This is a genomic window from Lentisphaera araneosa HTCC2155, assembly GCF_000170755.1.
Taxonomy (GTDB): Bacteria; Verrucomicrobiota; Lentisphaeria; order Lentisphaerales; family Lentisphaeraceae; genus Lentisphaera; species Lentisphaera araneosa.
Map to the genome: position 1 here is coordinate 1 of NZ_ABCK01000034.1, position 53,228 is coordinate 53,228.

General features: G+C 39.8%; 52 protein-coding genes. 18 read left to right on the top strand and 34 right to left on the bottom strand.

Annotation, left to right across the window (positions count from 1 at the left end; translation table 11 throughout):
- Positions 1-274 precede the first annotated feature (274 nt).
- The 3 genes from LNTAR_RS28370 to LNTAR_RS21920 all read left to right on the top strand — a co-directional run bounded on the left by LNTAR_RS28370 (position 275) and on the right by LNTAR_RS21920 (position 3,299).
- Entirely contained in the window at positions 275-742 is a 468-nt protein-coding gene (locus LNTAR_RS28370) for a type II secretion system protein (protein ID WP_007280954.1), read from the top strand.
- Positions 743-948: 206 nt separating this feature from the next.
- Entirely contained in the window at positions 949-1,908 is a 960-nt protein-coding gene (locus LNTAR_RS27795) for a glycosyltransferase (RefSeq protein ID WP_420798233.1), read from the top strand.
- Between the two features lie 41 nt (positions 1,909-1,949).
- Complete coding sequence (locus LNTAR_RS21920) at positions 1,950-3,299, top strand: dolichyl-phosphate-mannose--protein mannosyltransferase (RefSeq protein ID WP_007280956.1); 1,350 nt, start codon at positions 1,950-1,952, stop codon at positions 3,297-3,299.
- Between the two features lie 53 nt (positions 3,300-3,352).
- Here the strand turns inward: LNTAR_RS21920 and LNTAR_RS21925 are convergent, their stop codons facing one another.
- From LNTAR_RS21925 to LNTAR_RS22050, 26 genes are all read right to left on the bottom strand, one after another.
- Positions 3,353-4,414, bottom strand: coding sequence for a glycosyltransferase (locus tag LNTAR_RS21925; protein WP_007280957.1), 1,062 nt, complete (start codon positions 4,412-4,414; stop codon positions 3,353-3,355).
- The gene (locus LNTAR_RS26275; protein ID WP_007280958.1) at positions 4,389-5,468 is read right to left on the bottom strand and encodes a glycosyltransferase family 4 protein; all 1,080 of its coding nucleotides are present in this window, start codon (positions 5,466-5,468) and stop codon (positions 4,389-4,391) included. The genes LNTAR_RS21925 and LNTAR_RS26275 overlap by 26 nt, the downstream gene beginning before the upstream one ends.
- The gene (locus tag LNTAR_RS21935; RefSeq protein ID WP_007280959.1) at positions 5,465-6,367 is read right to left on the bottom strand and encodes a glycosyltransferase family 2 protein; all 903 of its coding nucleotides are present in this window, start codon (positions 6,365-6,367) and stop codon (positions 5,465-5,467) included. Before LNTAR_RS21935 ends, LNTAR_RS26275 begins: the two co-directional genes overlap by 4 nt.
- On the bottom strand, positions 6,364-7,212 hold the full coding sequence (locus LNTAR_RS21940) for a sugar nucleotide-binding protein (protein WP_007280960.1): 849 nt from the start codon (positions 7,210-7,212) through the stop codon (positions 6,364-6,366). Before LNTAR_RS21940 ends, LNTAR_RS21935 begins: the two co-directional genes overlap by 4 nt.
- Positions 7,212-8,330, bottom strand: coding sequence for a non-hydrolyzing UDP-N-acetylglucosamine 2-epimerase (gene wecB, locus LNTAR_RS21945; protein ID WP_007280961.1), 1,119 nt, complete (start codon positions 8,328-8,330; stop codon positions 7,212-7,214). The genes LNTAR_RS21940 and wecB overlap by 1 nt, the downstream gene beginning before the upstream one ends.
- 2 nt (positions 8,331-8,332) lie before the next feature.
- Positions 8,333-9,349, bottom strand: coding sequence for a polysaccharide biosynthesis protein (locus tag LNTAR_RS21950; protein WP_007280962.1), 1,017 nt, complete (start codon positions 9,347-9,349; stop codon positions 8,333-8,335).
- A gap of 157 nt (positions 9,350-9,506) precedes the next feature.
- A complete protein-coding gene (locus LNTAR_RS21955) occupies positions 9,507-10,637 on the bottom strand; it encodes a glycosyltransferase family protein (RefSeq protein WP_007280963.1) in 1,131 nt (376 codons plus the stop codon).
- A complete protein-coding gene (locus LNTAR_RS21960; protein WP_007280964.1) occupies positions 10,634-11,641 on the bottom strand; it encodes a glycosyltransferase family 2 protein in 1,008 nt (335 codons plus the stop codon). Before LNTAR_RS21960 ends, LNTAR_RS21955 begins: the two co-directional genes overlap by 4 nt.
- A gap of 143 nt (positions 11,642-11,784) precedes the next feature.
- Positions 11,785-12,723: an FkbM family methyltransferase gene (locus LNTAR_RS21965; protein ID WP_007280965.1), complete on the bottom strand. Its 939-nt coding sequence runs from the start codon at positions 12,721-12,723 to the stop codon at positions 11,785-11,787.
- On the bottom strand, positions 12,720-13,787 hold the full coding sequence (locus tag LNTAR_RS21970; RefSeq protein WP_007280966.1) for an NAD-dependent epimerase/dehydratase family protein: 1,068 nt from the start codon (positions 13,785-13,787) through the stop codon (positions 12,720-12,722). Before LNTAR_RS21970 ends, LNTAR_RS21965 begins: the two co-directional genes overlap by 4 nt.
- 15 nt (positions 13,788-13,802) lie before the next feature.
- Positions 13,803-15,635, bottom strand: coding sequence for a thiamine pyrophosphate-binding protein (locus tag LNTAR_RS21975; protein ID WP_007280967.1), 1,833 nt, complete (start codon positions 15,633-15,635; stop codon positions 13,803-13,805).
- Complete coding sequence (locus LNTAR_RS21980; protein WP_007280968.1) at positions 15,622-16,695, bottom strand: NAD-dependent epimerase/dehydratase family protein; 1,074 nt, start codon at positions 16,693-16,695, stop codon at positions 15,622-15,624. Before LNTAR_RS21980 ends, LNTAR_RS21975 begins: the two co-directional genes overlap by 14 nt.
- On the bottom strand, positions 16,692-17,708 hold the full coding sequence (dmpG, locus tag LNTAR_RS21985; protein ID WP_007280969.1) for a 4-hydroxy-2-oxovalerate aldolase: 1,017 nt from the start codon (positions 17,706-17,708) through the stop codon (positions 16,692-16,694). The genes LNTAR_RS21980 and dmpG overlap by 4 nt, the downstream gene beginning before the upstream one ends.
- Positions 17,705-18,586, bottom strand: a complete 882-nt coding sequence (locus LNTAR_RS21990) for an acetaldehyde dehydrogenase (acetylating) (protein WP_007280970.1) — start codon at positions 18,584-18,586, stop codon at positions 17,705-17,707. The genes dmpG and LNTAR_RS21990 overlap by 4 nt, the downstream gene beginning before the upstream one ends.
- A gap of 11 nt (positions 18,587-18,597) precedes the next feature.
- Positions 18,598-19,926: a lipopolysaccharide biosynthesis protein RfbH gene (gene rfbH / locus LNTAR_RS21995; protein WP_007280971.1), complete on the bottom strand. Its 1,329-nt coding sequence runs from the start codon at positions 19,924-19,926 to the stop codon at positions 18,598-18,600.
- The gene (gene rfbG / locus LNTAR_RS22000) at positions 19,913-20,992 is read right to left on the bottom strand and encodes a CDP-glucose 4,6-dehydratase (RefSeq protein WP_007280972.1); all 1,080 of its coding nucleotides are present in this window, start codon (positions 20,990-20,992) and stop codon (positions 19,913-19,915) included. Before rfbG ends, rfbH begins: the two co-directional genes overlap by 14 nt.
- Entirely contained in the window at positions 20,974-21,744 is a 771-nt protein-coding gene (gene rfbF, locus LNTAR_RS22005) for a glucose-1-phosphate cytidylyltransferase (protein ID WP_007280973.1), read from the bottom strand. The genes rfbG and rfbF overlap by 19 nt, the downstream gene beginning before the upstream one ends.
- Positions 21,741-23,531 (bottom strand): ABC transporter ATP-binding protein, encoded by a 1,791-nt coding sequence (locus LNTAR_RS22010; protein WP_007280974.1) that lies wholly within the window; start codon positions 23,529-23,531, stop codon positions 21,741-21,743. The genes rfbF and LNTAR_RS22010 overlap by 4 nt, the downstream gene beginning before the upstream one ends.
- A 303-nt stretch (positions 23,532-23,834) precedes the next feature.
- Entirely contained in the window at positions 23,835-24,230 is a 396-nt protein-coding gene (locus tag LNTAR_RS22015; protein ID WP_007280975.1) for a GxxExxY protein, read from the bottom strand.
- 33 nt (positions 24,231-24,263) lie between these two features.
- Positions 24,264-24,848, bottom strand: coding sequence for a helix-turn-helix domain-containing protein (locus LNTAR_RS22020; protein WP_007280976.1), 585 nt, complete (start codon positions 24,846-24,848; stop codon positions 24,264-24,266).
- 748 nt (positions 24,849-25,596) lie between these two features.
- The gene (locus LNTAR_RS22025; protein ID WP_007280978.1) at positions 25,597-26,748 is read right to left on the bottom strand and encodes an ATP-binding protein; all 1,152 of its coding nucleotides are present in this window, start codon (positions 26,746-26,748) and stop codon (positions 25,597-25,599) included.
- Between the two features lie 401 nt (positions 26,749-27,149).
- Positions 27,150-27,401 (bottom strand): helix-turn-helix domain-containing protein, encoded by a 252-nt coding sequence (locus tag LNTAR_RS22030; RefSeq protein ID WP_007280979.1) that lies wholly within the window; start codon positions 27,399-27,401, stop codon positions 27,150-27,152.
- Between the two features lie 2 nt (positions 27,402-27,403).
- A complete protein-coding gene (locus tag LNTAR_RS22035) occupies positions 27,404-28,654 on the bottom strand; it encodes a type II toxin-antitoxin system HipA family toxin (RefSeq protein ID WP_007280980.1) in 1,251 nt (416 codons plus the stop codon).
- A gap of 1,376 nt (positions 28,655-30,030) precedes the next feature.
- Positions 30,031-30,468: a hypothetical protein gene (locus LNTAR_RS22040; protein ID WP_193363970.1), complete on the bottom strand. Its 438-nt coding sequence runs from the start codon at positions 30,466-30,468 to the stop codon at positions 30,031-30,033.
- A 16-nt stretch (positions 30,469-30,484) separates the two neighbouring features.
- Positions 30,485-30,676 carry a hypothetical protein gene (locus LNTAR_RS22045; RefSeq protein ID WP_007280982.1) on the bottom strand — a complete coding sequence of 64 codons (192 nt, stop codon included), beginning with the start codon at positions 30,674-30,676 and terminating at the stop codon, positions 30,485-30,487.
- A gap of 310 nt (positions 30,677-30,986) precedes the next feature.
- Entirely contained in the window at positions 30,987-31,214 is a 228-nt protein-coding gene (locus LNTAR_RS22050; RefSeq protein ID WP_157473788.1) for a hypothetical protein, read from the bottom strand.
- 200 nt (positions 31,215-31,414) lie between these two features.
- On the opposite strand from LNTAR_RS22050, the gene LNTAR_RS22055 reads away from it, so the two are divergent.
- A complete protein-coding gene (locus LNTAR_RS22055; RefSeq protein ID WP_007280984.1) occupies positions 31,415-31,663 on the top strand; it encodes a ferredoxin in 249 nt (82 codons plus the stop codon).
- Positions 31,664-31,897: 234 nt separating this feature from the next.
- Here the strand turns inward: LNTAR_RS22055 and LNTAR_RS28325 are convergent, their stop codons facing one another.
- Positions 31,898-32,086, bottom strand: a complete 189-nt coding sequence (locus LNTAR_RS28325) for a transposase (protein ID WP_083800117.1) — start codon at positions 32,084-32,086, stop codon at positions 31,898-31,900.
- A gap of 109 nt (positions 32,087-32,195) precedes the next feature.
- Here LNTAR_RS28325 and LNTAR_RS22060 point away from each other — a divergent pair, with 109 nt between their 5' ends.
- Complete coding sequence (locus LNTAR_RS22060) at positions 32,196-33,641, top strand: ISNCY-like element ISLar6 family transposase (protein WP_007278401.1); 1,446 nt, start codon at positions 32,196-32,198, stop codon at positions 33,639-33,641.
- Here the strand turns inward: LNTAR_RS22060 and LNTAR_RS22065 are convergent.
- The 3 genes from LNTAR_RS22065 to LNTAR_RS22070 all read right to left on the bottom strand — a co-directional run bounded on the left by LNTAR_RS22065 (position 33,609) and on the right by LNTAR_RS22070 (position 35,789).
- On the bottom strand, positions 33,609-34,766 hold the full coding sequence (locus LNTAR_RS22065; RefSeq protein ID WP_238527792.1) for an ISL3 family transposase: 1,158 nt from the start codon (positions 34,764-34,766) through the stop codon (positions 33,609-33,611). The two genes, LNTAR_RS22060 and LNTAR_RS22065, sit on opposite strands and share 33 nt — an antisense overlap.
- Positions 34,767-35,146: 380 nt before the next feature.
- Positions 35,147-35,296: a hypothetical protein gene (locus LNTAR_RS27415; RefSeq protein WP_007280986.1), complete on the bottom strand. Its 150-nt coding sequence runs from the start codon at positions 35,294-35,296 to the stop codon at positions 35,147-35,149.
- Complete coding sequence (locus LNTAR_RS22070; RefSeq protein ID WP_007280987.1) at positions 35,289-35,789, bottom strand: hypothetical protein; 501 nt, start codon at positions 35,787-35,789, stop codon at positions 35,289-35,291. Before LNTAR_RS22070 ends, LNTAR_RS27415 begins: the two co-directional genes overlap by 8 nt.
- A 576-nt stretch (positions 35,790-36,365) precedes the next feature.
- Here LNTAR_RS22070 and LNTAR_RS22075 point away from each other — a divergent pair.
- Positions 36,366-36,917: a hypothetical protein gene (locus LNTAR_RS22075; RefSeq protein ID WP_007280988.1), complete on the top strand. Its 552-nt coding sequence runs from the start codon at positions 36,366-36,368 to the stop codon at positions 36,915-36,917.
- A gap of 448 nt (positions 36,918-37,365) precedes the next feature.
- Here the strand turns inward: LNTAR_RS22075 and LNTAR_RS22080 are convergent, their stop codons facing one another.
- Genes LNTAR_RS22080 through purK form a run of 3 tightly spaced genes read right to left on the bottom strand, consistent with a single transcriptional unit; the run spans position 37,366 to position 39,962 of the window.
- The gene (locus LNTAR_RS22080) at positions 37,366-38,334 is read right to left on the bottom strand and encodes an L-threonylcarbamoyladenylate synthase (RefSeq protein ID WP_007280989.1); all 969 of its coding nucleotides are present in this window, start codon (positions 38,332-38,334) and stop codon (positions 37,366-37,368) included.
- A gap of 5 nt (positions 38,335-38,339) precedes the next feature.
- Positions 38,340-38,840: a 5-(carboxyamino)imidazole ribonucleotide mutase gene (purE, locus tag LNTAR_RS22085; RefSeq protein WP_007280990.1), complete on the bottom strand. Its 501-nt coding sequence runs from the start codon at positions 38,838-38,840 to the stop codon at positions 38,340-38,342.
- 3 nt (positions 38,841-38,843) lie between these two features.
- Entirely contained in the window at positions 38,844-39,962 is a 1,119-nt protein-coding gene (gene purK, locus LNTAR_RS22090) for a 5-(carboxyamino)imidazole ribonucleotide synthase (RefSeq protein WP_007280991.1), read from the bottom strand.
- 540 nt (positions 39,963-40,502) lie between these two features.
- On the opposite strand from purK, the gene LNTAR_RS22100 reads away from it, so the two are divergent.
- Genes LNTAR_RS22100 through moaC form a run of 4 tightly spaced genes read left to right on the top strand, consistent with a single transcriptional unit; the run spans position 40,503 to position 42,779 of the window.
- Positions 40,503-41,630, top strand: a complete 1,128-nt coding sequence (locus LNTAR_RS22100) for a molybdopterin-guanine dinucleotide biosynthesis protein MobB (protein WP_007280993.1) — start codon at positions 40,503-40,505, stop codon at positions 41,628-41,630.
- Between the two features lies 1 nt (position 41,631).
- A complete protein-coding gene (locus tag LNTAR_RS22105; protein ID WP_007280994.1) occupies positions 41,632-41,874 on the top strand; it encodes a MoaD/ThiS family protein in 243 nt (80 codons plus the stop codon).
- A complete protein-coding gene (locus LNTAR_RS22110) occupies positions 41,874-42,326 on the top strand; it encodes a molybdenum cofactor biosynthesis protein MoaE (RefSeq protein WP_007280995.1) in 453 nt (150 codons plus the stop codon). The genes LNTAR_RS22105 and LNTAR_RS22110 overlap by 1 nt, the downstream gene beginning before the upstream one ends.
- Positions 42,327-42,779 carry a cyclic pyranopterin monophosphate synthase MoaC gene (gene moaC / locus LNTAR_RS22115; protein WP_007280996.1) on the top strand — a complete coding sequence of 151 codons (453 nt, stop codon included), beginning with the start codon at positions 42,327-42,329 and terminating at the stop codon, positions 42,777-42,779. It abuts the gene before it with no gap.
- 12 nt (positions 42,780-42,791) lie between these two features.
- Here the strand turns inward: moaC and LNTAR_RS22120 are convergent, their stop codons facing one another.
- Positions 42,792-43,799 (bottom strand): serine/threonine protein kinase, encoded by a 1,008-nt coding sequence (locus tag LNTAR_RS22120; RefSeq protein WP_007280997.1) that lies wholly within the window; start codon positions 43,797-43,799, stop codon positions 42,792-42,794.
- 156 nt (positions 43,800-43,955) lie between these two features.
- Between LNTAR_RS22120 and LNTAR_RS22125 the strand changes: the two genes are divergently transcribed.
- From LNTAR_RS22125 to tsaA, 8 genes are all read left to right on the top strand, one after another.
- Positions 43,956-44,975: an AAA family ATPase gene (locus LNTAR_RS22125; protein ID WP_007280998.1), complete on the top strand. Its 1,020-nt coding sequence runs from the start codon at positions 43,956-43,958 to the stop codon at positions 44,973-44,975.
- 2 nt (positions 44,976-44,977) lie between these two features.
- Positions 44,978-45,844, top strand: a complete 867-nt coding sequence (locus tag LNTAR_RS22130; protein WP_007280999.1) for a DUF58 domain-containing protein — start codon at positions 44,978-44,980, stop codon at positions 45,842-45,844.
- Positions 45,841-46,731 (top strand): hypothetical protein, encoded by an 891-nt coding sequence (locus LNTAR_RS22135; RefSeq protein WP_007281000.1) that lies wholly within the window; start codon positions 45,841-45,843, stop codon positions 46,729-46,731. Before LNTAR_RS22130 ends, LNTAR_RS22135 begins: the two co-directional genes overlap by 4 nt.
- Positions 46,728-47,774 carry a VWA domain-containing protein gene (locus LNTAR_RS22140; RefSeq protein WP_007281001.1) on the top strand — a complete coding sequence of 349 codons (1,047 nt, stop codon included), beginning with the start codon at positions 46,728-46,730 and terminating at the stop codon, positions 47,772-47,774. The genes LNTAR_RS22135 and LNTAR_RS22140 overlap by 4 nt, the downstream gene beginning before the upstream one ends.
- The gene (locus LNTAR_RS28530; RefSeq protein ID WP_007281002.1) at positions 47,774-49,639 is read left to right on the top strand and encodes a VWA domain-containing protein; all 1,866 of its coding nucleotides are present in this window, start codon (positions 47,774-47,776) and stop codon (positions 49,637-49,639) included. The genes LNTAR_RS22140 and LNTAR_RS28530 overlap by 1 nt, the downstream gene beginning before the upstream one ends.
- Before the next feature lie 2 nt (positions 49,640-49,641).
- Positions 49,642-51,858: a BatD family protein gene (locus LNTAR_RS22150; RefSeq protein WP_007281003.1), complete on the top strand. Its 2,217-nt coding sequence runs from the start codon at positions 49,642-49,644 to the stop codon at positions 51,856-51,858.
- Positions 51,859-51,926: 68 nt separating this feature from the next.
- A complete protein-coding gene (locus tag LNTAR_RS22155; protein ID WP_083800118.1) occupies positions 51,927-52,865 on the top strand; it encodes a TRM11 family SAM-dependent methyltransferase in 939 nt (312 codons plus the stop codon).
- On the top strand, positions 52,822-53,228 hold a 407-nt coding region (gene tsaA, locus LNTAR_RS22160), incomplete at its 3' end, for a tRNA (N6-threonylcarbamoyladenosine(37)-N6)-methyltransferase TrmO (RefSeq protein WP_007281005.1). The genes LNTAR_RS22155 and tsaA, both read left to right, overlap by 44 nt.

The following is a 53,228-nucleotide window of genomic DNA, read 5'->3' on the forward strand; positions in this document are numbered from 1 at the left end:
AACTGGTGGTGCTGCTGAAGCTCACAAATCTGGTGGCAAAGCTAACGTTTTAGGTGGTGACGGTCATGTGGAAGCTGCCGCTGCTCGTCTCACTCAGTCTGACAGTGATCTATAATAATATAGTTATTCAAAAAATTCCTACATAATGTAGGACTTAGAATTTAAAAAAAGCCCTCCCTCACGGAGGGTTTTTTTTATACTAAATTAACCTTATTTAAGAACATTAATACCTTCAAGCTATTGACAATATCGTAATATTTACTAACATTGAATTATGAAAAAATCAAAATTTACACTCATAGAATTACTTGTCGTTGTTGCCATCATAGGTATCCTTGCTGCTATGATTCTACCAAGTTTAGCAAGAGCTCGAGATAAAGCTAAACAATCTAATTGTAGGGGAAATCTAAAAAGTATCGGCACTGCAATTAGGATTTATTTTTCAGATCAACCTAATGAAGTAGTTCCTAATCCTGGAACAGATACCGAACTAAACGCAAGTCATATTTGGGTAACAACCTTTGATATCCCTTCGCAGTTTCTTTCTTGTCCCGCCAGTCGAGAAAATAATGATTCACAAATTTACCGTAGCGTATCTACGGGTAATGACTTGCAATGGGGAGATTTACTCACTGAACCGGATGAAATATTAGTTGAAGACTTGAACCCCCATAAATTTGGTGGCACGGTTAATAAACTCTTCCCAGATGGTCATGTTGAATCAGGTGCCGCTAGTCCCTAGAAAAAGATCACCCCCTCTTTGTAGATTTGACTTAATCTCCCCTCTCATACAAATCTAAGCATTTAATAAAAAATGCTTAACACAAGTAAATAAATAATGTACTCCTTAACTATTGTTATCCCCTGCTACAATGAAGAGACAACCTTAAATGATTGCCTAGATAAGTTCTTGAAATAGCTAATGAACTACTAAAATTAGAAATCATTATTGTTGATGATTATTCAAGTGATAGTAGCCTAGAGCTAGCAAAGCGTCGATCAGAGCAAGACTCAAGAATAAAAGTTTTTCAACACGATAAAAATAGTGGTAAAGGCGCAGCCCTCCGCACAGGCTTCCAAAAAGCCACCGGTGATTTTGTCGCTGTTCAAGATGCCGACCTCGAGTACGACCCCAAAGACCTACTTCGATTAATTGAACCCCTTAAAAATGGTAAAGCTGACGTTTGTTTGGGCTCTCGATTCCATTCTAACTCCGAACACCGCGTCCTCAATTTTTGGCACTCTATGGGCAATAAATTTTTAACTTATTGTTCAAATATCTGTTCTGATCTTTATTTAACCGATATGGAAACTTGTTATAAAGTCTTTAAAAGAGAAGTCATCCAAAGTATTGATATTAAAGAAAATCGTTTTGGATTTGAGCCAGAGGTCATTGCGAAAATTGCTGCCAAACGAATCCCCGTTTATGAAATGGGCATTTCTTATTATGGGCGTTCTTATGACGAAGGAAAAAAAATCGGTGCCAAAGATGGTTTTAGAGCACTCTATTGTATTCTGAAATACAACTTCTCTGGACGTTCTATCCCCATGCAAGCCTTCATGTATTTTTTTATTGGCTTAAGTGCAGCAGTTTTTAACTTTATAGTTTTTAAATCACTCTATTCACTTATGGATGTAAATACAAATTACGCTGCCCCTATTGCTTTTATTTCTGCGGCAGGATTAAACTACCTACTCTGTCAAATTATTTTTACACGAAAATCATGGAGCCGTTTCACTGAGTTGATTGTCTACTCTCTGGTCGTGTCAGTAGTGTGCATCGTAGATTGGTACATAACCAAATCAGCCATCAATGCAGGAGTCAACTCAACGTGGGCAAAAATACTTGCTACGGGTATAGCATTTATTTTTAATTTTCTCGGCCGCCGCTTTATTGTTTTTAAATAAATAAAGGCTTAGAATCACGGCTTTTAGTAAACAGGTGAACAATGAATAAAAGATTTTATATAGCTGGCCTCTTTACATTAATTATACAGATTATTTGTATCCCTGGACAAAACATATGTTTTGAACCTGACACTGGAACATACCTCAACTGGTCCCCTATTCGTACTACTGCTTATCCAGTTTTTTTAAATCTCCTCCAATTATTTACTGATAATTGGAAGTTCTACTCTGCTATTCAACTTATCTTAAGTAGCTGGGCGGTACTATTTCTCATTTTCGAGCTTTCATTCATTTTAAAAAAACAATCTCTAATTTGGTTTTGCTGGGCCTGCTTTATGCTCAACCCTATTCTATTCTGGCTCAACATAAAAATTTTAACTGAGAGCTTATTTCTCACTCTCATGGTCTGTATCATTGCTTACACTCTCCGCTTTGTCCGTCAAGAGATGAAGAATCATAAGACACTTGTTCTCCTCTCTGTATGTGTAAGCCTTTCAATCTCTATACGTCCTGCGGGTATGTTTTACCTCCCTGCTTTAGTCTTTTTTATTTTCTTACTTATACAAGACAAACAAAAAATGCTTCCATCCATCTTCGCACTATTCATTCCGTGCTTTTTAATTATGGGATTATCGAAAGCTATATATACTTCTCAACATGGCCAGGGGAAATCACTTCTCGATGCACATATCTTTGCTCGAGGTCTTATGATCATGACTGAAAAAGATACACCTCTTCTACCCCCTAACTTACAGAAGGAGGCTCCACAAATACTCGACCTTAACAAGAAAGTCAACTCACTCCAGGGCTTTAACCTTCGTCACTTGATTCGCACGCGACAAGAAGTTATGTACCAACACCAACTCAACCATCAAATGACTGATCAAGATAGAAAGCAATTAGGAATAACACTCATAAAAAATAATTTTTACCAATATTTCAAACTAACTAGTTTACATTTTTTCCATCTGTGGTCTGGTTTTGAAGTCTGCTCCCAAGCAGAATCAGATTCTTATGCCCAGCAAAATAAAAATTGGACAAAAATCAACTTAGTTAAGGATTTTTCTTGGCAAGATACACTAGTCAAAAAGAGGCGTGTTTTCCCAATAGCCTGGCTACATTGGGGATTACTCATCCCCTTGTTTATCATTAGCTTCACTGCTTTTTACTCAATTTATTTACGCATAAAAAAAACCGACACCCCTTACCTCAGGCTTGCCGGTTTCTTCTCAATTTGTTGCATTGGCAGTTCACTTTTAACTGCCATGGTAGGTATAGCTACCCTACGTTATACTCTTACTCTAACACCTTTTATACTCATCATCTTCATTTTATGGTTCATCCATATCCAACAATCAAAAAGCAGCCCATCTCTCCCCGAAACTGCTTAAATGTATCCTTTACCTCTACAACCATCCCCCCAGTCATAACGCTATCTTCCCCTCTATTGTCCCTCATATAACGCCAAGTATTCATCCGCCATTTTTTGTACTGTAAAAGGGAAAGTCCCTTGCACTTTTGATTTTTGTATAGCTTGTTGAACTTGCGCTATGAAATTAATTTTAGTAGAGCAAACACCATTATCGTAATATTCCATAAGTTCTGGTAAAGAATCTACAGCATTAGCGACAATTGGCACACCATGACTCATTGCTTCAATCAATGTCAAACCAAAACCCTCATAATTTGAGGGCATCACAAAGCAGTCAAAAGCCCCAATACAGGACGCGGCATCAGAACGAAAACCTGGAAGAACACATTTTATATTATCAGGGAGTTCTTTAACCAGCGCCTCGAGTTGAGTTCGTTCTTCACCTTCCCCTAAAATAACGAGCCCCCACTTCTCCTCAGGAGGTACTGTGACACCTTTTAACTCCTTCAAAAACCAGTCGTAGCCCTTCTGTTGATTGAGCCTTCCAACCGAACCCATTATCTTATTGCAATGATCCAACCCCCATTCTTTTCGTAGAGACTTCAAGGTTTGAGAACTGAGTTTGGGAGGGCAGGTAAGCCCGTTGTAGACTACGGGCAAGGATTCTACACCTATCTTCTTCGCGTGAAAATCCGCTACGGCTTTAGAAACGCAAGTTTGCGTTACATGCTCTGAGAAAGTCAATCGATCCCATAAAAAATGCCAGCCCTTATTGGACCGGCGTTCTGCGATGTGCACTGTATTGATTAACTGTATTTTTGTAGGTACTAATAAACGACTCAAGAGATTCGAATGAATCATGTGGGCATGAACCACATCAGTCTTAAACTCTTTGAGCAGCCTGCGGAGTTTAAAAACTCCAAATGGATTCTTTTTCGATAGATTAAGGGATTCATACTTCACTCCCGCTTGTTCAAGATCGTCGACAATCGTCTGATTACGATCTTGAGGAATCGGCGCCAAACTAATCACCAAAACCTCGTGCCCCAAGCGTACTAGTTCACGACTAAGCTCAAGTATCACCCGCTCGGCTCCCGCCAAGAGCAGCTCAGTTGTTAATTGAATAACCCGCATAATCTTTCTCTAAAATCTCTAAGTATTTTTGTGCTGATTGACTCCAATCATATTTTTTGAGAATCGTTGCTGATTTTTGTGTGAAATCCACATCTCTTTTAAAACCTTGCAACACCTTCCCAAGTTCATCTGCATCATCTCCATCAATATAAACGGCGGCATCACCGGCGACTTCCGGTATTGACCCGTCACGACTCACAATTACAGGACATCCGTGTGCATAGGCTTCGAGTATAGGTAAGCCAAAACCTTCATTCTTGGATACATATAAAAAAGCTTTTGCATTATCATATAATACTGAGACATCTTCATCTTTTACATAGCCGAGAAAATGTACATTAGTAAGGCCTAAAAGTTTCGCTTTTTCAGGTATCTCAGGATAAAGTACTTTACCCACTAGCAATAATCGCTCATTTGGTGTTTTCGAAAAGGCCTCGAGTAATAAATCGATATTTTTCTTTGGTCGTATGGAAGAGACAAAGAGATAATAATCTCCATCCTCTAAACTTAATTCCTTCAATACTTGTGCACGATTTTTATCCGATGGAATCAACACCGATTCATCGTACGATGGTGATATCACGTCCACTTTACGATCAAGCTTCAGTTCCATGGTAATATCTTTTGCTGTACTATGTGAGTTAGTAATGATCCGGCTCGCTAATCTAGTAGACATTTGAAATAAAAATTTATGTTTACCAAATCCGCCTTCATTAGTATCATAAAGCCATTGACACTCATGCGCATAAGGATACATTTTCAGCCCTTTGATTGGTAAAGTTAAATTAGTTACCCCCGAGACAAAAGCATCTACTCCCTCTAGCTTTAACGCTTTTCGGAGCCTAAACCAGCGCCATAAATGAGCTTTTCCTGTCTCCACCACACAACAGTTTCCAGGTAGATTCACTAAACATTGGGGCCTCTCTCTACAAATCAAGATGTGTTGATGCGCAACACCCAAGAGCCACATTTTACTAAAGAGATTAAACGCTAATTTCTCTACACCTGTTAATTCATTCCCCTCTAAAATGGAGACATCATAAGCAATTCTCATGATTTCTCTTTGAGTTTTTTTAAAAGTTTATGTAAATTTGGAAAAGTCATGGAGATCCAATGCTTAAAAGTACTCTTAAATAAATTCAGTGTGAAAATCAGCTCAAATACAAGCCGGTTTTGTTTTATCTCAAAAATATCCTGAATCTCATCCCAAAAAACATTTAAAAATTTATGTGTATTAACGACTCCGGAATAAGCATAACTTAAATGAGTGCCACGGCAACCACCTTCGTAATCATGAAACATATGATACGCCGCCACTGACGATTCATAATACATTTTAGCCCCATGACGATAAGCATTTAGGTAAAAATGTGACTCCTCACGTAGGCCATTACCTCTATATCTACCACAATACGGATACTGTACCGCCCAATCACGTCGGAATATACTACATGCGTGTAAATAGGGTGTAGGAATAGCCTCATCAAATTGACATGAGTAATCAAATCCTAGAGAATTGCGTGACTTAAACTCTTTATTAGACATTAGCATTGCGCGCCCCTGTGCGGACTCATAAGTTTCATCTCGGTTCATATTAATCATGCGCCCCGCAATGAAATCGGCCCGAAGTTCAATCATTTTTTTATATAAGCTCTCTACATAGTCGGCCGCCATGTAAACATCATCTTCACCCATAATCAAATATTTAGATGTACTGAGTTCCACTCCTTTATTACGAGCGCCAGGTTGCTTCAAGTTTTCTGGGTTACGGTAATATAGGAATTTCGGATGATCGAGTTCAGCATATTCTAATTCAGTTCCATCCGTCGAACAGTCGTCAACTAAAATGATTTTTTCAACAGGCAAAGATAAGTATAATGGCAAGGTAATACGTAATTGTGGCGCCCTGTTATATGAAGGAATAACAATACTAATTGGAAGGTTTTTTTTCATACAGAATGGCTATAAAGCTCTCTATTTATCGTGACCCAATGCTTCATTTCTTTTATCATCGTTTTATAATCATTTATCACTCCCAAATCAGGGTAATTACAAACTAAGCTTTTATCAACTTTATATTGATCACATGGATGAATAGTTAGATCTAAATTAAATTCATTATTTATGATCGATAATAACTCGTATTTACTGATTTTTCGAGCAGGGACAAGCTGATATAAACCATGACTTAACGCCCCATCTAATATATGGATAATCATTTTTGATAATTCCATTGTTGTTAAACCGGTCCAATAAGCTTTAGAATAACCTGTAAGCTCACCCCTTTGCTGAATACACCAGTTATAAAGACCTGTCCCAAGCTTCAGTTCAGGCCCAATAATAGAGGTCCGTATAACTAAAGAGGTCTCTGAAATCAGTTCACCAAGTGCTTTACTTTTGGCATACATCCCTTCTCCATCAACTTTGGAATTCACTGTATAAGAACCATCGATACCTGAAAACACACAATCCGTGCTTATGTGAATAAATTTAAATTGATGTTTAAGGGATTGTTCATTAAAAAAATGAGGGAGATAACTATTCATTAACACAGCATTACTCATACAATTTTCAGATGCCGAAATAAGTACACCTATACAATTAATCACGACATCGTAATTATTATCATGTAAATGCTGCTCTAATGAGTGAAAATCTGAAGCATCCATCTTAATATCAGTAAATTCTCCATCACGACGACTCAAGCCTTTTACTGTGATGTGCTTTTGTTCTTTTAATTTCTTGTACAAAACATGTCCTAACATGCCTTCAGAGCCTAAAACTAAGACCGTTAACATTATTTACTCCAAACAACACGATTCACATAATCAATATAACTATGAATAATACGAACGACTTTTTTTGATATATAATCTCCATTATAATCATCTACGATTTTTGGGAAATTATCACATTGACCTGAGCTTACAATTTTTATGGCATTAACTATATTTTCACTCTCTAAACCACACATTATCAATGTACCTTCATCCATGCCCTCAGGACGTTCGTGTGCATCACGAATCGTAACTGCAGGGAAGCCCAAAATCGAAGATTCTTCCGTTATTGTACCACTATCTGATATAGTACAAAAAGCATTTTTTTGGAGTGATATATAATCAAAAAAACCTAATGGTTTCAAGAAAGTGACCTTGTCATCCAACCTTACATCTTTGTATTCTGCCAACTTTTTACGTGTTCTTGGATGAGTAGAAACAATGATTTTTTTACCGAACTCATTAACTAATTGGTTTAAACTATTTAAAAAATGAGAGAAATTAATAGGGTTATCTACGTTTTCTTCACGATGAATTGATACTACAAAGTATTCTTTTTCTTCTAAGTCTAAGCTTTTTAATATTGTGGAATTATCTATCGCCATTTGATTATTCATCAATACTTCTTTCATCGATGAGCCCACTTTAAGAATTCTTTCCGCAGGTAAGCCTTCTTGAATTAAGTAACGACGAGCATGCTCAGTGAGGGTCATATTAATATCACTTAGATGATCAATGATTTTCCTATTAACCTCTTCCGGAACTCGTTGATCAAAGCATCTATTACCTGCTTCCATATGGAAAATTGGGATTTTTCTTTTTTTGGCACTGATGACCGACAAACAACTATTCGTATCTCCATAAAGTAATATGGCATCCGGCTTTAACTTTTCAAAAACTTCATCGGATTTCGTAATTATATTAGCTATCGTAATGGCCGCATTAGCTCCCGCTGCCTCTAAAAAATAATCTGGCTTACGAATACCTAAATCATCAAAAAAGACTTGGTTTAATTCATAATCATAATTTTGGCCCGAATGAACGAGTATATGCTCACAGTGCTTATCCAACTCAGATATAACTGCACTAAGTTTAATTATTTCTGGTCTAGTCCCAACAATCGTAACAATTTTTCTCATAATTAGGTCCAAGAAGCTAATTCAGCCTGAATATAATCAAGGGATAATAGCAGTTCAACCATTTCATCTACTTCATATATCTCTGTATTTGCGGAGGTATAATCATCTAATTTTGAAACCGTTTCATCTCCTTCAGAATAATATTTAGAGTAATTTAACCCTCGTGTATCTAAAGGAACTCTATAGTAATCACCCAAATCTTCGGCTATTAACATTTCTTCACGGCTTAGGAGTGCTTCATGTTTTTTCTCACCGTGGCGAGTGCCTATAATTTTAATTTCATTATCAGCTTTAAAAATTTCCTGTAAAGCTTTCGCTAAAGTCAAAATGGTGCATGCAGGGGATTTCTGAACAAAGATATCTCCTTGTTTACCATTTTGGAAAGCAAATAAAACTAAACCAACAGCATCTTCTAAAGACATCATAAATCGAGTCATATTAGGGTCTGTAATTGTTAAATCTTTTCCCTCTTTGATTAATTCAACAAAAAGCGGAATCACTGAGCCCCGTGAAGCCATAACATTCCCATAACGGGTACAACTCAAGAGTGTTTTATTGTCTATGACTTTTCTTGATGACGCAACCACAGCTTTTTCCATTAAGGCTTTGCTCATTCCCATTGCGTTGATTGGATAGACTGCCTTATCGGTACTGAGTGCGATCATTTTTTGTACACCGTTCGCGATGGCTGCATTCACAGTGTTTTCAGTCCCTAAAATATTCGTTTTGACTGCTTCAATTGGATAAAATTCACATGATGGGACTTGTTTTAATGCTGCGGCACTAAAAACATAATCGACCCCCGCCATTGCGAAGTTCACACTGTTATAATCCCGCACATCGCCAATATAGAATTTTATTTTTTCATTTTTATATTTGAGGCGCATATCATGCTGCTTTTTTTCATCACGGCTTAGAATGCGAATCTCTTTGATCTCACTATCTAAAAACTTATCTAGAACCGCATTGCCAAATGAACCCGTTCCACCTGTTATCAAAAGTGTATTATCTTTAAACATGTTCTTCCTCTTGTTATGTATAATTCATCACAATCACCCAGAATATGGGATAAAACCCCTCATCCCTTGGTCCATCCCTTGCAGGAGGGGAAACAGAGTCTCTCTCGTATGCGGAGCATCATGCGATCTCATCTGGTCAATCGTATTATTCATTGTGTTATTTCACCACAACACTTCGTAGAATTACCGTATTTAATTTCAACATATTAATTTCAATACTAAATTCTTGTGACAATTCTAATGCATTCATGATTAAGCGCCCTTGATCTTGTCTGCCTTCTTTACAGCTCAATAATTCATCTCGTAATTCCTTTAATGTATTACAAACTAAAGCTGCCTCATGTTTCTTAAGTAAAAAATCAACAAAACAATTTTCTGGAACAAAAGCTAGAATAATTTTCCCTGATGCTAAATATTCTCCCATTTTCCCTGGCGCAGCAGTCATTATCACAGAATCTAAATTACTAGTTTTACATAAAGGCAAAAATAAAATATCGTTCTGCTGATGTAACTCTTCTAATTCACTCTGTTTTACAAATGGCATTATCGATACGTTTTCATTTTGGAAGAATTTATAGTCCGAAACATCACTCGATGTGAAAATATTTAATTTAAAGCCTGTCTCCTTCAAACACATACTAAGTTCTTCAATCGCCCTGGCCTGAGCATCGTATATCGCACCCGTATAAAGAATATTAATGTTCTCCTGTATTGTTATTATATTAACCTCAGCTTTGGTCGTCGCACAAGATGGATTTCTAACAAGCTCGCAGTCTATGCCAAATTGATTATCTAACTTATTTTTTATAAACTCATTTGGCACAATAACCACATCAGCTTTGGGTATAATAAAGCGACCAGAATACCTAGCAAAACACGCCCTTAAGCCACTCCATTGCTCAAGATAATCATCAAACATGTATAGTACAAAAGGCTTTTTTTTAATTCGTGATGCCAGATATCCCACTGGAATGCCTATTAAATCACCCGTACATACAACCAATAATTCAATTTTTTTTGATTTAATAAGTTTGGCCAACGAAAAAACCGAATAAATAATTCGAAAAACTGACCTTAATATTGCAAAAACAAAACAACGAGATTCTCTAATCGGCTCATGTAAGTAATAATGTTCACACGGGAGTGGTTCTGATTTAGTTTTATAAAATTCTTCATATGAACTAATGAAACAATAATCAAAACCTTCATTATTCTTTAACAATCTATGAAGCATTACCGCATTACCGTTTGGACTAGGCGGTAGAGCCTCCGAAAAAAAAGCGATCATCCTACTCTTCCTTTAAATAAAGACCAAATCATTTTATTTTTAAGAAAAGCTTTAACGATACTCCCACAACAAATGATTAATGAACAAAAATTTCGTGGTGAAATTGAAATAATACATATTACACAATAGGGCGTCTTGATATATTGTTTAAATTCTTTCTTATACCGAACGGCTGTAGAGTAATTTAATGACGCGCAAGCTCGTAAAAATAATAGTCGAGGAAAAGTACATAGTTCCGTAATCTTCAAAAAATCATTAATCGCTGCGAACTTACTCCTCAAGCTGTAAATAGATGGTAAATCCATAATCGTCAACGACCAATTTCGTAGCCCTATCTCGAATACTTCCTTGCCATTTGACCATGCAATTTTAGGCGTATTAGGAAGCTCTAAGCCTCTAACATATGAACTACCTATCCACCTTAAAGTAAAGTGCTCCTTGGCAATAGCTCTATATAACAGAACTGTGTGCGGATAAAAACATTTTGTGATACCCATCCAATCAACACTCATTATTACACTTTTTTTATGCACTATTGTACTCAAATTAGATGTAATACTTCCAAGTTCTGATAGTACTTTGCTATGACCTGAATATGTTTTATCTTGCCGATTCGGCATCCCTTTTAAGTTAAACACCATACAATCAGGGGAGTATATATTTATTTCTTCTAATGCTCGCTTAATTCCTGCAAGTGGTAATAAATTGGTATCGCCCACCATCCATATATAATCGGTTTCAGGATAACATAATGCCCTCTCAACATTTTTTATAGCACCAATATTCTCTTCATTGTTGATATACTGAATCAAATGACTTTTATTTTTCCACTGTTTAATCACCTCTTCAGTACTGTCAGTAGACGCATTATCAAAAATATAAAGCGCTACATTAAATTCACATAATTGTGGTAGGTGCAGTTCAATAAATTTATCTATATACTGAGCACGGTTATAAGTCGGGACCACTATCGAGAGCTTTTGGTTATACTCTATCTGACTCATCTTTGACCATTTACCTTACTTAAAAATTCTTCATTCATGTATATATTGAATTTGTTTCAACACCTTAAATCATTCTTATATTTTCAATATGCATCAAATAAAACCTGTTAATAATCTCTGGAATTCCCTATAGAGACATTGTGCTAAGTGAGGGTTTTACTTACTCTTTCCTGAATTAATTGGGCATGTTTTGTTTTATGTAGAAAAAAGAAATTAGTCTCTACAGTATCTTCATCCATCTCCATAAATTCTTTTAAGTTATTGTCTTGTGCGTAATAGCATCCGTAACCAAGGTCTTTGAAAAATGTGATTATTTCATTTGGATCATAATTAAATTTGGCAGTCCATTTTCTTAAAATCTCAGTAAAAACTATTGGCTTGTATTGCTCTATGGTTTGTACACCACCTTTAAAAACTAATAGTTCAGCACCCTCAACATCACATTTGATAAAGTCTAAATTTTTCAAGTTTAATTTCGGAAAGAAACTATCCAAAGGTTTTACTTTACAAGTATGTTTTTGATTTTCCCTAGTTTCATCTAATAAGGCGGAAGAAGCATTACCTGATCCTTCATCATAAAAATAAAATGTTAATTCATCTTCAATATTAGAAAGCCCTAAATTATACGTTTCTATTTGTTCACATTGATTAATTTTTATATTCTCTAATAAGCAATCATAGGTTTGTTTAATAGGTTCAAATGTATGAATTGTAATATTTTTTTTCACTTTAGCCGCAGCAATAGAATACCAGCCTATATTTGCACCAATATCAAAAAAGACACTGTTATCTTGAATCAAAGATAGAATCATGTCGGAATCTTTTTTTTCATAAAAGCCGAAATTTAGAATTTCTACTGGAGCAGTTCGTTGATCTTTTCTTTTACATAAAACTTTAATACCTAGTTCTTTAGACGTGATCTCTACGCCTTTTTCACTTATCTCTATTTTTTCAACATCTCTATTCTTAATAAATTCACTGTACTCAAAAAGTTTGTCATGTATTGAATACATTTGTTGAATATAGCTTTGTTTGTCAAGCTTACCTAAATTGTAGGCCTGCTCTAATTCTTCTAATCTCAATTGTAACTCCTTACAGTTTTACTAAACCCTTCTTTTACGCTTGTCATCGGACTCCATCCAAGAGCTTCTATCTTTGTGATACTGGGTACTTGTGTTTTAAGATGACTAGGTATATAGCCCTTCTTAGTTATTTTCTTGAATTGTAATTTAAGGTTTTTTTCTTTAAATAATGAGACTAAAGTTTCAGCTAATTCTTTTATGCTTTTTAGCTCATATGGATTTGCTATATTATAAGCTTCTTTATTTTCACCTTTAGATAAAACTAAGAAGAAAGCAGCGACCGCATCGGCTATATAACAAAATGGTCTTACGGCACTTCCGTCGCTATGTAATTCTATATCTTCATTATTAACTATATTCGAAACGAAATCTGAAAATACTCGTCCATCATCTAATTTCATCCCTGGTCCATAAGTATGGAAAGGTCTAATTATTTTCACATTTAAATCATATTGATGTGAATATGAAATACATATATTCTCACCCATTCGTTTACTCTCAGCATAGCAAGATCTTACATCTAGAGGATCGATATAACCATAGTCACGTTCAGTTATACTTGATGTGTCAATTTGACCATAAACTTCACCACTACTGAATAATAAAAAAGATTCACAGTTAGTTTTTATGGCTATATCAAGAAGGTTTTTTGTTCCAATGATATTTGGTAGCAATGTATCAACTGGAATTTTACCATAATACTTGGGACTAGCAAAGCTTGCGGCATGAATAATAAAATCGAGCTGTTCGGGTAAAAAATCTTTATTGTCATGATAATAAAATAGAGATATGTCTGCGATCACAAGATGGAAATTATCATGTTCCAAGTATTGCCCAAGTCTCGCGTTAAAATTTTTTTCTGTACGACACACCGCATAAATATTTATATTATAATCAGCATGAATGTTTAAATGCATAAGTACATCCACGATATATGCGGGCAGAAAACCGTTGGCACCAGATATTAATATATTTTTATTTTTAAAATTCGAAAAATCACCCGAGGCTAAAATCCCCTCAATATCTGCTTGTACAATACAATTATTCACATCAAAATTATTCACTGAAAAATCCTGGAGTTATAATTTTTCTGATTTTGGATGAATACCAATAATCATATTATTTGCCAAAACTTTTCTATCCAGTAGTGGTGATAAATCTTCTAGAGGGGGAGATACAATCTCTCCTTCTGCAGTCAAGGCAATTCCTAACTTTGGAACACATACTTGTTCAGGGTGCATAAATACTTCACAAAATGAAGGCCCTGGACTATTAAGGAATATTGGCAACACTTTTTCTGCATCTTCCCAAGTTCTTATTGCATGCATATCGAATTCAAATGCACTGGCAATCTTTGAGAAGTCAGGGCAACTGACACCGCTACTTTTATCAGTTCCACTATATCGACCTTCGAACAAACCTTTCTGTGTGTTCTTGATCATCAAATATCCATCATTGTTAAATATAAGAACTTTTATCGGTAGTTTATGATGAGCTATTGTCTGCAGTTCCTGGATGTTCATCATCATTCCACCATCACAATTTAAGCAAAGCACACTGCCCTTATCTAAAGCAAATGACGCTCCAATTGCAGCCGGAAGGCCATAACCCATCTCACCAAGTCCAGTACTTGTAAACAACCTTTTATTTCCATTGATTTTTAATACTTGAAAACCCGACAAGAGTGCGGTCCCCATATCTGTGACAATCACTTCATCATCCGGTACCAAATTTGAAATCATTTCCATAAGTGGATAAGAGTTAATATAACCATCTACATCTTTATGCTCAGGCCCTATTATAGGAAAACGTTGCTTATACTTCAAACACTGATTCATCCAATTTTGATATACAGGAATTTCTTTCGTAGCGACTTTTTTAAGAAAAAGTTCAAGAAAATCTTTTGCATCAGCACAAATACCATGCAATAGCCTTGACTGATGTTTCTCTACTTCATTTTTATCGATATCAACACAAATAATGGTGGCATCACGTGCTAATTCTGTTAGATCATAACCGATTTGAGGAATTGCCATACGTGTACCGATACTCATGACAAAATCGGCATTTTGAAGCACTAAATTAGAATAGCGCTGTCCATAGACACCAGCGCGACCAAATACATATGGATTATCGGAGTCAATCATATCAAGCCCCTGCCATGTTAATAAGGTAGGGCATTTTAAAGCGTCAAGTAATGGTTCTATGTATTCGAGCGCATCTGCTAAGCGAATGCCGTGGCCAAGCCAAAGAACTGGCCTTTTTGCACTTTGAAACTGTTCCAGTGTTTTGTCTACTGCTTTTTCAAGAGAATCTATATCCTTTACTGCCTGAAAATAATTCTTCTCTTCCGCTTGAAAAATACTCTGTTTCTTTTTATCGACCGTCATTCCTTGAATATCCATAGGTATTTCTAACCATGTGGGACCTTTTCTACCTTCTAAAGCTATGTGCTTCGCTTTATCTAACTCAAGATTAATTTGTAGAGGATCAGTCACCCTTTTTGCATATTTCGTTACTTTTTCGACCATCGCGATACTATCAAAACCCTGAATTCCCCAAATTCTTAAAGGGTTTGTAGTCGGGTTACAATAAATAGACTTTTCATTGCCACAGATAATAATTCCTGGTATTGAATCCATCCAACAACTAACCAAACCGGTAATCGTATTAGTGGTGCCAGCACCCGTTGTCACTATGCTTGCTGTTAGTTCGCCATTGGTACGATAATATGCCCCCATGGCCATTACTGCAGCCTGTTCATGGTGAACACATACTATTTCCGTAAAGCCCCGTCTTAAAATTGCATCAAAAATATGAGCATCTCCTGCTCCCACAATGCCAAAAACATGTCTTATATTATTATTTTCAAGGAATTCTGCTATCAGATCACTTACTCTATAATTTTCCATAACTTAATCCCCCTAGCTTATACCATGTTACGGCTTTTCTTATTGCCTCTTCGGTGCCGATTTTAAGCGGCAAATCAAAGGCAGTTTCAAATTTACTAATATCCGGTATGAATTTTGATTTATTAAGTGCACCTGGCGGACTATTCGTTGACACACCTAAATGGCCACCAAAAGACTGCTCTACAATTTGAGCAATAGATTGTAAGTCCATACTATCTGAACTTCCTAGATTAAACACATTCTTTTCAGAGGGGTTCAGGACAGCCCTTAAGGTCCATAATGCCATCTCACTGGGATACATATAACTTCGTATCGTAGTAGGTTCACCAAGAATCCTTATCGACTGACCATAGAGGCCATCTCTAATGAAATTATTAATTGCCCACGGTCTGTCAATTAATTGATGAGGACCAATAAATGCAAATGGCCGAAGTATTGTTGTAGGAATTTTATATTGGCTTCTATAGGCGTTGACTAAAGATTCGGAAGCTCTTTTTGCTTCACCATAATATGATAAAAGTCTTGTGCCAGTAGAGCTATAAAAAGTATTTTCATTGACATTCATAGCTTCGAATGGTTGCTGACCATATACATGTCCTGAACTAAAATGTGTGAAATTTAGTAATTTTTCAAGTCTATTACAAGCATCCAGAATTCTAGTCGTTCCCAAAATAATGTCTTTCATGATTTTAACGGGATTCGATGAATGTATTCTATTGTCTGGGTTACCGGCCAAATGTAATACGTACGATACGGAGGCATCAATTTCAGAAAGATTTTTAATGTCTTTATCAATTAAATCAATATACTTCTTTCTAAATATATGAGGGTAATCCTTCGCACTTTGGCTAATTGATGTTGCACAGGCTTTAATATTTATATTAAATTTGTGATGTTCATTAAGGTGATTAATTAACTCAATAAGCCATTTCCCTACATACCCATTCGCACCCGAAATAAAGAGAGACTTATTTTTTAAAGCGGTTAAAGTTCCCAACTGGCCAGCTAAAACTTGTTCACAGTCATTTTGAATATAATCTATTTGTTTGCTGTTAATCATTTAGTTTTTCCCTGTTGCTCTGCTATCTCCTGGGCCACTTCGATAATTATATCTTCCTGCCCGGCCACTACCCCTCTTTTTCCCAAACGAAATAGTACATCTCGGGGGTCAACGCCATAGCTTATTGACACACGATCTATATGCCTGATAAAACCCGAAAACACTCCAGCCATACCAGACGCAATTGATGTCGATTTTACTGAAGGGATAACATCAATTAAATATTCCTCTGCAATATCTCCGGCATCTAGAATTTTGTATAAATCTACACCAGTTGAATAACCACTTTTCTCAAGAACTGCTATCAATACTTCTAGCTGTGTATTACCTGCACCAGCACCAAATGCTCTTGCCGTACCATCTAAAATTGTTGCACCACATTCAGCAGCCACGAGAGAATTTGCAACGCCCATACCCAAATTATTATGGCCATGGAAGCCAACATGCCCATTAAGAGCAGTTCGCAAAGCGGTGACTCGTTTTTTCACATCTTGGGGTAAATAGGCACCTGCGGAATCCATGATGACCACACCTTCAGCTCCATAAGACTCCATCTTTAATGCTTCGGACACTAATGTTTCAATTCCTGCCATATGACTCATCATTAAAACACCATATACTTCTTTACCTCTCTCTCGTACAAATGATATGTGTTTTTTCGTTACATCAGCTTCTGTCACATGACTAGCGATTCTATAAACATCTACACCGATGTCCAAAGCCAGTTTTAAATCTCTTTCTATTGTTGCAAATCCTGGGATACAATGTATGCCTAACTTTGTCGTAGTTAATTGTGACTTAGCTGCTTCCAGTAAATCAATATCGGACTCTTTGGCCAAACCTACCTGCAGTGATGATGCTCCGATGCCATTGCCATGACCAACTTCAAGTATAGGGACGTTTGCGGCATTAGCTGCTTTTGCATAAATTTTCACCTGTTCTACACTAAGTTGATGACCTACTGCATGATTGCCATCCCTCAGTGTGGGATCACTAATAATAATATTTTTCATGATTGTCCTACCACACTATTTTTTATCGCATACTCCTCAGCCATCGCAATCGCCGCACAATTTATGATATCTAAATTACCCGCATAGCGTGGAAGGTAATCACCCAAACCGCAACACCTAACTGTAACAACTATCCTACCACCTTCGTAGACTGGTTGAACAATAACTTCATAGCCAGTTACATATTCTTGAATCTTTTTTTCCATTTCTTTGATGGGGGAAATTAAGGACTCTACCTCCACTTGATCAACCTTGGCAAAAATGGTTGTCTGCATATTAATACAAGGTATTGCAGGATTTAAATTAAGGATAGCCTTTACATTTTCACATCCAGTTAAATGTCTTAAACCTGCCTCAGTATTATAGATATATTCATCAATATTTTCTCTTGTACCTGGTCCAGCACTTTTAGATGCAATACTAGAAACAACTTCTATATATTCAATATTTTTCACATTCCTAAATATAGTGTAAGCCATTGGAATGGAGGCTTGCCCACCACAGGTAATCATATTTATATTTGCGGCACTTAAACAACTCGGACCATTTATTGCTGGTATGCAAATCTTGCCAACCTGTGAAGGAGTCATGTCTATACATTTGATACCTAAATCCTTGAAGATATTGGCATGGATTTTATGACTTTGTGCAGAGGTGGCATCAAAAACTAAATCAATATTTTCTTTATTCTCGACTATAGCGTCTATACTTTTATCTGAGACTATTATACCTAAAGAACTAGCCTTAATCATTCCGTTAGAGGCAAAACTTCTTCCTACAAAAAGAACACAATCCAAAAACTTTGAACGCATGACTTTAATCAAAAGATCTGTACCAATATTTCCGCTACCCAAAATTGCTATTTTCAATTTTTTCATATCAACATTCTTTATTTATACACACGGGAAGTTGTACTAATCATAAACTCAATCATTTCTTGTGTCATACCTGGATAGACGCCTAACCAAAAAGTATCGTTCATAATTTTGTCGGTATTTTGGAGGTCGCCAACAACGCGGTAGACTGAATCATCACCACGAATGTCATCAAAACAGGGATGGCGGGTGATGTTACCTGCGAAGAGCATGCGCGTTTGAATATTATTTTTTTCGAGTTCGCCAACGATCTGGGCTCGACTAAGGGGCGAAGAATCTTTAACTGTGATGGGGAAGCCAAACCAACTGGGATCTGAGTTCTCAGTCGCTTGCGGGAGAATCAAGAACTCGTCTAAATCCTTGAGTCCATCATGGAGCCCTTGAAAATTACGGCGCCGTGCTTCAGTGACTTGATCAAGTTTTTTTAATTGCTCTACGCCGATAGCCGCCTGCATATCTGTGACTTTGAGATTGTAGCCAAAATGAGAATAAATATATTTATGGTCGTAGCCTTTGGGTAGGGTGCCCAGCGACCAGCCGAAACGCTTACCACAGGAATCATCTTTCCCAGATGGGCAAAAACAGTCACGTCCCCAATCGCGAAATGATTCCGCAATCATCTTGAGCTTGCCGCTCTTCATGTAAACGGCGCCACCTTCGCCCATGGTGAGGTGATGTGGTGGATAAAAACTACTTGTGGCAATATCACCAAAAGTTCCTGTTTGTTGTCCCGCATATTCACTGCCGAGGGCATCACAATTATCTTCAATAAGCCATAAATTGTGTTTATCACAAAAAGCTTTTACTCGAGCTAAATCAAAAGGATTACCTAGTGTATGGGCAATCATCACCGCTTTTGTTTTATCACTTACGGCTAACTCAAGCTGCGAGCAATCAATATTATAAGTTCCAAGTTCCACATCAACAAAAACGGGAACGGCGCCAAATTGTAATAATGGCGATACCGTAGTTGGAAAGCCGGCGGCAACTGTAATGACTTCATCACCACGTTTGATTGCTCTTTCCTTTAACTTATGGGAAGTCAAAGTCATAAAGGCCACGAGATTGGCGGATGAACCCGAATTGACCAAGAGGCAGTGCTTAACTCCCATCTTAGCCGCAAATTCCAATTCAAATTGCTTACAAAAGCGACCCGAAGTTAGCCAAAACTCCAAGGAAGAATCCACTAAGTTAACTAATTCATTTTCATCAAAAAAACGACCTCCATAATTGATTCGACTTTCCCCTGGAATGAAGTCCTGATCGGATTTATCGTGCACTAAAGAGTAATATTCTTTAGTTTTTTCTAAAATTTCATTTTTTAATTTTTCAGCTTCGTTCACTTAATTCTCTCATGTAATCGTTAATATCATTCACTGTGTTGATAGTTTTGTTTTCAATTGAGTTTTTATACCACGCGACCGTTCTTTGTATACTCTGTTCACAATTCCATAACGGCTGCCAATCAAGTTTTACATTAGCTTGCGAACTATCGAGTTTTAACAATTTGGCCTCATGCAAATCTGCTAAAGATTCATTGAGCTCATAATCAATTTCATTCCAAACGGCTTTACTCATTTCTAAAATATCTTCAACCGATCTAATATCGCTATCCGCAGGACCAAAATTCCATGCCTGAGCGCATTCCTTTTTCCTTTGTAAAAGCTTCGACCCCAGAAGAAGGTAGCCATAAAGACAATCTAAAACGTGCTGCCAAGGACGTATAGAATGGGGGCTGCGAATAAATACCTTTTCTTTATTCATGGTGGCTTTTATAACATCTGGTATCAGGCGATCTTTTGACCAATCACCACCCGCAATCACATTACCTGCACGAGCACTCGCAATTAAAGTGTGATGCTTCAGGCCATAATCATCTAAATTAAAGAATGATCTTCTAAAACTACTAATCAATAATTCGGCACAGGCTTTTGATGCGCTATAGGGATCATAACCGCCCATGGGCTCATTTTCTCTGTAGCCCCACAACCATTCTTTATTTTCGTAACATTTATCAGTTGTAATGCAGATAATCGCTTTGATTGAATCTACTCCTCGACAAGCTTGTAAAACATGACCTGTCCCCATGACATTGGTTTGATAAGTCCCTAAAGGGTCTTCATAAGAGTCACGCACTAGTGGCTGAGCCGCTAAATGAAAAATGATTTCAGGTTGAATTCGCTTAATTTGATTATTTAAATGATCAAAATTACAGATATCCCCCGTGGTGAAATCACCCTCTAAAGCCAATTCCGAAAAATGATCTTTAACTTCAAGTTTTTTGGAATAGCCGAAGACTTGTGCACCTAATATTTCCAACCATTGACAAAGCCAAGAGCCTTTAAAGCCAGTGTGCCCAGTCACAAGTACGCGCTTATCTTTGTAAAAACTTAATTCCATACTTTCCATGGTGCATTACCTTCTGCCCAGAGTTTTTCCAAATAATTCTTTTCACGAAGAGTATCCATAGGCTGCCAAAAACCTTCATGAACATAACAGGCCATTTGCTGGTCTTTGGCCAAATTCTTCATAGGTTCTTGTTCAAAAACAATCTCGTCGCCATCTATATAATCAATCACTTTAGGAGATAAAACGAAAAAACCACCATTAATTAAACCACCATCACCCATGGGTTTTTCCTCAAAAGCTTCGACTTGATGCTCAGTTAATTTAATCGCGCCAAAACGACCCGGCGGATAGGTTCCAGTAACAGTAGCTAATAAGCCTTGCTGGCGGTGAAAGTAAATGAGCTTGTCGATGGGAACATCACTGACTCCATCACCATAAGTGAAACAAAAATCTTCATCACCTAAGTATTCCTTCACGCGTTTAAGACGACCTCCAGTCATCGTCTCTAGACCAGTGTCCACCAATGTCACTTTCCAGTCCTCAGCGTTATTGTGATGCACTTCCATTTTATTATTTTTCATATCAAAAGTCACATCAGACATGTGAAGAAAATAATTGGCAAAATATTCTTTAATAACATAGCCCTTATAGCCACAGCAAATAATAAACTCCTTAATACCGTAATGAGAGTATATTTTCATGATATGCCAGAGGATCGGCTTACCTCCAATATCAACCATTGGCTTAGGTTTGTAATCCGTTTCTTCGGAAATTCGCGTACCCAAACCTCCTGCTAAAATTACTGCTTTCATTTATTCTCCTCCATTTGTCGGTTCCACATACTAGAAAACTCCCCTTGCTTAGATACAAGTTCATCGAAGCTTCCCTCTTCAAGTACAGAGCCATCTTTCATCACAATCACCTGATCTGCACCTTTAATTGTTGATAAGCGGTGGGCAATAACAATCAGAGTTGTTTCTTGGGCAATTTGAGTGATAGATTGCTGAATCATTTTTTCTGACTCTGTATCTAGTGAAGACGTCGCTTCATCGAGGATGAGAATTTCCGGTTGACGCAAAATAGCTCGCGCAATCGCTAGGCGTTGAATTTGGCCCCCAGAAAGACGTACTCCACGATCGCCCACTTCGGTATCCAAGCCCTGCTGTAATTTTTTTACAAATTCCCAAGCATTCGCTTTTTGACAAGCTTGGATGAGTTCTTGTTCTGAGGCAGATTCTTTCGACCACAAGAGATTTTCTCGAATTGTGGTATTAAACAAGACGCTTTGCTGGGGAACATAGCCAATTTTTTCACGGTAGGATTTGAGGTCTAAATCCTGTAAAGCCACGCCCCCGATGAGTAAGTCTCCCTGGGGAATTTCGTGAAAGCCCATGACCACATCCGCTAAGGTGGATTTGCCTGAACCCGACGAGCCTACCAAAGCCGTCATTTGTCCCTTTTTAATCCTTATATTAACTTGCGCCAAAGCCTTAAGCTCTGCACCTTCGTAAGCAAAGGAGAGATTTTTCAATTGAATACCGCCATCTAGGCCCGCAAATTTTTGTTCACCACTCTGAATGGGGTGAGCCAAGGCGTCTTGCTCGAGTTGATAGACATTATCAAAACTTGAGACCATCTGACCTAAGCTACTTTTGGCACTCAAAAAACTTGAGATAAAGGGCGTCGTTTTCCATAAGGCGTAGAGCACAATGGAGAGCTGAGCAAAAGACATCTCAAAATAACGCGAACAGGCATAGGCAATAATGATGGAAATAATTCCAATGGGATAAAAAAGTTCTTGCACCACTTTTCCCAAAACATAAAAACGTACATTGAGGCCCTCTTGTACCTGCTGTTGCTCCGACAACTTATCATAAGCGTAATTTTGGCAGCTAAAAGCCTGAATAACTTTTGCCAAGGAAAAGGATTCCTGGGTGATAGAATTCGAAACACCTGCCGAAGCTACGTAAGTTTGACCCCATTTATGGCTCAAGCGCGTCAACATAAAGAGAGGTATGGCACAACACAGCGCTACCCCTAAGCAAATCAGCGTAATCTTCCAGGACATCAAAAATGCGAGCCCCCCAAAAACTGTGATTTGCACAAGTGAGACACACATCTGACTCAAGTTATCATAGGCAATAGTCAAATGCTGCGTTTCCCGGGTAATACTATTAATAAATTGCCCCTGATTTCTTGTTAAATAAAATTTCCAATTGGCATTGACCACCGCCTTGTAGAGATTGAGTACCATATCCTTCTGTAATGCTGCTCGAATCTTGGCCATGAAATAATTTGTTAGGATAGTGACGAAAGATCTAGAGATATACAAAAATAGAAAAAAGCCGAGGGCAAAGATACTCGTTTTGGGCAAGCCTAAGGAATCAAAAAACTCAAAGACTCGCTGAGTGACTTGTGTATATTCAGCGCCCGCTCCCTGATCATTCATGATCAAGTCAAAAATGGGCGCCACCATAAGTGCTGCAGAGGCATCGACAAAGGCACCAAGGCATAAAGTCAGAATACCAAAGATGAGGCTCTTGCGATAATGCTGCCAAAGATACTTGGCAAAGTTTAGAGTTGGACGTGAAGAGGACATGATAATTTTGAGTGGAACAACGAATTTCGCTAATTATACGAATTGTTTTTTGGGTTAAAACTTTATGTTGTTATGGTTGACCGCATTGCTTTATTTATATTTTTCATTCGTAGAATCTGTGTAATTAGTTGTTTCATGCTTTTAAAAGTTCTAACAGCGAATTTCGCTAATTGAACGAATTATTTTTTGGGTTAAAACTTGATGTTGTTATGGTTGACCGCATTGCTTTATTTATATTTTTTATTCGTGAAATCTGTGTAATTAGTTGTTTCATGCTTTTAAAAGTTCTAACAGCGAATTTCGCTAATTATACGAATTATGATATTTATTAATAAGGCGTTTATAAACAAGAGATTTCTCTCCAAAGTTAACTAGAATTCCCAGAGGCTTATTACTTGCTTTCAAGTAATTGATAACTTGGGCTTCATGATTATGGTCTAGTGCTTTGACTGCCTTGAGTTCTACAACAATTTGATCATAGCAAAGAAAATCCACATAGAATTTTTTCTCAAGTAACTGATCATTAAATAAAATATTAAGTTCTTTCTCGCGTTCATTTGGAATAGCTACTTTGTTAAAAGTAATCTCTAGAGCTTCTTGATAGACAGCTTCTAAAAAACCTTGACCCAGCTCCTTATGTACAGCAATACATGCTCCAATAATTGCGTAACTCTCTGCTTTGAGAATAAGTTCTTTCATTCGTATAATTTGTTTAATTCGCTGTTAAACTTTTTAATTGAAGATCCAGTGGAAGTTATCATTTACTTTGACACCCTCAGGCAAATAATTATTTGCCGTCGGCTGCTTGGGATCATATAGGCAAACTAAAACGGCTCCATGCTTATTATCAACTAAGTCGCTTAACAACTGTGTATCATGCCCTAAAAAGCTCTTTTTCTCATCATCGTAAATGGCTTCGAGTTCAAGCCCCCATTCCTTGAGACCGAGATAGACGATTTCAGCTAAGTCCCCCGCACCTAGAAAAGATAGTTTTTTGACTCCGGAATCAGCGAGATCACGACAGACTTGAGAGCTGAGTTTTCTGGCTTCATGATAGAAATGCATCGAAAAATCGAGAAACTCCATAGTAAGGCGTGCTTTCTCGGAGATGCCCTTCGGAGTGAGAAAATAATCCCAACGGCGCGAATGAACTTTTTTTATATGTAACAAGCCGCGACCCGCCATTTTTTTTAAAACTTCATGAGCCAGTTTAATACTACAGCCCAGTTTTTGGGCGGCAATGCGGTTACTCAAATGCGGAGTTTCTTCCACATGCTTGAGAATTTCGAGTTCTTGAATGTCGTTTTTATGAATCATAAGATTTATTAAAAGAAGCTATTGCCATGGGAGTATAAATAAGCTAAAATATCACCTAGGCAGGCTCCGCATCAAAACTGAATTTCGAGAGCACAGAATTGATTATCGTTTGTTTTATTAAAGTTACTAAAAAAAACGATAGATTTCAAGAGCTACTTTCAATTTTCAGCAGTATTTTTAAAAAATTGGATACACTGAAAATAATTTTTAATTGTCAATGTTGAATTTTGAATGAAGGGAAAGAATGAAACCACAGATCCAACAGATAGCACAGATGGTTAGAGCAATTTTTAATTGTGAGGGTTTAATGGTGAATGGAAGGAAAGAAATAAAAACAAAAACTGGAACCACGAAACACACAGAAAAGCACGGAAGGATCAGGTGAATTGAAGAGAAGTAAAAAACTTTTCCACTCATCTTCGGTCATAAGAGCCGCAACAACGAATTTCACCAATTGAACGAATTAAAGGCGGCCTAACCACAGATCTAGCAGATAGCACAGATGGCGAAGAGATAGTTTTAAATGGTGAATTTTTAATTTTAAATGATGCGTAGAATAAAGAAGGAATAAGTAAACCACTAATCTTCACTAATTAACACTAATAATCACCTCAGCACAAAGTGCGTAAACTCAGCGTGAAGTGCGTAAACTCAGCGTGAAGTGCGTAAACTCAGCACGAAGTGCGCTACCTAAGCACGAAGTGCGCTACCTAAGCACGGAGGCATAGGGCGATTTTCTTCAGAAACGTTAGACGAGCTCGGTCAGCTCTTTGAAGTTCCTGAGGTAGTAATTATCACTCAAATCCATTGAATCGCCATTGTAGACGAGCAGTGATTTGGCGTCCATTAGGGTCCTCATTTTCACGAGTGATTTCAACTGCTTACTCGCATAGGTACTGGCTGATTTAACTTCAATTTGCCAGTCAAAATCATTGATATTGATAAGTAAGTCGACTTCGTTGCCATTACTATCGCGGAAAAAGTAAGCCTGATCCATGGAGCCTTGATTCAATTGATATTTAAGAAATTCGAGCACGACTAAATTTTCAAAAATGCTCCCCACTAGTGGATCGCGCTGCAAGTGATTACGATTTTTAATGCCCAGCAAAAAGCACAAGAGGCCTAACTCAATAAAATAGTACTTTGATGACTTAATCGCCCGCTTACCAAAGTTATTATAATAAGGGGGCAATTTATAAATAATAAAAGACGCCTCTAAAATGGACAACCAATCTTTGATGGTTTTTTGACTAACTCCAAGGTCATTTGCCAAGGAAGAATAATCCATGATTTGCCCTGCCCTACCCGCGAGCAGCTTCATGAATTTCTCAAACAAACCTTGGTCCTTGAGCTTTATCAGTTGACGAACATCACGCTCGACGTAGGTCTGATAATAGTTCGAGTAAGCCACATAAGGTCGTATGGAACGGTCGTAAACTTGCGGCAAGAAACCTTTTAATGAGTACTCTTCGAAGCTTTCATAAGCAATTCCCGCAGCCTCCAACTCACTAATGCTAAAGGGCAGGAGTTTAATAATTGCCGTTCGCCCTGCCAAGGACTGACTAATTGCCGCTTTAAGCTCAAGTTGATGCGAGCCAGTCAAGACATACTGACCCATAATCTTATTTTGATCGATAATAACTTGTATGTAACTCAACAAATGGGGTACGCGCTGAATCTCATCGATGATAAGCTTGCCCTTGAACTGAGCTAGGTAGGCTTTGGGGTCTTCGCTGGCCAAAGCACGCGTTTCTGGATCCTCCAAATTACTGTAGTCATAAGATGGCAACTCAACTTTTGCCAAGGTAGTTTTCCCAGCTTGACGAGGCCCTAAAATTGTGACCACGGGAAATTCGCGACAAAGCTGGTGAAACTCAGATGTAATAGCTCGTTTAATCATAGTAGCATATTATCTATGTTAAAAAATAGTTCAAGTAATATATTACATAAAATATCACGGTCTTTGGCCTGAGAGGGGCGCTTCGCTGAGTTATTTTCATTCGTGTCATATGTGTCATTCGCTGTTTAACAGCGAATTTCGCAAATTAAACGAAGGTAAGAAGGGCAATTTTTAATTGTGAATTTTGAATTTTGAATTGAAGGAAAGAAATTAAAACAAAAGATTTAAACCACTAATCTTCACTGATCTACACTAAAGATTACCAAGCACGAAGTGCGTAAACTCAGCACGAAGTGCGTAAACTCAGCACGAAGTGCGTAAACTCAGCACGAAGTGCGTAAACTCAGCAAGGCGTCAACTCAGGCCACAGGCCGTAAACTCAGCGCCAAACGCCCTGCCTATCACTTCGGGGTGAAGTTGATTTTAAAACCAAATTTCGAGCCGATATTATTAAGGGTTTTGAGTGTGGGATTGGACTTATCATTTTCCAATAAGCTCAGAGCATTGACTGTTAAGCCAAATAGTTTTGCAAAGTCCTTCTGATTAAGTCCTATGCTTTTGCGCATGGTTTTTATTGCCTCGCCAATCTCACAGCGATTATTAATTAAATCATTCTGGAGATCTTCAATGATTGCCTTACGATCTTTTGGCATTTTTAAACCTCCTCTAACTTTTTCATTTCACTCTCAATGATTACTAGGCGTCTCTCAATGATAAATTCATCCACTTGACATACTCTCAGCACTTGTACTAATTCACTTAAAGCCTTTACAAACGCTCGAAATCCTTCAGTAATATCTGCACCATAAATCGAAAGCTTCGTTAAAATACAGCCCCAAGAGGGTCTACCGCTCTCTTCATTACTAAACCAAATTGAGCGACGCATAAAAATATCATTGGGATCGTAAAACATTGGGGCAAAATCATAGAGTGGCGAAAGCCGAACTTCAGCATTCTTCTTGAGCATAGCTGAATTTCTTCCGTGATTATCAGGATTCCCCAATAAAATATTGAGCACATCGCGTTTCAAAAATTCTAATACATCCTGGCTAGGCGAAGTCGAGTACTTGGCAAGCAATTCACAGAAGTGAAAATTATCAGAGATCTGCCCTCGCTGACTTATTCCTGCGATAGAATAGAGAGATTCTAGGCCATAGTAATAAATTTTTTCCTCTTTCACTTCACGATCAAAACGAGGAATAAAAAGAGCTCCCTCCTTAAAAAAGAGCTCCTCACCTACGCTTAAGCCTAAACGTCGTGCCACCTCATAGTACGCCGCCTCGTTTTTCAAAACATCAAAATCGGCCAGGCTCTTGCCTCGCGGGAATTTAACAATGTAATGTTGTTGGATTTCATCTGGTGAGACCAGACCTGAATCAACGTAAAACCGGCCTTCGAAATCCTTCACAAGTAAAAACTTCGGCGCATCGCCTTGAACATCCGTAGCACCATCAATCTGTACACCACACAACTTTGCATAGCTAAGGAAATTTTTATTTTTTTGAATGATATCCTCTTCTGAAAAAGTCATGATTTGCTGATCCGCAATACCGCCAATAAAATCATTGGTCAATTCTCCGCTCACTCGCAAATTCCCAATGGGATTCCATGCGCCAACTTGAAGCAAGAAGTCGTCATCACCGCGGCCATATTTCTCAAGTAAAAATCGCTTACCATTGCCCGAAGGCATTAAATCCAAGATAAAAGCAGGCCAGTCTTCAAATTTCCAAAATTCAAAACTACAATCTAAAGACAAACTTAGGCGATCTCCTGCTTTATTATCAATATATTCAAAAACATAATCCATATCATATTCTAGTAATATGGCATGATCAGTTTTTTCGATCTTTGCCATAAGTCTATATTTTTGTTGTGCATTATCAAAAATGTGAACTTCGTAAATCATAAGATACTAATATAATGGTTTAAATGATATCGATAAAACTAATTATATACTAATATCTTAGTATATCAAGAGCATACAAGTTATGAAAAGAAGTTTGGAAGAGCAGTTTTAAATGGTGAATAAAGAGAAGGGTCCACTAATTCCACGAATGAACACGAAAGCTTGAACCACTAATTTTCACTGATCCACACTAAGAGATGAGTAATTTTTAATGCTTAATTTTTTAATTATGAATGATACAAGAAGGGTGGAACCACAGATCTAACAGATAACACAGATGGTTGAGGCAGTATGCAATGTTTAATTTTGAATTTTGAATGGAAAGAAAAATTACAAATGAGTGGAACCACCGAGTTCACGGAAACACACTGAAAAAACCTTAAACCACTAATTTTCACTGATGAACACTAAAGAGGAGTGGGTTATTTTAAATGCTTAATTTTAAATTATGAATGATATAAGAAGGGTGGAACCACAAATCTAGCAGATAACACAGATGGTGGAGGCAGTATACAATGTTTAATTTTGAATTCTAAATTTTGAATGGAAAGAAAAATTACAAATGAGTGGAACCACAGAGTTCACGGAAACACACTGAAAAAAACCTTAAACCACTAATCTTCACTAATAATTACCTAAGCACGAAGTGCGCTGCCTAAGCACGAAGTGCGCTGCCTAAGCACGAAGTGCGCTGCCTAAGCACGAAGTGCGCTGCCTAAGCACGAAGTGCGCTGCCTAAGCACGTAGTGCGCTGCCTAAGCACGTAGTGCGCTGCCTAAGCACGTAGTGCGCTGCCTAAGCACGTAGTGCGCTGCCTAAGCACGTAGTGCGCTGCCTAAGCACGTAGTGCGCTGCCTAAGCACGTAGTGCGCTGCCTAAGCACGTAGTGCGCTGCCTAAGCACGTAGTGCGCTGCCTAAGCACGTAGTGCGCTGCCTAAGCACGAAGTGCGTAAACTCAGCACGAAGTGCGTAAACTCAGCACGAAGTGCGTAAACTCAGCACGAAGTGCGTAAACTCAGCACGAAGTGCGTAAACTCAGCACGAAGTGCGTAAACTCAGCACGAAGTGCGTAAACTCAGCACGAAGTGCGTAAACTCAGCACGAAGTGCGTAAACTCAGCACGAAGTGCGTAAACTCAGCACGAAGTGCGTAAACTCAGCACGAAGTGCGTAAACTCAGCACGAAGTGCGTAAACTCAGCACGAAGTGCGTAAACTCAGCACGAAGTGCGTAAACTCAGCACGAAGTGCGTAAACTCAGCACGAAGTGCGTAAACTCAGCACGAAGTGCGTAAACTCAGCACGAAGTGCGTAAACTCAGCACGAAGTGCGTAAACTCAGCACGAAGTGCGTAAACTTAGGCCGAAGGCCGTTTCATCAGCGATGCAAAGCTTCCAGTTCTTGGACATCGACTTGGTCTTTGAGTCGATTCGCTTCTTTTTTTGCCCGAAGCAAATCCTCCAGACAAATAAAACCCAACTCAAATCCATCTAATTCACCCAAGACTTTATTTGCAAAAATCTCTTGTTCATTTTGTGAACTTACAGACGTCAATAAATCAATCTGATTAGGCTGAGCTCCCAAGGTGAAAACTGTCCCTCGCTGGTAAAAACGCTCTTCAGTCAATTCCTTAATTCCGCCAAAACCAAACTCATGCAAACACTTAATTATTTTTTTTGCATTTTCGATATTTGGCTTGATCAGCAAATCAAAATCCAAGGTCATACGGGGGTAGCCATAAAAAGCAACAGCATGACCACCACAAACCAAAAAATCGATTTCATATTTTTGTAAAAGAACTAGAAATTCTTTCATATCTTCCGAGAGCTGACTAAACATCTTTAAAATCTAAACGCTTAATTTTTGCAACTCTTTCCATACTGGGATGTGTATCCCAACGTAAAAAACGGTTCTGCATTTCGAGAAGAGCTAAAACCCTCTCTTCTCGGGTCATGAGTTTCGTTGAGGCACGACGAATTGCGTCTTGCTCACAAACACTGTTAACTTGAATAATACGTTGCATAAATATCCCAATTTTAAAAAAATACAGTTTAAGTAAAGTCTTTCAAGGCGGAAAGAAACTTAGAGCCTAAGCTTAAGTACTTGAAGTTATGCTTCGCTAGGGCTAGGGCCAATTCAGAAATTTTGAATTTTGAATGATGAGCAAAAGAATGGAACCACGAAACACACAGAAAAGCACGGAAGGGTCAGGAGAATTGAGGATAAGTAAAGAATTTCACCACTAATCTTCACTGATCCTCAATAAGAAATACCTAAGCACGTAGTGCGCTGCCTAAGCACGTAGTGCGCCACCTAAGCACGAAGTGCGCCACCTAAGCACGAAGTGCGATTCCCAAGCACGAAGTGCCATTCCCAAGCACGAAGTGCGATTCCCAAGCACGAAGTGCCATTCCCAAGCACGAAGTGCGATTCCCAAGCACGAAGTGCCATTCCCAAGCACGAAGTGCGATTCCCAAGCACGAAGTGCCATTCCCAAGCACGAAGTGCCATTCCCAAGCACGAAGTGCCATTCCCAAGCACGAAGTGCGATTCCCAAGCACGAGTGCGCTACCTAAGCGCGAAGTGCGCAAACTCAGCGCGAAGTGCGCAAACTCAGCGCGAAGTGCGCAAACTCAGCGCGAAGCTCGTTAACTTGGACCTCTTTTAAAAGACATTTTGAGAAAAGCACTTTTATTTTTTGACTTATGGCGTATTTTGCCGAACTTATAAACAAACACTAGATAATCAGGACAAGTATACAATGGCTAATATTGAAGCTAAACATGCTGACAGCATCCCAGGTGCTTTTTACTGCACCGACCCGGATGACGACAACGGAGAAGGTTGCATCGCTTGCGGACTCTGCTACGGAGCGGCTCCAGAATTTTTCCAAGAAGATGACGCTGGCAACGCCTACATCTTCAAACAACCAGAATCTGACGACGAAGTTGCACTCTGCCAAGAACAATTGGAAGACTGCCCCGTTGACTCAATCGGCAACGATGGTTAATTCAACTTTCAGTTGAATCAAAAAAGCTCGCTTAATCGCGGGCTTTTTTTGTGTCTTATTGGAGGCTTAAAAACAATTTTTAATTGTGAGTTTTTAATTTTGAATGAAGGTCAAAAGCAAAAGAGTGGGAACAGTGAGTTTCGCAAATTAAAGGAATTGTTTTTTAAACCACTAATTTTCACTGATCTACACTAATACCTGAATCCGTGAGCTACATTAAGTTAAGGTTCTTTCTCACTTTGAGGGGATGAGGTTTGGTATCCCAGTTAAATTTCCTTTAGTGAAATAGAGCATCATTTTTAGATATTCTTTAGATCTAAACCCTCTGGCCCGTCTTTTAACTGCTGAGAAAACGGAATTAATTCCTTCCAATACAGCATTACTTGTTCCGTGCCTCCATCGAGATGCACTCCGACAGTTCATTCAAGAGGCTCATAAATAATAGCTTTAAAATGTATTTATTTGTAAAAAATTCCGCCTAAAATGCTATATTGTAGTTCTTTACAAAAACAAATAGCAGGCGGAATTCATCATGAACGATACTCTTTTTTCCGAATATTTCATCGGGGAACTACAACAAACGGCAGGAATTTTAAGCGGTCCGCTGAAGATTGCGGGGGAAATCATACTTCTTCCTGAATTTGAAGGGATCCGAAAAGCGATTGAGAGTGATCAATTCCAGTTGAGTATGGATAGGGCCGCTACTAAAAATCGCGAATTTAAAAATGGCAATACCAAAAAGCATCCACCAGCGGAATTAGTGGTTGCCTTGTTCATAGCCCGTCACTTTTATAATAATTGTTACGGGGAACGCGGCTATAGCATGTTATGTGAGAACAGTTCATTACATCAATTTATCGGGCGCCTAGGCATCGGGAAGTTCCCTTCACGCAATACGATTCATGAACAGATTTCTGCACTTTCTGAACATACCCTTACACTTTTTCATCAAGCTATTTTGAACTGTGTCAAAGCATGTGACTTAGATGATTTCTCAGCAGTAATCATTGATTCCACAGCCATCAAAGCCGATTCGTCCTGGCCGGTTGATAGTGCATTACTGAAGAACCTTAGTTGTAAAGTTATGAAAAATATTCAGAAAGTACATGATAAGCTCCCTTGCCTTGAACGTAGAGGAATCCCTCTCAAACGTCTACAGAATTACTGTGATGATATGAGTAAATTGGATTTTGTGATTTCGATGTTTAAAGGGAAGAAAGGAGCCAAGAAAATGAGGTATAAGTCTTATACACAAGAACTTTTGCCGAGGTGTCGAAAATTTATAACACGCCTGGAAAAGGTTCTACCTAAAATCAAACAGCACTGTAGCAGTATAAAGTCCTCGATGCTTGATGAAGATTTTTCTCGCTTTATTGATAAAGTTTTGATGGTTGAGCACCGCTTTAAGATGGCTCCTGAGGACTACGATGCCAAGACGGCAAGAAAAATTTACAGTATGAGTGATGACGACGCTGCCTTTATCAAAAAAGGCGGTCGTGAAACAGTTTTTGGTTATCGTCCAAACTTTGCTTTTAGTGCCAATGGTTTTCTGACTTCTTTCATTTTGGAATCTGGAAATACCAGTGACAGTAAAGTCTTTGCAGATTGCCTTGTGGAAAATAAAAAAATGACTGGAGAATCCGCTATGATGGTCAGTGTTGATGATGGATATAGCTCTGCAACGAATTTGGATTACGCCATAGAACAGGGAGTGGAATTAGTCAGTATCAGCGGTTCAAAGGGCAAGAAGCTTCTGGGAGAAGAAATTTATGAAAGTGAAAACTATCAGCTGGCGAGAAACATCCGCTCAATCTCTGAAGCGGGGATTTCAAAGATGAAGAACTATCACAATCTTGAGAGGTTTACCGTTTGTGGCTTAAAGAGAGTTCGACAGGAAACGCTCATAAGCACTATAGGGTTCAACTTGGAGAGACTCTACCAGTTATTATCTCAAATCGAACTTCAAGTTGCTGCGTAGAATGTCGGAGTGCATCCATCGAGCAATAATTCCATCAAAATGTTTTGTAAGAGATTCGGCAAATTTCTTTAGAGGGTTTAAAAAGTATTTCCACATTTCTTTTTCAGCTTCATTATGAACCCAAGATATCCATGCTTTTAACCCTAACAAAGCTTTGATTTCGGACTTCGTTTTAAAAATATCTTGGAGACTTAAGCGCATTTGGTATGCCATGGCTGTTGCAGTGTTCAGCTCTTTTAATTTTTCTATAGTTTGCTGATCTTTTTCCTTGAGTTTGTCTCTGTTCTTTTGAAATAAACGAGGCTTTTTTAGGAGGTTTCGAATATCACCTTTTGTACGGCGCTCTCTGGAACAAACTTTGCCAATTGCTTTGTTTAAGTTTTGTGCAATATGGAAGTAGTCAAATACTTTACGAGCATTGCGCATATTTGAATCAACGCCACTTTTATAAGAGGGACTCATATCCATGCTAACTTCAGTAATTGCATGAGGGTGACCGTCTTTCAGGTAAAGTTCCTCGGTGAATTGTTCAAAAACTTGTGCATCTTTGCCGTCTGCAGCGAATAGAACACTATGGTTTTCCATATCCACAAAAACACTTACATAACGATGACCTTTTGCGATACTCAACTCATCTACTCCAATTCTCGTGAGTTCACTCCAGTCAAGTTTGGCCCGTTCTTTATCAATATATACTCTTAGAATCCTCCATAATTTTTGATCATCAACTTTCATTAATTTACCTACTTTTGACACGGGCATATGACGCATGAGGGTCAAGGCTAATGCCTCAAAGTCTTTACTGGAATGTTTATTGACACCTTCCCAAGGAGCTCGAATTGTCCACGTTTTTTTACAGGATTTACAAAGGGCACGAGGCAATCGGCATTTTAATACAGTTTTATAAGTCCACATTTGTAGATGATCCCATAGCCTTTCATTTGCATGATCTTTTATAATTAAATCGGTTCTCTTACAACAAGGGCATTCCATACCTTCTAAAAGTTTAGCTGTATCTTTAATTGTCACTTCAATACATGATTGCTCTGCCAAAACTTCTAGTTTACTAACTTCCCATTTATCCCCGAGATTTAACATTTCTGCAAAAAGTTGTTCGGTCATCATTAGCTCCTATTTTGATAAGCTTAACAATACTCCTTGGAGCATCTATCCACAAAAAATGAGAAAGAACCTAAGTTAAGCATCTTGGTCTTTCACCTTCATTGACTTACAACTTTTTTCAAAAGACCTACGGGTATTCCTGCAAAAAGCTGTAAAGTTCTGAAAAATAAAAACCCTACGAGATTATTCCAAAGCCAGCTCACGGATTCAGGTAATAAATAACTCAGCACGTAGTGCGTAAACTCAGGCCGAAGGCCGTAAACTCAGCACGTAGTGCGTAAACTCAGGCCGAAGGCCGTAAACTTAGCACGAAGCGCGTATTCTCAGCACGAAGCGCGTATTCTCAGCACGTAGTGCGTATTCTCAGCACGTAATGCGTAAACTCACTTCAAGTTTTTAGACTTGGTTTGATAAACAAAGTAGGCGGTATTGGAGAGCCATTGCAACTTTTGCTTGGGCGTCATTTTTTTAAAGTCCGTATGACCATCAAAATCTTTCTCAGAGCATTTTTTTAATATGTCTTGCTTATTCATTGATCAATCTCTTGAGTTCTATTATATCTCTTTGATCCTTATCACGAATTGGCTTAACTTCTTCTTTCATTTTAATCAAAGCCTTAACATCGACTACCTTCAGAGTCTCATTTGCAGTGATATCAAACTCATCAGAAGAATCAATTAAACGCCCATATAAATCTTCTAGAAATATATCAATCTGCTTAAAGGGATTGTTCACATCAATAAAAGTAAAAACAATGGCATTTTTCTCATTAATCAAGAGCTGTCTTATTTCGTGATCTAATAAAGAGTCAGGTGGAATTGGTGCACGAGACTGCATACTTAAATCTTTCATAACTCCGAGAAATTTTTGAACATTAGATCTGTCGAAATTTATTGCAATATCAATATCCATTGTCAAACGTTCTACGCCGTGTAAGACTGCCGCCACTCCACCACATAGAACAAAATCTATTTTTGCTTGGCATAAGTCAGTCAAAATCTCTAAAATATATTCTTTGGAATTCATAGATTTAAAGTATAACTACAAAAATAAAAAAAAAGATTAATTAACTAATCATCACTGATTAATACTAAGAGAGGGGCAATTTTGAATTGTGAGCTAAACAATAAAGAATAAAAAACCACTAATCTTCACTGATCTACACTAATAAATAACTCAGCACGTAGTGCGTATTCTCAGCACGTAGTGCGTATTCTCAGCACGTAGTGCGTATTCTCAGCACGTAGTGCGTATTCTCAGCACGTAGTGCGTATTCTCAGCACGTAGTGCGTATTCTCAGCACGTAGTGCGTATTCTCAGCACGTAGTGCGTATTCTCAGCACGTAGTGCGTATTCTCAGCACGTAGTGCGTATTCTCAGCACGTAGTGCGTATTCTCAGCACGTAGTGCGTATTCTCAGCACGTAGTGCGTATTCTCAGCATGATTGGGAGGATCGGAGAGGCATGAAGCCTTTTGAGGCATAAATAAAACAATTGTTAATAAAAACTTCATAAAAACGATAATTGGATCACTTAAATACTATTGCATCCGAAAATTAGGCAAATATTATACGATATCTAATTATCAATAAGGATGTAATCATGCTCAAAAATCAACTTATCTATCTTTTCTCAATCCTCTTTCTCGCTGTTGGCTGCTCTGAGAAACCTGCTACCGTCAAAACAAGCGAGGAAAATTCAAAACAAGCCGAAACACAAAATGATCACGGACACAGCCATACACCTCATCACGGTATTGAAGCTAAGCTCTACTCAGATCAACAAGCCGCAGGCATTGCGGAGCTCAAGCTTCACGACGACAAAGGCGATTTGGAACTTTGGTTGACTAATAGAGATGAAGCTCACTCGCCCCTCGACCTAGGTTTAGACACTAAAATCACCGTTAAATTCATTTCTTTAGAAGGCAAGGAAGTTCAACTCCAAGTTAGAAACAAGGACAAGAATGAAGATGAAGATGGCATGGGCAACATTAGAAATAGCAAAACGAACTACTTCATCTTCCCTGGCGACACTAAAGCGGATAGCACTTTCTTAATTGGCAAAGAATTCTCAGCAGAAGTTCAAATCAGCTTCAATATTGGCGACAAAGTCTATCAGTCTAAAAAATTCCAGTTAAAACCTCACGTTCACTAAGCAACGGACTTTATTCAAAATCACAAAAGCTCTCAAGGTAAAACTTGGGAGCTTTTTTAGTTTCTACAAGAAAAGAGTGGAACCACAGATCTAGCAGATAGTACAGATGCTTAGAGCAATCTTTAATTGTGAATTCTAAATTTTGAATAAAGAGAAGGAACCACGGAGAGCACTGAGGACACGGAGAGGTGGGGATAATTTTTAATTGTGAATTTTGAATGAAGAGAAGGGTTTTTAACAACTAATTTCGCTAATTGAACGAATTGTTTTTTTAAACCACTAATCTTCACTGATCTACACTAATAAATAACTCAGCACGAAGTGCGCTACCTAAGCACGAAGTGCGCTACCTAAGCACGAAGTGCGCTACCTAAGCACGAAGTGCGCTACCTAAGCACGAAGTGCGCTACCTAAGCACGAAGTGCGCTACCTAAGCACGAAGTGCGTTTTACGACCGCTTGGCCGCGGCTTTTAAGAGGCGGTCCATAATGGCCGAAGCGAGGTCATTACCTTCGAGTTCGTAAACGTAAATCACATCTAAACCTTTTGAGTCTAGGCGGTGCAAAGCTGAGAATAAGTTATGGGCAATGGACTTAAAATCTTGCTCATTCTCAGATAAAACTTCAATTTCTGTAGCCTCAATTGAAGTCGACCCCATTTGTAAGAAACCTACTTTTGCGGAGTCCGCAATATTTGGTACTTCTCCACTCTTCAGAATCATCAACTTGGTATTGGGGGCATAATGGCTTGCAAGTTGCCCAGGCGCCAAAGGTCTTTCGAGCACTGCTTTACCAAACTGAACTGAGCCCGTCACACGACGAATATCTTCTGCACTAATCCCCCCTTGACGCAAGAGAATGGCTTCACCACTACTGCAATCGACAATTGTGGACTCTATGCCCCAATCGCATTCACCACCATCTAAAATAATATCGACTTCATTCTCCAACTGAGAAAAAACGTGTTCGGCGCTAGTTGGGGACAAATAACCAAAGGGATTGGCACTGGGTGCTGCGACTGGAATTTGAGCTTCGCTCAAGAGCCCTAGAGCCAGCGGGTGCGCTGGCATGCGAATTGCCACCGTATCTAAACCTGAAGTAATGAGGCTGGGGATTAAATCTGTTTTCTTAAAAACCAAAGTCAAAGGGCCTGGCCAATAAGCTTCGGCTAAATCCAAAGCGACATCAGGAATTTCTTTGACCAAATCTGAGAGCTGATATATTTCCGCTATATGGACAATCAGCGGATCATACTTGGGTCGCTTCTTCGCTTTAAAAATTTTTTCACAGGCAGGTGGAGACAAAGCGTTCGCACCGAGACCATAGACTGTCTCGGTTGCAAAAGCCACTAAGTTATCATTTTTTAAATGCTCAGCAGCTTTTTTGATATTTTCCTCTGTACCTCGGAAAATGGCCATTGTGCTTAAGCTTTATCCTCAGCTTCCATTTTTGCGGCCTTTTCGAGAACCATCTCATCCATGCCTTTTTTGTAGGCAATCATTTTTTTACGGTACTCGGGAAACTTCCCACCGAGCATTTGAACAGCTAAGAGTCCTGCATTTTTTGCATTATTAATGGCGACACTCGCAACAGGAACTCCGCCAGGCATCTGTACAATAGAAAGAAGAGAATCTAGGCCCTGTAAATTGGAACTACGCACGGGGACGCCAACAACTGGCAAAGGAGAAATAGCTGCCACCATGCCAGGCAAGTGAGCTGCGCCGCCTGCACCCGCAATAATAACTTCCAAACCACGCTCCACGGCTGACTCAGAGTACTTATAAAGTTTGTCCGGAGTTCTGTGTGCTGAGACAATAGTAATCTCGTAAGGCACATCAAATTCTTTCATGATTTCGCGTGCAGCATCCATAACTGGCAGATCTGAATCACTGCCCATAATAATTCCAACAAGTGGCTTCGACATAATTTACTCCGAGATAACTTTTAAATTTTTCTTTACAATTAAGGCCTTTTCGAGGGCTTCATCTAAATTTTCTGACGTCACGGTTACATGACCCATTTTGCGAAAGCCGCGAGTTTCAGCTTTTCCGTACATATGCAGAGAAACACCTGGAATATGAAGGCAAACTTCTAAACCATCTAAAACAGGCTCGCCTGTATGACCTGGCTCACCTAAAAGATTGTACATCACACAAGGACGCATTTGCTCGGGAGAACCCAAAGGCAAACCGGCAACCGCACGAATATGTTGCTCGTATTGACTCGTTACACAAGCTTCGATTGTGTAATGGCCAGAGTTGTGTGGACGCGGCGCAACTTCATTAACAAAGACTTCGCCTTGTTTATCCACAAACATTTCAACGCCATAGATACCAACGCCACCTAGAGCCTCAATTGTTTTCTCTGCCAAGGTACGTGCTTTTACTTCTAAGTCCGCAGAAATTCTTGCTGGCACAATGCAGAGATCTAAAATATTTGAACGATCATCAAAAGTCATTTCCGTCACTGGGTAAGAAACTAGTTCGCCATCAATACCACGCGCCACCATAACGCCGAGTTCCATTTCGAGATCAACCATTTTTTCGAGCATGCATTCGCCAGGTAATTTTTCCACAAGTGCCGATTCGTCTTTCATGACGAGAACACCCTTGCCATCATAACCACCTTTACGAGTTTTTTGAACGAGGGGAAAGCCAAATTTTGCGAAGTCCGCATCTTCAGTGAGTTCGATAAAAGCAGGCGTACTTAAACCCGCTTCTTCAATGCACTGCTTTTGCAAAAGCTTATCTTGGATTACTGATAAAACGCGTGGATCAGGATGAATCTCATGCCCTTGATCAGAAAGCTCAATCAAAGCGCTCGTGTCCACATGCTCGAGGTCGTAAGTGCAAACGTCACAAGCCTCAACAATTTTCTTTAAGCTTTCAGAGTCATTCCATGAACCCAAAATCTGCGAATCCGCGACTTGTCCCGCTGGCGAATTCTCACCTGGATCTAATACAATAACATGAAAGCCCATCTTTTTGGCCGCCTGAGTCATCATGCGTCCGAGCTGACCACCACCAATGATACCAATTGTTTTCATTATTTATACTCTAAGTTATTTAATTTTGCTCCAAAATAATGGACTTTCTCTTTTCTTCAAAAGTGTAAACGATTTAGCTCAAAAGTTTTTCTCTTAGTGAGTGAGAAGACCGAATTAATTATTAACTCTGCGACGAGTTATTAAAAGTAAATACACAGGGCTGACCTACCCCGTACCCATCGAGATTTATAGCCCAGATAAATGCGGTCGGCATGACACAGAGCCCTATACCGTACCGTTGGCACTCACTATTTATCTATGGATCTACTCCTGGCACTTCCGTACCAGGCTGCGCTATACCGTCCCGTCGGGACTCAAATTGAGTGCTGAAGGCATGACATGATCTATGCCCAAGAGCATCAGCCTTGTATGTGAAAAATACAAAATGCAGTAAACCAAATTCATTTCTATCATCTGCAATAAAATCATTAATGACGAGCACTCACAAAAGACAAATTCATCATGAGTTTCATTTTTCTTTTTTGACAAATCATTTTTGACAAGCATCTTGGCGCAAATAATCCTTAGGAAGATATTTTAATGAGCAAGAATCACCATCGCGGTGGCCTCCCCTGGCTATTCAACCCATTCGAAATCAAATTTAGTGCCTACTCGGGCTCTGGAAAAACCACTTTAATCTGCCGTCTAATCAATGAAATGTGCCAAGACTTTGATATTGCATATGCAAAATCAGATGCGCACCGTTTCGAAATGGACAAACCTCGCAAAGACACTCACCAAGCCCAAATGGCTGGTGCCCAAGCTGTTGTCATCAACAACCCCGAAGCACGTGCCAAACTCGAAAAGCGCCCTGCTAATGAAATCTGGCGCAGTCTCAATTTACTCGAATACGATCTCGTTTTTGTGGAAGGTTATAAAAACCACACACAATCTCCCCGCGTCCTTCTTGTGAATGAAAAAATGCTTAAAGAAATTGCCGACAAAGATCTCGAGAACGTCATAGCTTTTGCGGGGCCCGCAAAAGAACGCCCAGAGGGCCTACCACTTGAAGTGCCTTATTTACATCGCGATGATATTCCCGCCATTAAAGAAATTATCTTAGAAACCTTCAAAACTCGCATCCCAAAAACTAAAGGCTTAGTTCTTGTGGGTGGCAAAAGCCGTCGAATGGGTGAAGATAAAGCGAGTATGCAGTTTGGCGATAAATCCATGGCACGCCAAGCCTACGAATTACTCAAAACTCAATGTGACGAAGTCTATCTATCTGTTAGAGATGAAAATCAGGAGTTGCCCGAAGATTGCCTAGGTCTGCCGATCATCACTGATCAACTCAAAGACATGGGGCCGACTGGTGGCATCTTGTCTGCTTTCAAAAAAGACTCCACATCCGCTTGGACAGTTATGGGCTGTGATCTGCCTCTTGTCAACCAAGATGCCATCGAAAAACTCTACGCAGGTCGCAATGCACAACGTTATGCCACTTGCTTCAAGTCCAATTCCGACGACATGCCTGAGCCACTCTTTGCGATTTACGAACCAAAAGCGCAAAATCGCTTTTATCAGTTCTTAGCAACAAATCGTCTCTGCCCTAGAAAAGTTTTACTCAATTCTTCGATAGAACTTCTCGAACAAGGGGAGTATAATTACTTAGATAACGCAAACACCCCTGAAGACGCACAACGAATTATAGAAGAACTCAATAGATAAAATGAATACTTATAAACTGCAGTACTTTAGCCTCCTTGGCGACTTCACTGGTAAGCCTAGCGAAGAGCTCCAATCGATAGCCTCCACTCCCAAAGAACTTTACACTGAACTGCAACAACTTTATTCTTTTGAGCACTGCAGTTCTAAACTACGCGTTGCGATCAATGATGAGTTTGGGGACTGGCAAAGCCAACTGAAGGATGGTGACAACATCGTTTTCATCCCTCCCGTGGCAGGTGGCTAATGTCTAATTTCATCATTTCACCACAGCCGATCGAAGATATTGATATCATCGCAAAAGTTTCCACTCGTCAATCTGGAGGCTACGTCATTTTTGATGGCCGGGTGCGCGACCACAACGAAAACCGCGACGTCACACATCTGCAATACCAAGCTTATGAAGCGTTAGCCGTAAAAGAAGGCGACCGCATCATTGCCGAAGCTTTCGACAAATTCAATATCCATAAAGTTTTTTGCGCTCACCGCACTGGTGACCTTCAAATTGGCGATTCTGCGGTAAGACTCATTGTTGGCGCAAAGCACCGCGGCACCGCTTTTGATGCCTGTGAGTATATTATTGACGAACTCAAAATTCGCGTTCCTATTTGGAAAAATGAGCATTACACCGACGGATCAAGTGGCTGGGTGGAATGCCACGAATGCTCAAAACACGCTCATCATCACAAGGAGTCTTAAATGTCAGAATTTTCTCATGTGGATCAAGAAGGCAAAGTCAATATGGTTGACGTGGGTGACAAAATCACGCAAAAACGTACTGCTATTGCCGAAGGCACTATTAGCTTGAATGCGGAAACGCGCCAAAAGATCACTGATAACTCAATGAAAAAAGGCGATGTCCTGACGACGGCTCGCATCTCTGGTATCCAAGCTGCAAAGCAATGCTCAAACCTCATCCCCCTTTGTCACACGCTCTTATTAAATAAAGTTTCTGTGGATACTGAACTCACTGATTCGGGAGTCAAAGTTACTGCACTCGCACGCTGCAATGGTCAAACTGGCGTTGAAATGGAAGCTCTCACTGCTGCTTCTGTCGCGCTACTCACTATCTATGACATGTGCAAAGCCGTCGATAAAAATATGATTATCTCTCATATTCAGCTAGTCGAGAAAACAAAAGAAAAATTGTAAAACCTATCTCCCTTAGAAAGACAAGAACATCTTAACTTTTTCTACATCTTCAATTAGATCCGCCCAATTCTGATAGCGATCATCATACTCTTTTTGCATCATACGATTCAAAATCTTAGAGAACTCAGGACTCACATTCGAGTTCAATTCATGGGCATCTGGCACCTCACCGTGAAGAACTAAGTCAATCACCTCTTCGGCATCTTCACTATGGTAGGGAAATTGCCCCGTCACTAAATGGTAACAAGTTGCGCCTAAAGAATAAATATCTGTACGATAATCTGGATTGTATTCCCCGCTTACAATAACGGGACAAATGTATTCAGGTGTGCCAAAAGTAATGTCAGTATCATTTTCGATAGGATGATTATAAATGTGCGCCAAGCCCCAGTCAATCAAAACGATTTTATCATCCTCTGTCGCCATGATATTGGCCGGTTTAATATCGCGATGAATCGCCCCAAACTTAGTCCAAACATGATTCAATAAATCTGCGATACGAATAATCAGATCTAGAACATATATTTGATCTAAAGCACCTTGTCGAAGGAGCAAGGTATCTAAACCTTCCCCCTCGACATAGTTCATTGCTAGGTAATAATAGTCATGATGTTGGTTATAGCCCGCTAAACGCGGTAAACATTCGTGCTCAAAGTGATCCATAATATAGGCTTCTTGCTCAAATAATTTGAAGGCATATTGGCTATCGACATCCGTATTGAGAATCTTCAGAGCAACGACTCTGTCTGTCTTAATAGAGTGCCCATAATAGACCTCTCCCATTGCACCTTTCGCCAACCAACCATCAATTAAGTAGGGGCCAATTTGCTCTCCAGCATGAAAAGAAGGTGATGGACAAATAATCCCAGTTTTGCAATAGGGACAAACCATACCATAACCATAATTTTCTTGCGAAACTCGCAAACGATGCAAACAGGAGTCACAATGAAATGGCATAAAAAGCCCCACGGCTTTTTCTATTGGTGACGCTCGATTATAAGATCTCTTTTTTATTTTCATCAATTTTCCCTGCTATTGTCCGGCTTTTAATATGACTCGGGACTTTGCAATCATCAATATGAATTGTATTTTCACAGCCTCTTAGTGAATGAAATTTAAGAAAAATTCACACATTAAATTCTTAACACATAATATCATTGCAACTTTATAGCCACTATGGATAATCGCGACACAGAAACACAAGATGAAATTGCTGTTGCCTCAGCTTTCATCACACCCTTAAAAAATGAAATTGCCAAAGTTATCTCTGGACAAGAAAAACTTATTGACCGACTGATCATCGGACTCATTAGCTCTGGCCACCTCCTTGTAGAAGGTGTACCCGGACTCGCAAAAACCCTCACTATTAATACTATGGCACAAGCTATTACCGCCGATGCCAGCCGCTTACAGTTCACACCCGATCTTCTTCCAGCTGATATTGTTGGCACATCCATCTATGATCCTCGCGAACATAGCTTCTCTATTAAAAAGGGGCCCATCTTTGCCAACCTCGTACTTGCCGACGAAATCAACCGCGCGCCCGCTAAAGTTCAATCTGCCTTACTTGAGTGTATGCAAGAAAAACAAGTCACTATCGGAGACAAAAGCTTTCAACTCCCCGAAACTTTTATGGTTATGGCCACTCAAAACCCACTTGATCAAGAAGGTACTTATCCACTTCCCGAAGCTCAAATGGACCGCTTCATGATGAAAGTTTTGGTTGACTATCCCGATAGACAAAATGAGCTCAATATCTTGAAAAATATGGCGACACCTAATGTTAGGTTCAAAGCTGAAGCCGTTTGCAGCACCGATGATATTTTGCGCGCTCGCACCATGCTCGACAAAGTTTTTATCGACGAAAGCCTCCAAGAATATATTGTTGATATCATTATGGCCACTCGCCCAGGCATGAGCGACCAACTCTCTAGCCGTCAACAACAAGCAAATCTCAAGTCACTACCCGATTTAGTTGCTTGCGGTGCTTCTCCTCGTGCGACTTTGAGCTTGACTCTCGCCGCAAAAACTCATGCTTTTTGCCAAGGTCGCAATTATATCCTCCCCGACGATATCCTCAGCTTAGCGCCAGATGTTCTCCGTCACCGCGTTATCCCTTCATACGAAGCGGAAGCCGAAGGCCTTAGTAGCGACAAGCTTATTCAACTCATCCTCAGCGAACTACGTGCACCCTAGAAATGTTTAATCCACGCGAACTCATTTCCGCCGTAAAAAAACTGGAAATCAAAACGCGAAAAAACGTTGATGAACTCACTGGCGGAGCTTACCATTCAGTCTTCAAAGGTCGTGGCATGGAATTTTGCGATGTCCGCGAATATTCCCCTGGTGACGACGTGCGTACAATTGACTGGAATGTCACTGCACGTGCTGGGCACCCCTACGTCAAACAATTCACTGAGGAACGTGAACTAACGATTAATATACTTGTGGATATTTCTGCCTCTGCTGACTTTGGCGGTAATAAAACTCGTATGCAAAACGCCATCGAAATTGCCATGCTTATTGCTTTTAGCGCCATTCGCAATCGCGACCGTGTGGGCCTCATGCTCCATAGTGATGAAGAAGAATTGCATTTGCGCGCCAAAAGAGGCAAGCAACATATTTTGCGATTAGCGCGAGAGCTGATTGTTCACCAACGCAAACGTGCCAGAACCAATATTAAACAGCTTTTAGACCGTTTCATGCAGTCGCAAAAGAAAAAATCTGTCGTCTTTTTAATCTCTGATCTAATGGATCCAAAAGACTTCCAAAAGAGTCTTCGCGCCGTTGGTAAAAAACACGACCTAATTGTCATTAATATTCTCGATGAGTTCGAAATCAATATCCCAAAACGCCTGCCTCCACTCTTGATGCAGGATGCAGAAACGGGTTTACTCGACTTCTTTAAGCCCAACGCTAAAATCCATGCAGCTGCCGAAAAATTTATTGAACGCAATAAAAAGGCCTGCGTTGAAGCCGGCGCGGATTGGATGCTCTTGAAAAATACTAGCGACCCAACGACAGAGCTTATGAAATTCTTTGGCCGCAGGAATCAACGCAGATGAAAAAGCTTGGCCTCATCACTTTAATCACCCTCTGTGTCGCTCTGGTCACAACGTCCTTGTTTTATTGGATTAAATGGCAAAGCAAATTACAAGTCAGAGTGATCTCGACTGAAATAAATCAAAGCACTTACAAAATTGGCGAAGCTATTCATTTTCAAAGCAGCTTGAACATCCCTTTCCAATGTAGTTATGAACTAGAAGCTTATGAATTAGAAGACGGCCTCAAAGAGCATCATTCGGGAAGCTATTTTACACGAAAAAACCTCAATAGCGTCATTCTTCACGAAAGCCTTTTTGCTACCAAGGCAGGGGAATACAAAAATAATCAGCGCACAGTGCATATCAATAGCTCAAAAGGCCTGCAAACAGTTCAAATTACCTACCCCACCTTAAATGTGCAGCAAAGAGAATTTGCCCCCGAAAGAAACGTACAATCATTTGGCGACATCACCCTTAGCTCTCCCAAAAGTCATATCTCTAGCTCCACAGCCCTTGCTATCATTCTCTCAAGTAGCCTTATACTGACTTTAATAATCCTCAAAAAACTTCCTTCAAAAGAGCCCTCTATTACAGAAAAATTCATTACTAAGATGCAACAAATTCTCGATTATAAGGAATGTGCAACACCCGCGCCACTGATGACCATTCAAGATGAAACACGCTTCTTACTATCCAAACTCTATCACGAAAATTTTCTTCATGCTAACATTGAGGATTCTCCTTGGGATGAACTCAGCGAAAACGATTCCAGTCTCTTTCGCCCTTACTTGGAGCGTATTTTCAAAGCGAGATTCCACCAGCAAACAATTCCAAAAGACGAATTCCAAAATATGGTCAAGGAACTCATTATCTGGGCTCAAAACCTTAAGATCAAGGATAGCAAATGACTTTTCAATATCCTTGGCTCTTACTTTTACTGCTTGTGCTCATTCCACTTTTCTGGAGGCAACTGCACATCAAACCACCTGCCGTTAAAGTCTCATCACTCCCTCATTTCACAGGAAAAACCGGCAGTGACCATCGCCCTTTTTCACGCTTCCTCATACCCATCTTTTTTGAATTTTTAGCACTCAGTCTGATGATCTTTGCTTTAGCCCGCCCACGAACAGGAGAAGAGAACTCGTATAGCTACAAAGACAGCGTCGACATCGTCTTTTCCTTAGATATCTCTGGCAGCATGAGTTCCTATGATCAACCCGAAGACCTCGCCGTCAATCGACGTGTCATTGCTGAAGCCATCAACAATAAAGAATTACACCCACGCCTGCATTACGCAAAAAAATCCATCGCAGATTTTATTGACAAACGCAAATCCGATCGTCTTGGCCTCGTAGTTTTTGGTGCCGAAGCCTATAGTGTCTGTCCACCGACAAACGACCATGAATACTTGCAGAATCGACTTAAAGAAATCAGCACCGAATACTTAGGCGACTACAATCGTCAAACGAATATTACTGCAGCCATCAGTGGCGGACTCGCGCGCTTAAGGAAATCTAAAGCACCCAAAAAGATTATCATCTTGGTAACGGATGGCAGCCATACTGCCAACTCAAACCTCACTCCGCGAATGGCCGCCAAAGCCGCCGCCAAATCAGACGCCGTGATTTACACCATTGGCGTCGGCAACGAAGTCGCGTGGAACGTAGAAAACTTCTTTGGCTCCTCGCGCCTCAACGCGAGCAACTCCGATTTTGACGAAGAATTACTCAAAGAAATTGCCGAAAAAACTGGCGGTCTTTATTTTTCGGTGCGAGAAGCTGAACAAATGAAAGACGTACTCAAAAAAATTGATGCCTTAGAGAAAGTTGAGCTCAAACACTTCCATAACATCAACTATGCCGAACACTTCATGCCTTTCTTGTGGGCTTCACTATCCTGCTTACTCATCGCCACCCTCCTATCTCATTCTATCTTTATGAGGTATCCCTAATGATCCACTTTAAAAACATCGACCTTGCACCCTACCTCATTCCTATCATTGTGTTTGCCTTTCTCTGCTTATTCTTTGGCAACAGCTACCGTCGTCGCGTCATTAAACTCCTCAAAAACGACTATGGCTTAGACTTGGTCAAAATGAGTTTACTTTCGCAAACCCGCCGCCGCCTACGCTACCTCTCGCTCCTCTTAGCTATAGGAACTCTATGCTTCTGCCTGCTTAGACCGCAGGGCAAAGAAATTTCTCAAGAAAAGGAAAGCTCCAGTCGCTCCATCCTCTTCCTTGTCGACATTTCCAAGAGTATGAATGTTCGGGATATGAATGAACAAAGTCGCCTCGAATACTCCAAGTGGTGGGCCAAAAAGCTAATGAATGACATCCCTGGCGATCGCTTTGGCCTCATCACTTTTTCACGCATTGCCAATATTGAATGCCCTTTAACTTCCGAACCCGACATGGTCTTACTCTACCTCTCCGACCTCAACAGCTCTCTGCTTCCCGGTGGCGGCACCAACATTGCCGCAGCTCTCGATCACGCCCAAAAACAATTTAAAGAAAACGAACGTGATAGTCGTGTAGTCGTGCTTTTGAGTGATGGCGAAACCGATGGAAATAAATGGCGAGAGTCTTTAGAAGCTTTACAAAAGAAGAAAATCCCGGTCAATGTCATTAGTCTTGGCGACCCCAAGCGAGAAGGCTTGGTCTTGAATGAAAAAGGCCACCCCATTCGCAACTCAAAAGGGGATTACGTCATGAGCCTCAGTGACACGAGCACGCTCAAACAAATTGCCGACGAAACTGGCGGAACATACATCCCTTGGGATCCAGAAGACCCTTTGAATTCAGGTCACAGCACCATCGAGTCTCTCATTCGAGAACTCGAGTTTGATGAAAGCAAAAAAGAGAATGTTAAAGTACGAGATGAACTTTACTTATTCTTCCTACCCTTAGCCATCTTTTTGATCACCATTCGACTTTGGCTATCAGAATCAAAAAAGGCGAGTCAAGCTAGCCAACTCATCAGCTTCCTCTGCATTCTATTCCTCAGTAATCAGATCAATGCTCAAGCTCAACTTCCTCCTCAGCTGCCTTCCCCACAGGCGAAGCCCAAAGTGAGTCCTGAGGAAATCAAAAAGAAAATTGACAGCATCGAATCGACTATTTCCGCTCAAGTAGATGAACTTGAAGCTTACAGACGAGCATTAGCCATCGAACAGCAACTCCATGAACATCCCGAAGCCATTGCTGAACACCTAGAAAAGCTTTATCAAACAGCTGCGAAGCATCCTGAACTTAAAATGGCCGCACAAAGTAATCTCAATGCCTTTAAACATAAACAAGCCCTAGCCGCCGAGCCAGGAAAACAAAGCCAAGAACTCCAAACTGTGATCGATCAGTATATTGATCTACTGAGTGACTACCCTACGAGCACAAAGCTACAAGAAAATCTTGATTTAGCCCTGCAACAAAAACAAAAAGTTGATCAAGATCAAGAGCAGAACAAAGATCAGCAGAACAAAGATCAGCAGAACAAGGATCAACAGAACAAAGATCAACAGAACAAAGATCAACAGAACAAGGATCAGCAGAACAAGGATCAGCAGAACAAAGATCAGCAGAACAAAGATCAACAGAACAAAGATCAACAGAACAAAAAAGTAGATCCCAACGAACAACAATCAGACGATCCGCAAAAAAGCCAGCCTAAACAGCAAGAACAAAACGAAATGACCGAAGCTGAAGCAAATGCGGCCTTTCAAGATGAACTAAAAAGGCAGCAGCAGCTCCGCGACCTCATCCGTCGCAATCGCGAACAACGCAATAAACGTCAACACTTCAACCCCGAACAGGATAAATAAGAATGAAAGCCTTCTCCCTCATTTTAATCTTATTTTCTTGCCTACTGTCCGCCGAAATTCGCCATCAGTACACGCTACCGAACAACACCGACGAACTCGGCCAACTTTACATTAACAGTAATCAAGACCTCAACCTATCGACCTTACCAAAAATTGAAGGTCTCATTTGGGGCTCCCCCTCAGTATCCAGCAACACGTCAATTATTAATGGTCGACGTTCTCATTCCAGCAGTGTCAGAATCAACTTTAAAGCTTTAAAACCTGGTGACTTTACGATCCCAGCCTTCAAAATTTCAGGCCACGAAGTTCCCGCTATTGATTTCAAAGTGCAAGCCAGCCCCTATGACGATGCCTATTTCATTAAAACGAAAATTGAGCACGAAGGTGACTCTCTGTATCCTGGCCAGTTCTTTCGTTTAAAAGTCGACATCTACCTTGACCAGCAATATGCCATTCAAGGCGATTTCCCAATTCCAGAACTAACTTCAGAGGGTCTTAAATTTAGAAGTTTTGCCAATCGTAGCTCACAAAACAAACATATTGAAGACTACCAACAAACTGAAACTCAATTCAATGGAAAAACTTATCACCTCATTAGCTTCAATTATGTTGTCAGTGCCCTCATTAATGGTGAGTATCTGGTGAGTACCGATCACAATTTGCGCATCATCAAGCGTTCAGGCACCCCAGGCATCAACCGTCCGATCACATTACAAAGACAAGTTTCTTTTCCAAAAATCAAAATCAAAACTCTCCCACCAGCACCAGCTGATGCCATCAATACGAGTTTAGTTGGCGACTGGTCACTCACAACTGAAATGGATAAAAAAGAAAGCAAAGTCGGAATCCCCTTTACTTTGAGTTTCAGTTTCAAGGCCAAAGATGGTGACCCCGAACGCTTTAACATTGATCAGCAAAATTTTAAATACTTTCGCTTATTGAGCGAAAATCGCGAAATCGAAGACGATTCCCTTGACTCTCTTGCAGCCACAAAAATCTTTGTTCTGGCAGCTTTAGGTAGTGACGTAAAACTGCCCGAAATGAAGTTTGCTATTTTCGACCCCATTAAAGAGAGCTATAGGATTCTCAAAGCTCAATTCCCAACAATTAAATTTAGCGGTGAGAAATTCAAAGAAGTCAAAGCAAGCCCAAGACCCATTCGAAAAAACTCCGATGAGCAAAAACATGAATTGAATATTCTAGTGAATACGCGACTTCCCTTGATCACTAATTTGCACCCCCTGCTTTTTGTTTTGGCGAGCCTCCTCCCCCTCGCCCTCTTCTTAAAGACATATACTCACATGCAATTAAGCCCCCGTGCCCGTCAGAAGAAAAAATTACGTCAAATTCGCCGCCTACTAAAAAAATCGACCCCAGAGAAAGCGCACTTAATTTACAAGGAACACCTCATGCCCCTTCTCAAACAAATCCACTCACTTCAATTTGGTGAGGGCAATTCTCAAGTCATTCAATTAATCTCTGACGCGGAGCTTAGAAAAACGTTGACCGAGTACGAAAATCAACGCTTCCAAAAAGATAAGCTGCAATCCTTAAATGGGAAAAAACTCAGCCGCGCTTTAAAAGCCTTATCCTTCTTATTCATTCTAGCTGCCCCACTTTCAAATCAAGCTCAAACCACTGCCTTAAAGAGTAGCGAACATTACATTAAGCTACTTGAAACCGAGCCCGAAAACATCAGCGCTACTTATCACGCTGCCTTAGCTCTAGACGAAGAAAAGAAATACGTTTTAGCCTACGCTTATACTGAACGACTTTCGCGCATGGCTCCTCGCCTTGAAGCCAATCAAAGCTTAAAAGCTTCACTTGCAAAGAAGCTCAAAATCAAAACGAGTGAAACTCCCCGTTTTCGCCCCGATGAACTTTGGACCGTCGCCATTTATATATGGATCCTCACTTTCCTGATTCTTTGCGTCTTTCGCAAGAACTCAAAACTGCTTATCAGCGCCCTACTTACTTGTTCATTTGCGCTCGCGCTATGGAGCTACACCCTTTCTCAAAACTACTGGGCTAAGAACCAGTACACTCCTATCACCAAAGAAGCAGCTAGCTACACTTCTGTGAACAATTCGCTAAAAAGCGGCCAAGCCCAACAATTAAGTCTATATACAGCAGAGGCCTTTGCTTCACAACGCATCCTCCTGAAACTTGGTAAGCAATCCCTCTGGATCGAACGCAAAGACCTTTTCAAAATTTGGTAAAGCAAGGGTTTTGATTAGATTTTTTGACGACTCAGGTCATTGTGAGTTTTTGATTTAAAATAGAACTGATGATGAGCCAGCCAAAAAACCTTTATTTTCTTAAACTCCAAGATTTTCATCTCCCCCTTGCAGAGCTCGAAAGCTTAAGCTTTTTTGGTTTCGAAATTTCACCTGAGCAACGTTTCGTTTTGAGTGACCAAGGCGTCGACATCAGTGATTCCGCATTTTTTGACTGGGGCGGAAAAATTTTAATCAAAGCCGATTCTTACGAGCAATACTTAGAAGCCCTCGGAGAGGCTAAAATTAATGTTTGCGATGCTCGCATCGAAACACCTTCTGCAGGCAATCATCCCAAAGTCAAAAAAGACGTGCTCTTTGAAGTTCTTGAGCATATTGAGGGTAGCTTTGATTTAAGCCAACCAAATGAGCGCTACGCCATTTGCCGAGATCACCACTCTTGGTATTTCGTGAAGATTTTTTCTGAAAAATCCAACCGCATGTTCGAGCATAGTAAAAAACCCGCAACTTTTTCTTCTGCACTTAACGCCACGAGTGCTCGAGTTGCCGTAAATATCCTCAAGAATGCAGGTTCCGATTTCCTCGACTGTGGATGTGGCTCAGGCAGCATCACTCTAGAAGCTTGTCATTCAGGACTTAATGTTTTCGCTATTGATCGCTCTGCACATGCGGTTTCAATGACAGAGACCAATCTTAAGCATTTCAATTACACTGCAGAGCTCTATAACAAAGAACTAAAAGACTGGAATAAAAAGCACGACTCTGCCGTCATCGACTTCCCTTATGGCTTTTCTTGCGCTCGAGACGAAGAGGAAGAACTACAAAGTCTCAGTTTACTCTTTCCACTTGTTTATCAGAGTGTATTTTTTTCATCTACAGATTTATGCCCTCAGATGGAAGCCATAGGCTATCAGATCATTAAACATAAAGTTATGAAGTACCCAAATGTCACAAGACACATCATCCACGCCGTCGCCGGAAGAAAATAATTTTTCCTTAGAAGCCATTGGTTATATCAAAAGCGATCTTAAAGAAAAGTTTGGCACCCCACGTCAACCTGGACTGTGTCCTTCTGTGCTGAGCAGCATCATTTTAGAAAACTCTGCCTTTAACCGCGAAGCGATTACTGGACTCGAAAACTGTTCTCATCTTTGGATCCTAGCGTGGTTCCATAAAAATAAAGATATGAAAGCCCGCTCACTCGTTCGTCCTCCCCGTTTGGGTGGTAACACAAAAGTCGGTGTTTTTTCTACGCGCTCCCCCTATCGCCCCAACCCTATAAGTATCTCCGCTTGCTCCCTGAAAGAGATCCTCATTAAAAAGAATAAGATCATTATTCAAATCACCGGCTG

Coding starts and splice junctions, on each gene's coding strand:
- LNTAR_RS26275 (WP_007280958.1), bottom strand. CDS start 5,468: ATGAGAATTGCTTATGATGTCTCCATTTTAGAGGGGAATGAATTAACA.
- LNTAR_RS22075 (WP_007280988.1), top strand. CDS start 36,366: ATGCTCAAAAATCAACTTATCTATCTTTTCTCAATCCTCTTTCTCGCT.
- LNTAR_RS21925 (WP_007280957.1), bottom strand. CDS start 4,414: ATGCGGGTTATTCAATTAACAACTGAGCTGCTCTTGGCGGGAGCCGAG.
- LNTAR_RS22010 (WP_007280974.1), bottom strand. CDS start 23,531: ATGTCCTCTTCACGTCCAACTCTAAACTTTGCCAAGTATCTTTGGCAG.
- LNTAR_RS21950 (WP_007280962.1), bottom strand. CDS start 9,349: ATGTTTAAAGATAATACACTTTTGATAACAGGTGGAACGGGTTCATTT.
- moaC (WP_007280996.1), top strand. CDS start 42,327: ATGTCAGAATTTTCTCATGTGGATCAAGAAGGCAAAGTCAATATGGTT.
- LNTAR_RS22150 (WP_007281003.1), top strand. CDS start 49,642: ATGAAAGCCTTCTCCCTCATTTTAATCTTATTTTCTTGCCTACTGTCC.
- LNTAR_RS22125 (WP_007280998.1), top strand. CDS start 43,956: ATGGATAATCGCGACACAGAAACACAAGATGAAATTGCTGTTGCCTCA.
- LNTAR_RS22105 (WP_007280994.1), top strand. CDS start 41,632: ATGAATACTTATAAACTGCAGTACTTTAGCCTCCTTGGCGACTTCACT.
- LNTAR_RS21990 (WP_007280970.1), bottom strand. CDS start 18,586: ATGAAAAAATTGAAAATAGCAATTTTGGGTAGCGGAAATATTGGTACA.
- purE (WP_007280990.1), bottom strand. CDS start 38,840: ATGTCGAAGCCACTTGTTGGAATTATTATGGGCAGTGATTCAGATCTG.
- LNTAR_RS22015 (WP_007280975.1), bottom strand. CDS start 24,230: ATGAAAGAACTTATTCTCAAAGCAGAGAGTTACGCAATTATTGGAGCA.
- LNTAR_RS21955 (WP_007280963.1), bottom strand. CDS start 10,637: ATGATCGCTTTTTTTTCGGAGGCTCTACCGCCTAGTCCAAACGGTAAT.
- LNTAR_RS22110 (WP_007280995.1), top strand. CDS start 41,874: ATGTCTAATTTCATCATTTCACCACAGCCGATCGAAGATATTGATATC.
- LNTAR_RS22135 (WP_007281000.1), top strand. CDS start 45,841: ATGAAAAAGCTTGGCCTCATCACTTTAATCACCCTCTGTGTCGCTCTG.
- dmpG (WP_007280969.1), bottom strand. CDS start 17,708: ATGAAAAATATTATTATTAGTGATCCCACACTGAGGGATGGCAATCAT.
- LNTAR_RS22080 (WP_007280989.1), bottom strand. CDS start 38,334: ATGGCCATTTTCCGAGGTACAGAGGAAAATATCAAAAAAGCTGCTGAG.
- LNTAR_RS22040 (WP_193363970.1), bottom strand. CDS start 30,468: ATGAAAGAATTTCTAGTTCTTTTACAAAAATATGAAATCGATTTTTTG.
- LNTAR_RS28325 (WP_083800117.1), bottom strand. CDS start 32,086: ATGAACTGTCGGAGTGCATCTCGATGGAGGCACGGAACAAGTAATGCT.
- LNTAR_RS22065 (WP_238527792.1), bottom strand. CDS start 34,766: ATGATGACCGAACAACTTTTTGCAGAAATGTTAAATCTCGGGGATAAA.
- LNTAR_RS22100 (WP_007280993.1), top strand. CDS start 40,503: ATGAGCAAGAATCACCATCGCGGTGGCCTCCCCTGGCTATTCAACCCA.
- rfbF (WP_007280973.1), bottom strand. CDS start 21,744: ATGAAAGCAGTAATTTTAGCAGGAGGTTTGGGTACGCGAATTTCCGAA.
- wecB (WP_007280961.1), bottom strand. CDS start 8,330: ATGAGAAAAATTGTTACGATTGTTGGGACTAGACCAGAAATAATTAAA.
- purK (WP_007280991.1), bottom strand. CDS start 39,962: ATGAAAACAATTGGTATCATTGGTGGTGGTCAGCTCGGACGCATGATG.
- LNTAR_RS21960 (WP_007280964.1), bottom strand. CDS start 11,641: ATGAGTCAGATAGAGTATAACCAAAAGCTCTCGATAGTGGTCCCGACT.
- LNTAR_RS22130 (WP_007280999.1), top strand. CDS start 44,978: ATGTTTAATCCACGCGAACTCATTTCCGCCGTAAAAAAACTGGAAATC.
- LNTAR_RS21980 (WP_007280968.1), bottom strand. CDS start 16,695: ATGATTAACAGCAAACAAATAGATTATATTCAAAATGACTGTGAACAA.
- LNTAR_RS21940 (WP_007280960.1), bottom strand. CDS start 7,212: ATGTTAACGGTCTTAGTTTTAGGCTCTGAAGGCATGTTAGGACATGTT.
- LNTAR_RS22155 (WP_083800118.1), top strand. CDS start 51,927: ATGATGAGCCAGCCAAAAAACCTTTATTTTCTTAAACTCCAAGATTTT.
- rfbG (WP_007280972.1), bottom strand. CDS start 20,992: ATGGAAAGTATGGAATTAAGTTTTTACAAAGATAAGCGCGTACTTGTG.
- LNTAR_RS22020 (WP_007280976.1), bottom strand. CDS start 24,848: ATGATTCATAAAAACGACATTCAAGAACTCGAAATTCTCAAGCATGTG.
- LNTAR_RS28530 (WP_007281002.1), top strand. CDS start 47,774: ATGATCCACTTTAAAAACATCGACCTTGCACCCTACCTCATTCCTATC.
- LNTAR_RS27415 (WP_007280986.1), bottom strand. CDS start 35,296: ATGAATAAGCAAGACATATTAAAAAAATGCTCTGAGAAAGATTTTGAT.
- LNTAR_RS21935 (WP_007280959.1), bottom strand. CDS start 6,367: ATGAAAAAAAACCTTCCAATTAGTATTGTTATTCCTTCATATAACAGG.
- LNTAR_RS22070 (WP_007280987.1), bottom strand. CDS start 35,789: ATGAATTCCAAAGAATATATTTTAGAGATTTTGACTGACTTATGCCAA.
- LNTAR_RS22030 (WP_007280979.1), bottom strand. CDS start 27,401: ATGCCAAAAGATCGTAAGGCAATCATTGAAGATCTCCAGAATGATTTA.
- LNTAR_RS22060 (WP_007278401.1), top strand. CDS start 32,196: ATGAACGATACTCTTTTTTCCGAATATTTCATCGGGGAACTACAACAA.
- LNTAR_RS28370 (WP_007280954.1), top strand. CDS start 275: ATGAAAAAATCAAAATTTACACTCATAGAATTACTTGTCGTTGTTGCC.
- LNTAR_RS21975 (WP_007280967.1), bottom strand. CDS start 15,635: ATGGAAAATTATAGAGTAAGTGATCTGATAGCAGAATTCCTTGAAAAT.
- LNTAR_RS22140 (WP_007281001.1), top strand. CDS start 46,728: ATGACTTTTCAATATCCTTGGCTCTTACTTTTACTGCTTGTGCTCATT.
- LNTAR_RS22055 (WP_007280984.1), top strand. CDS start 31,415: ATGGCTAATATTGAAGCTAAACATGCTGACAGCATCCCAGGTGCTTTT.
- LNTAR_RS21920 (WP_007280956.1), top strand. CDS start 1,950: ATGAATAAAAGATTTTATATAGCTGGCCTCTTTACATTAATTATACAG.
- LNTAR_RS22035 (WP_007280980.1), bottom strand. CDS start 28,654: ATGATTTACGAAGTTCACATTTTTGATAATGCACAACAAAAATATAGA.
- LNTAR_RS22025 (WP_007280978.1), bottom strand. CDS start 26,748: ATGATTAAACGAGCTATTACATCTGAGTTTCACCAGCTTTGTCGCGAA.
- LNTAR_RS22120 (WP_007280997.1), bottom strand. CDS start 43,799: ATGAAAATAAAAAAGAGATCTTATAATCGAGCGTCACCAATAGAAAAA.
- LNTAR_RS22045 (WP_007280982.1), bottom strand. CDS start 30,676: ATGCAACGTATTATTCAAGTTAACAGTGTTTGTGAGCAAGACGCAATT.